Here is a 57671-nt window from a genome sequence, read left to right as displayed (position 1 = left end):
TCCAGGCGGATGAGGCTGGCGTCCGGCTCCAGCGGGCGCAGATTCCACCGGGCCGCCTTGAACGCCTCCCGGTCCTCGGGCGAGAAGAAGTCCACCTCCCCCGGCCCGCCCGCCTCGGCCTCCACCTCGGCCTCCGCCGGCGCGGGCTTCTGCGAGGGGCGTTCCCTGGCGGGAGGAGCGGCGGGCGGGTCGGCGGGCGGGTCGGCGGGCGGGTCGGCGGGTGGGTCGGCGGGTGGGTCGGCGGGTGGGTCGGCGGGGCCGCCCACGACGGCGGCGATGCCGTTGACGGTCGGGTTCTCCAGCAGCAGCGCCACCGGCACCCGCCTGCCGTACCGCTTCCGCAGCGCCTTGGAGACCTGGACCATGGTGAAGGAGGTGACGCCCTGGTCCCAGAGATCCTGGCCGGGGTCCACCTCCTCGACCCCGATCAGCTCGGCGAACAGCTCGGCGATCTCCGTAACGGCCCGCCCCGCGACCTCGGGCTCAGGCTGGGGTTGGGGTTGGGGGTGGGGCTCCGGTTCGGGCTCGGGCTGGGGCTGGGAGTGGGGGCGGGGTTCCGGGGCGGGCTCGCGCTGGGGCTCCGGGGCGGGCTGGGGCTGGGGCTCCGGGGCGGGCTGGGGCTGGGGCGCCGGCTCCGGGTCGGGCTGGGGCTGGGGCGCCGGCTCCGGGTCGGGATCCGGGGTGCGTTCGGTGAGGGGCCACGGGAGGGCGTCCCGGTCCAGCTTGCCGTTGGACGTGGCCGGGAACGTGCGCACGAACGCCACGTGGTTGGGCACCATGTACGCCGGCAGCGTCCCGGCCGCGTGCGCCCGCAGCTCACCGACGTCCGGCTGCGCACCCTCGGCCATCACGTACGCGACCAGCTTCCGCTCCCCCGAGCGGTCGTCGCGGGCCAGGACGACGACGTCCCGCACCGCCGGGTGCTGCCGCAGCCGGTGCTCGATCTCGCCCAGCTCCACCCGGAACCCGCGGATCTTCACCTGGTTGTCGGCCCGCCCGAGGAACGTGATGTTCCCGTCGGGCAGCAGCGCCGCCCGGTCGCCGGTCCGGTACATGCGCCCGCCCGCGAACGGGTCCGGCACGAACCGGTCGGCGGTCAGCTCGGGCTGGTTGCGGTAGCCGAGGCTCAGGCACCTGCCGCCGATGAACAGGTCGCCCTCCTCCCCTTCGGGGCAGGGCCGCCGGTCCTCGTCGAGGATGTAGTAGAGCGCGTCGTCGATCGGCCGGCCGTACGGGATGCTCCGCCACGACGGGTCGATCTCCCCCACCTCGAACCAGTTCGACCAGACGGTGGCCTCGGTGGCGCCGCCCAGGCTGACCACCCGCGCCCGCGGGAAGGTCGCGCGCACGGCGTCCGGCAGCGGCAGCGGCGTGTAGTCGCCGCTGAGGAAGACCAGCCGCAGGTCGCCGGTGCCCTCGCCGCCCTGCCGCTCGGCCAGCAGCGGGGCGAGCTGGTTGAGCGTCGTGGGCGCGGAGTTCCAGAACGTGACCGGCTCGTCGATGAGGACGTCCAGCAGCAGTTCGGGGTCGCGCTGCTGGCCCTCGTCGGCGATGTAGAGCGAGGCGCCCCGGCCGAGCAGGCCGAAGATGTCGAACACCGACAGGTCGAAGCCGAGCGAGGTGACGCAGAGCCCGACGTCGGAGGCGTCGAAGTCGAAGGTGCGGTAGCACCAGTCGAGCAGGTTGAGCAGCGGCCGGTGGCTGACCTCGACGCCCTTGGGCTTGCCGGTGCTGCCCGAGGTGAAGATCACGTACGCGAGGTCGTCCACGGCGCCTACGAGGGGCGGGTCGCCGCGGTCGTCCCCGCCGGCGTCCAGCTCGACGGCGCGCACGTCCTCGGGCACGGCCCAGCCGGACGTCTCCGCGCAGGTCAGCACGATCCCGGCGGCGGCGTCGTCCAGCATGACCGCCGCCCGCTCGTCCGGCAGGGACGGCTCCACGGGCAGGTAGGCGCCGCCCGCCTTGAGAATCCCGAGGACGGCGGCCACCATGTCCGGCCCGCGGCACAGGCGCACGCCGACCACCGTCCCCGGCCCCACGCCCAGCTCCTTCAGCCGCCAGGCGGCGGCGTTGGCCCGCCGGTTCAGCTCCCCGTACGTCATGGTCCCGCCGGCGTGCCGCAGCGCGACCGCGTCGGGCCGGGCGGCGGCCTGCCGCTCGAACAGCCGGTGGACGGGACGCAGCCGGTCCTCGAAGGCCGCGAACAGCTCGGCCAGGTCGGGGAACTCCGGCTCCAGGGCGTCCCAGTGGTAGTGCAGCCGGTCGCCCTCCCTGATGACGATGCAGTCGAGGGCGACGTCCGGGGTGTAGGTCATCCAGGGGCCGGCCTCGACGCCGTCCGGGAGGGGGTGCTCGGTCAGGTCGAGGGTGCTGGTGTAGACGACGGGGAAGGCGTAGGCGCGGCGGCGGCGCTCCCTCATGACGTGGCCGCGCAGCGTGGCCAGGCCGGTCAGGGCGCCGTTCGCGGCGTCGGCGGCGATCCGGTCCGGGTAGGACTCCTCGTCGGTGACCCAGCTCAGGGCGGTGAACTCGCCGGGGCGCAGCGGCTCCGACTCGGCGGTCCAGCGCACCACGGACACGCTGAACGGGTCGGGGAAGCGCCCGCGCAGCGCGCCGGCCAGGGCGGCGAAGACGGTCTCGTCGGAGACCGCGGCGACGCTGCCGCTCAGCCGGACGCGGCGGGCGGGCGTGGTGGCCACCTCGGGCCCGGGCGGCAGGTCGCGGAACCGCTCGTCCCAGTAGCCGTCCCCGTGCGGGTCCTCAAGGGGGGACGCCTGGGAAGGCGGGCGCGGCTCGGCCGAGGGGTCGGCGTAGAGCCTGAACAGCTCGCGCAGCACGATGTGGATGCTCCGCCCGTCGAGCACGGTGAGGTCGACGGCCGCGTGCACGGTCTCGCCGCTGACCCGCAGCTCCCACTGCGGCCAGCGGCCCAGCGCGAACGCCCGTCCGGCCATCTCCTCGGGCTCGACGCCGGGGACCTCGGGGATGGCCCAGTTCTCCGGCGCGTGCGGCCTGATCCGCAGCGTCCCGTCGTGCGTGACCTCCGAGCGCAGCGCGTCGTGGGCGGCCACCAGGCGCAGCCAGGCCCGTCCGAGCCGGTCCCGGTCCAGGTCGCGGACGTGGAAGCTGTGGTAGACCTGGCAGCCGTCGTACTCGTGCGAACCGCCCGCGCGGGCCACGAAGTACGCCTTCTGCAGCTCGTTGAGCGGCCGGATCTCGCCCTCGCCGGTATCGGCGGCCAGGGCGCGCAGCGCGTTGGTGAAGCGGGCGAACAGGGTCTCCGGCTCGCCGGGCGCGAAGCAGCCGGGCACCAGGTCCCAGCGCACCCGCAGCTCGCCGTCGTGCTCCCACATCTGGTGGTCGAGCGCGACGCCGGAGGTCTGGCTGAGCGCGTACGACACCGGCGGCACGGCGTCGTCGGGCCGGGCGTCCAGCAGGCTGGTGAAGACGACGGGCAGGGCGGTGCGCTCGCGCAGCTCCCGCATGACGGTCACGCCGGGGACGCCCGCGTGGCCGAGGTCGCGCCACAACCGCCGGTGCACCTCCCGGACCGCCTCCTCCAGCGGCTCGCCGAGCGTGCTCTCGGCGGCGAACACGGCGGTGCCGGTGAACGGCCCGACCACCTCGTCCACCTCGCGCGGCAGCCAGGCCCGGCCGGTCGTGGTGACGGCCAGGGAGCAGTCCTCGCCCCTGCCGACCGTCTCGGCGAACAGGGTCAGCACGAGGGCGGTCGGCGAGACGTCCAGCTCGGCGGCCCTGGCGCGCAGGGCGCCCCACTGGGCGGCGGTCAGCGAGCCGGTCAGCGCGGCGCGCGGCGAACCGTCCGGGACGCCGGCGGCGGGGCCGGGCGGCAGGTCCGCCAGGCGTTCCCGCCAGTAGTCCAGGTCCTCCTGGTGGCGGGGGCCGCGCCGCCGGGCGTCCAGCGCCAGCAGGCAGTCGCGGACGGAGAGTCCGCCGTCCTCCAGCCTGTGGCCGGGGTCGCGGTAGCAGCGCCACCAGTCGCGCAGCAGCACGTCGAGCCCGCGTCCGTCGGTCACGCTCGCGTCGATGCCGAAGTGCACGGTCCCGGGCGTGGTGACCTCGACGGCGAACGGCGGCCAGACGCCGGGCTCGTACCGCCGGTGCGCGAGGCGTTCGCGGGCGCCGGGCTCGTCCACCGGCAGGTCCCAGGAGGGGGCCCGGTCCAGCACCCGCTGGGTGCCGTCCTCGCCCAGTTCCAGGCGCAGGGCGTCGTGGTGGTCCACGACGCGCTGCCAGGCCGCGCGCAGGCGTTCGGGGTCCACGCCGGGCACCTCGAACTCACGGTAGACCTCGCAGCCGACCGGGTCGGGGGTGGCGTCCTCGTCCGCGCCCATGACGTACGCCTGCTGCAGGGGCGTCAAGGGGAACGGCTCGTGCCGCTCGCCGGGAGCCGGGCTGATCACTGGGCCGGCCGGGACGGTGTCCTCGGTCGTCCCGGCCAGCTCGGCGATCCGCTCGGCCAGCTCGGCCGGCGTCCCGCAGTCACCCAGCCGCTCCACGGGGAAGTCCAGCGAGAACTCCCGCTGGATCTCGAACCACACCCGTACCGCGGAGATCGAGTCGAGTCCGCTGTCCTTCAGTGAAGCGTCGGGGGTCAGCTCCGCACCGCCGGGCAGCACCTCGGCCAGCAGGCGGATGACCGTCTCCGTCACGCGCTCGTCGTGCTCCATGGGCCTCCTCCCTCACTGCGACGCTAGTGAGGACGACGCGCGCTGCCTGCTCAAGACTGAGCAGGCGGCGGAAGACGATCGGCCGTAACCTTCGGATCATGCCTGGTTCCTGGATAGCGGGCGGCGGACCCAGAGCCGACGCCCGGATCAGACTGTTCTGCTTCGCGCACGCGGGAGGCGGCTCCGCGCTGTTCCGCAGATGGGACGAACATCTGTCCCCGGACGTCGACGTCTGCCCGGTGGTGCTGCCGGGGCGCGAGTCGCGCCTGCGCGAGCGGCCCTACAACCGCATGGAGCAGCTCGTGGGCCCGCTGTCGGAGGCCATCGAGCCGTACACCGACCGGCCCTTCGCGCTGTTCGGGCACAGCATGGGCGCGGTCGTGGCCTGGGAGACGGCCCGCCGGTTCCCGCCCGCGGTGCTGTTCGTGTCCGGACGCCGCGCGCCGCAGCTCCCGACCCGCCGCCGCCTCTTCAGCGACCTGTCGGAGGAGGAGATGCTGGCCGAGATGGGCAAGCTGAACGGCACGCCGTCGGAGGTGATGGGCCAGCGCGGCCTGCTGGAGGTGTTCCTGCCGAGCCTGCGCGCCGACTTCGAGCTGAACGAGTCGTACACGCCGTTGCCCGGCCCGCGTCCGGACTGCCCGATCTCGGCGCTGCTCGGCGACGCCGACCCCGAGGTGGACCCGGACGAGATCAGCGCCTGGGGCGACGCCACGGGCGGCGGCTTCACGCTGCGCGTGTTCGGCGGCGACCACTTCTACCTCAAGGGCCCGCGGCCCGAAGTGCTGGCGGCGGTCCAGGAAGATCTGGACCGCCACCTCCTCCGGGTCTAGCAGGGTCTGATCAGGTCTGACCGTCCTTGGTCAGGTCGCGCAGCCGGGCCTCCAGCAGCCCGGCGGCGGCCTCCATCAGCCGGTCGGCGATGACGTCGACGTGCCTGGCCCGCCAGTCGGCCAGCTCCGTGCCGGCCACCCACCGGTTGAACGCCCCCATGGCGGGCCCGCAATGGACCTGGTAGTCCACCTGCCGTCCGGCCTCGCCGCGCAGCGCCAGCCTGATCGTGTGGACGAAGTACCAGCGGAAGACGAGCGCCATGCGGTGCTTGGGGTCGCGTTCGGCGCGGGCCAGCTCGCCCGGCCTGCGCGCGGCCAGGAACGCCCGCGTCTCCTCCCACACCTCCGCGAAGGAACGGCGGAAGAACTTGTCCTGGATCGTCCGTCTGGTCCGCTCGTCGATCTCCTCCAGCGAGCCGTACTGGCGGTAGAGCTGGTAGAGCTTGTTGGCGCGGGCCGGGAACAGCGTGCCCTTCCTGGCCACCTGCACCTGCGCGCCCAGCTCGAACAGGTCGCCGGCCGGGGCGTAGGCGGTGTCCTGCACGTCGAGCCCGGCGAGCAGGTCCTTGACGGCGTCGGACGTCCCGGCCTCGGGGGTGCACTGGTTGACGCTGCCGGTGACGATGAAGTCGGCGCCGAGCACGAACGCGGCCGCGGCCGCCTCCGGGGCGCCGATCCCGCCGGACGCGCCGACCCTGATGCGCCTGGCGTAGCCGTGCGCGGCCATCGCCTCGTCGCGCAGCCGCAGGATCGCGGGCATCAGCGCGTACGGCGAGCGCCCGTCGGTGTGCCCGGCCGAGTCGGCCTCGACGCAGACGTCCGCGCTGACCGGCAGCTCCGCGGCGACCTCCGCCTCGGCCGCGCTCAGCGCGCCCTCCCGGACGAGCCGCTCCAGGACGGCCTTCGGCGCGGGACGCATGAAGGCGGCGGCGACCTCGGGCCTGGAGACCTTGGCCACCACGTGCCGGACGGCGACCGGCCGCCCGGAGGCGTCGCGGTGCGCGCCGCTGTAGCGGTAGCGCACGAGGGGGGCGGTGAGGTGCGGGTAGGCGGCGGCCTCGATGTGCCGCACGTCGCGGCGGAGCAGCAGGTCCACCGTCTCGCGTTCCAGGCCCTCCTCGCCGAGGCCGTGGAGCAGGTTCACGCCGTACGCGCCGTCCGGCCCGAGGGTGCCCTGGATGGTGTCGAGGGCCGCGGCGATCTCGTCCGGGGTGAGCCCGCCCGCGCCGAAGAAGCCCATCAGCCCGGCCCGGCCCATCCTGATCACGAGGTCGGCCGACGCGATGCCCTTGAACATCGATCCGGCCAGGTAGGCGTGGCGGACCCGGTAGTCGGCGCGGAACTCGGCCGACCCGAGCACGACCCCGGCCTCCCGGACGGCGGGCGTCACAGGCTCCCGGACGACGCGCGTCACAGGCTCCCGGACGACGGGCGTCACAGGCCGGGCGGGCGTCGCCGGTTCCTGGGGGGCGGGTTCCGGCGGGTGGCGGCGGGTGACCTGCCACAGCTTGCCGAGCACGTCGCCGGGCCCGATCTCCTCCAGCTCGGACACGCCCTGCGCCATCAGGTACCGCAGGCCGTCCACCCACCGCACCGGGTTGCAGATCTGGCGGCGCAGCAGCTCGGCCGCCTCGGCCGCCCGGTACGGACGTCCGGTCACGTTGGAGATGACGGGCACCCGCGGCTCCTCGATGCGGACGCCCTCCAGCGCCTCGGCGAAGGCGGCGGCGGCCGGTTCCATGTAGCGCGAGTGCGAGGGGACGCTCACGCTCAGCGGCACCCACTTGCCGGGGGCGCCGCGGCGGAGCGCGTCCAGCTCGTCCTTGGGCCCGGCCAGGACGACCTGTTCGGGGGAGTTGTAGTTGGCGACGTCCACGCCGGTGCCCGCCAGCAGCTCCTCCAGCCGTTCGGGGTCGGCGCCGAGGACCGCCGCCATGGCGCCGCCGCCCGCCGCCGACATCAGCTCGCCGCGCCGCTTGACCAGGGCGAGCGCGGTCTCGAAGTCGAAGCAGCCGGCCGCGAACAGCGCCGCGTACTCGCCCAGGCTGTGCCCGGCCAGGTAGTCGGGCCATCCGCCCGCCTCCTGCCGCGCGAGGAAGCTCAGGGCGTTGACGGTGAAGAGGGCGGGCTGCACGTAACGGGTGTCACGCAGCCGCACCGGGTCGTCGCACAGCTCGGCGACGGAGTAGCCGAGGATCTCGTCGGCGCGCTCGCACAGGCCGGGGTACCGCTCCAGGACGCCCGCCCCCATGCCCTTGCGCTGCGACCCCTGCCCGGGGAAAACCCACACGACGGACATCAGGCGCGTTCCTCTCTAGCGTTCCCAGGGGAATCTCTTCTCGGTCGCGTAGTCCACGAGCCTGCGGCGCACCTCGGGGCTGGACATCAGCCGGCCGAACTCCTTGACCGCCACCTGCTCGGTCTCGTCCGACAGGATCCACAGCTCGCGGAAGTAGCGCTTCATGTCCGTGACGATCGACCGGTCCAGCTTGGTCAGCCGGTACGCCAGCCGCCGCACGAGCGCCTCCGGGTCGTCCGACACCTCGTCCACCAGGTGGAAGGCGGCGGCCTCGGCGGCGCTCACCGGCTGGGTGCTCAGCGTCATCGCGTACGCCTTCTGAAAGCCCGTGCGCCGGATCAGGAACGGCAGCACGCAGCACGGCAGCAGCCCCCACAGCGCCTCGGGGAGGCTGAAGGTGCTGCGCCCGCTGGCGAAGACGAAGTCGCTGGCCGCGGCCAGGCCGACGCCGCCGCCGGCCACCCGGCCGTCCACGCGGGCGACCACCGTCACCGGCGTCTCGGTGAAGCGGCGCAGCAGCCCGTAGAACGCCCGGCCGCCGTCGGCGACGTCGGCGCCGGCCGCCTCCTCCAGATCCATGCCGGTGCAGAAGACGCCGTCGCCGCCCTCCAGCAGCAGGATGCGGCAGCCGGGGGTGCGCTCGGCCTCGTCCAGGGCGGCGCCCAGCTCGTCGATGGCGCGGTCGTCGATCGTGCGACGGCGCAGCGTGTGCCGCAGGGTCGCCGAGGTCAGCTCCATCTGTACTCCCGGTGGAAGTCCGCGATGCGGTCCAGCACCAGCAGGCCGCGCCCGCCGAAGGCGTCCTCGTACAGGTCGCCGTACGGCTTGGGGTCCAGCACCGCGTCCCGCACCCCGAAGGCGCGGTCGGCGCTCAGCTCGGTCAGCGCGTCCAGCTCCTCGACGCCGATCTCGCGCCGCTCGTCCAGCGCCCTGGCGATGCCGCTGCGTCCCTGGGCCGGGATCACGCCGCTGAAGAACTCCGACGCGCAGCCCGACCCGTACGAGAACAGCCCCGCCCGCCTCGGCGCGTCGAACGCGCCGTGGTCGATGAGCGAGCACAGCGCCAGGTAGAGCGCGGCCGAGTAGGTGTTGCCCACCCGCACGCCGTAGGCCAGGGACGGCGTGACCCGCGCCGCGAAGTCGGCCTCGATCTCCTCCGCCCCCATGCCCTTGAGCTTGCGCAGCAGCATCCGGTGGGCGCCCTTCACCATCCCGGCGAACGGCGTGTGCAGCGCCAGGTAGTCGAAGGTGTCCACGATGTCGGCCCCGGCCACCCGCCGCCCGTAGGCCGCGAAGCACTCCTCGGCGCAGCGCATGTACGCCAGCAGCGACAGGTCGGGATCGACCGCGTCGGTGTCGTGGCGCGGCCGGGCCGTGTCCATCACCTCGAAGGTGTGGTAGCCGCTGGCGCCGGGGTCCAGCCGCAGCACCCGCGCGTCCTCGCCGACCAGCATCGCCACCGCTCCGGCGCCCTCGGAGGGCTCCCAGTAGGTGGACTTGGCCGTGCCGCTGGCCGCGTCCGTGGCGATGGCCAGCGCCTTCACCCCGGGGATCGGGCTCGCGCCGACGACGGCCGCCGCGCACTGCAGCGCGGCCGTCCCGCCGTAGCAGGCGTGTTTGACCTCGAACGAGCGGCATGCGGGGTTCAGCCCGAGGTGGTGGTGGATGTAGGTGCTGATCGGCTTGCCGAAGTCGAGGCCCGACTCGGTGCCGACGACCAGCAGCTCGATCCGGTCCTTCTCCTCGGGGGTGAGCGCGTCCAGCAGCGGGCGGGCGGCGTTGACCGCGTTGGTGACCGGGTCCTCGCAGGGCAGGTTGACCGAGCGCTGCTCCATCATCAGGTTGCCGAAGCGGTTCACGTCCAGGCCGCGCGCGTCGAACAGCGCGCGGACGTCCGTGTACGCCCTGCCGACGTACGCGTTGATCGCCTCGATCCCGAGAGCCATGACCTAGGGCACCATCAGGACGTCGTGGATGCTGGTCGGCACGAACAGCCGGTCCCACTGCCCGCCGCCGTGCCGTTCGGGGACGCGTTCCACGTCGTAGACCTCCTTGCGCATGCCCTCGCTGCGGTCCAGCTCCCGCACGGCCTGGTAGTCGTCCAGTTCGCGCAGGTGGATGAGGGCGTGCAGGCGGTCCTGGCGGCCCCACGTCTGCTCGTAGATGTAGGCGGTGGCGCGGCCTTCGAGGTCGGCGTTGACGTACCGGGACCAGTCGTAGAGGAACTGCCGTCCCTCCTCGCGCAGCTCGTAGCGCGCGTCGGCGGTGCGCAGCACGATCGCGCCGGCGGTCGCCGAGTTGAGCTGCTCCTTCTGGGTGGTCTGGTGCGTCGCGGGCGGCACGAAGGTGCCGGGCACGTCGTGCACGTCGTCGGTGAACCCGTGCTGCGGGCACATGACGGTCTCCTGGAGACTGCCGTGGACGAACATCTTCTCCCAGTTGCCGCCGCCCTTCTTGGGCAGCCGGTCCTTGAGCGAGATCTGCTGGAACGCCTCGTCGTGGTCCACCATCTCGATGAGCTTGCTGTACTTCTCGGGGGACTTCATGTGCACGAACCAGTGCAGCCGCTCGCGGACGCCGAAGACCTCCTCGTAGCAGAAGGTCGTGGCGACGCCGGCCTGGGCGCGGTTCATGTAGTCGAGCAGGTCGACGCTGAAGTCGCGGCCCTCGCGGGCCATGCCGTACTCCAGCATCCCCACGCGGTGGACGATCAGGCCCGCGTTGCCCGAGTGCAGCAACTGGTCGGGGGGCAGGGTGGTCTGATACTGCGCCGGCTTCGTCATGCCCCGAATGTCGCCCACGGGCGCCGGAAGCTCCGCTCAATATTGAGCAGGGCCCCCGACCAGCGGGCGGGCGGGCTCAATATTGAGCAGCAGGACGGGCGCCAGATCGGCCTAGCCTCTCCTGTGCCTGACATGCCTCTGGGAGCCCACGACCTGCTGGTCTTCATGCTGCAACTGGGCCTGCTCCTCGGTCTCGCCGTCCTGCTCGGCCGGCTGGCCGAGCGCCTGCGCATGCCCGCCATCGTCGGCGAGCTGTCGGTGGGCGTGCTGCTCGGCCCGTCCCTGCTCGGCCACGTCGTCCCCGCCCTGACGTTCACCCGGCTCCACCTGCTGGACGCGGTGGGCCAGGTCGGCGTCCTGCTGCTGGTGGCCATCACCGGCATCCAGCTCGACTTCGGCCTGGTCCGGCGGCGCGGCGCCACGGCCGCCAAGGTGAGCGTCGCCGGATTGGTCGTCCCGCTGGCGCTCGGCGTGGCCGCCGGTTACCTGCTGCCCGCCTCCCTCCTCGTCGAGGGCACCAGCGTCACCGTCTTCGCCCTGTTCCTGGGCGTGGCCACGTGCGTCAGCGCCATCCCCGTGATCGCCAAGACGCTGACGGACATGAAGCTGCTGCACCGCGACGTCGGCCAGCTCTGCCTGACCGCCGGGATGGTGGATGACGCGTTCGGCTGGTTCATGCTCTCGATCGTCTCGGCCATGGCGACGACGGGTGTGCGCACCGGCCAGATCGTGTTGTCGCTGGTCTACCTGGCCGCGCTGGTGCCGTTCGCGCTCTGGGTCGGCCGGCCGCTGGTCCGCTGGACGATGCGGGCCGCCACCCGGTCGGCCGAGCCGGGCACGGCCGGGGCCGCCGCCGTGGTGCTGGTGCTGCTGGCCGCCGCCGGGACGCACGCGCTCGGCCTGGAGGCCATCCTGGGGGCGTTCGTCTGCGGCGTCCTCCTCGGGCGTTCCGGCCACGCCGACGCGTCGTGGCTGGCTCCGCTGCGGACGATCGTCCTCAGCGTGCTGGCTCCGCTGTTCTTCGCGACGGCCGGTCTGCGCATGGACCTCACGCTCCTGGCCCGGCCCGACGTCCTGGCCGCGTCCGGGGTCGTGCTGGGCGTGGCGATCGTCGGCAAGTTCCTGGGCGCGTACCTGGGGGCGCTGTTGAGCCGGATGAGTGCCTGGGAGGCGTTCGCGCTGGGGGCCGGCATGAACGCGCGCGGGGTCATCGAGGTCATCGTGGCGATGGTCGGCCTGCGGATCGGCATCATCGACACGGCGATGTACACGATCGTGATCGTCGTCGCGATCGTCACCTCGCTCATGGCCCCGCCGATCCTGCGCGTCGCGATGAGGCGCGTCGAGCTCACCGCCGAGGAACGCCTGCGCCGGGCCGAGCACGACCAGCTCGTCGAGCCCGGACGGCGCGCCTGACCTACCGGGGGACGACGATCGCCGTGGCCAGCAGTCCGGGGCCGGCCGTCCAGCGGCCCGCGAACCCGGGCACGGGCGCGTCCGGCGGCAGCAGCCTGGCGTGGAAGCGGCCGTCAAGGGAGAAGGTCAGGGAGCCGTCCTCGAACCCCAGCCACTCGCCGGTCAGCGGGAACCATGCCTTGTAGACCGCCTCCTTGGCGCTGAACAGCAGCCGGTCCCAGTGGGTGCCCGGCCTGAGGGCGCCGAGCTCGCGCACCATCGCGGCCTCCTCGGGCCGGGCGATCATGCGGAAGACGCGTTCGGGGAGGGGTTCGTGCGGTTCGGCGTCGATCCCGATGCTCCGCACGTCCGACGCGCCGGCCACCGCCGCCGCGCGGAAGCCCGCGCAGTGCGTCATGCTGCCCACCGCGCCCGCCGGCCAGCGCGGCGCGCCGCGCCGGCCGGGGACGATGGGCGCGGGCGGGATGCCCAGGGCCGCCAGCGCCTCGCGGGCGCAGTGCCGTACGGTGGCGAACTCGCGCCGCCGTTCGGCGACCGCCTTCCTGACCGCCGCCCGCTCCTCGGGGAAGAGCGGCACGCCGGGCGGGTCGCCGTACGCGGTCGAGACGACGACGTTGTCCGGGACGAGCCTCTCGATCACCTACCCGCCTCCCGTCCGCTCCCCCTCCGTCTACCCACACCCGGCCGATCACGCTTCAAAGCACGGTCGCGGGGGCCGCCCCCGCCGTTACGGGCGACCGGCGTGCGGTACGGGATCCAGGTCGGCACCACGGACTCGACCCGGCTCCCGCCGTCACGGCCGACGGTCGCCCGGCTACCCCCGGTCGCCGAGCGGTTCGAGGACGAAGACCGGGATCTGGCGCTCGGTCTTGCGCTGGTAGTCGGCATAGTCGGGGTACGCCGCCACCGCCCGCCGCCACCAGGCGTCCTTCTCCTCCCCCGACACCTCGCGCGCCCGGTACACGCCGGTCGCCGTGCCGTCCTGGAGCTCGACGACCGGCTCGGCGACCACGCTGGCGTACCACTGGGGGTTGACCGGCGCGCCGCCCAGGGACGCGACGGCCGCGTAGCGCCCCTCGTGCTCGACCCGCATCACCGGTGTCCTGCGCAGCTTGCCGGTCTTGGCGCCGCGGTAGCTCATCAGCACGACGGGCAGGTCCTTGATCGTGACGCCGTCGGTCGTGCCGGTGCGCATGATCTGCTCGACGTGCTCGCGGACCCACGCCGAGGCGCTGGGCTCGTACTCGCCGGTCGGCGCCTGCGCGGCCCGGCGCGCGCCCTCCGCGGGGCCGTGGCGACGGCCGGGGCGTTTGTCCACGTTGTCGGTCAGGGCGTTGATGAGGGCGGGCAGCCCGGCCACCGTCTCGGCCGGCAGCCCGGCCACGGTCTCCTCGGCCAGGTCGACCCAGAGCCGCTTGACCTGCTCGGCCAGCGCCCTGCCGCTGTCGGTGAGCTCGACCACGCTGGCCCGCTTGTCGGACGGCGCCGGGGTGCGCCGGATGTGGCCGGACGCCTCCAGCTTGCGCGTCATGAGCGTCACGCTGGGCGGCTCGCATCCCAGGGCCTCGCTGAGCTGCGCCTGGATCCTCGGCCCGGTGCGGGCGAGTTCGAGCAGCAGCGCCTCCTGCCCGGGATGCAGGCCGAGCGGGGTCAGCAGCGTGGCGGCCCTGGCCCGGTGGCGCAGGCTCAGCAGGCGGATCGCCTGGTTGACGGCGTCGGCTTGCGCGAAGTCCATGATCGCTCCTTGACGAAAATTAGTTATCTGCATAATAGTTATCCGCGTAACCGAATCCTACACGGCATCGGGACGCCACGCGTGGCACATCGCGAAGTGCACCCCTGACGCGGCGCCTCCCCGGTGGCACGCACCCAAGGACGGAAGAACTCATGACGAGCATCGGCACCGCGCCCCCGCGGGCCACACCCCGGACCATCCCCGCCTGGCTGATCCTGGCGCTGGCCTGCGCCGGCCAGTTCATGGTCATCCTGGACGCCTCCATCGTCAACGTCGCCCTCCCCGCCATCCGCGCGGAGCTCGGCTTCACCCCCACCGGCCTCGCCTGGGTGGTGAACGGCTACCTGCTCGCCTTCGCCGGCTTCATGCTGCTGGGCGGACGGGCCGCCGACCTGTTCGGCCCGCGCCGGACGCTGGTCTCCGGCCTGCTGCTGTTCTCCGCCGCCAGCCTGGCCGCCGGCCTGGCGAGCGCGGCGGAGGTCCTGGTCGCGGCCCGCGTCGCGCAGGGCGCCGGAGCCGCCATGATGGCCCCGGCCACGCTGGCCGTGATCAACACGTACTTCACCGAGCCGGGCGCCCGCGCCAGGGCGTTCGGCGCCTGGTCCTCCGCGGGCGGCGTCGGCGGGATGATCGGCGCGGTGGCCGGCGGCGCCATCACCACCGGCCTGTCGTGGCGCTGGGTCTTCCTGATCAACGTGCCGGTCGGCGCGCTGCTGGTCGCCGTGGCCCTGACGGCCCTGGCCGGTGCGCGGGCCGCGCGGCGCGAGCCGCTCGACCTGACCGGCGCGGTCACCGGGACCGCCGGCCTGGCGGCGCTTATCTACGGGGTCATGCAGAGCGCCGACCACGCCTGGTCGTCCGGGCGGGTCGTCGTGCCCGTGCTGGCCGGGCTGCTGCTGCTCGCGGTGTTCACCGTGGTCGAGGCGCGTTTCGCCGACCGGCCGATGTTGCCCCTGCGGCTGCTCGGGATCCGCGGGGTGGCCGTCGGCAACGGCATGCTGCTGCTGTTCGGCGGGGTCACCATCGCGATGTGGTACTTCACATCCCTGTTCCTGCAGAACGTCCTGGGCTTCAGCGCGCTGCTGGCCGGGCTCGGGCAGACGCCGGCGGCGGTGACGTTCATGCTGGTCGCGCGGGTGTCCGCCGCCCTGCTGCCGCGGGCCGGGGCGCGTCCCCTGGCGCTCGGCGGCGGCGCGTTCTTCGTGGCCGGGTTCGGCTGGCTCTCCCTGGCCGGGGCGGGCAGCGGCTACCTCACCGGGGTCCTCGGGCCCACGTTGCTCGTCGCGGCCGGCATCGGGCTGACCTTCCCCACCCTGATGGCCGCGGCGACCGCCGACGCGCCCGAGGGCGAGGCGGGCGTCGTGGGCGGCCTGGCCAACACCACGAGCCAGGTGGGCTCGTCGATCGGGCTGGCGGTCCTCGCGACGGCCGCGGGCGCCGTGGGCGCCGCGGGCTCCCCCGCCGCCCTCGCCGACGGCTACGACCTGGTCTTCCTCATCGCGGCCGGGCTCGGCCTGGCCCTGGCGGCAGGCGCCTTCCTGCTGCCGCGCCGCCGATGACCCGCCCTTCCCTCCCTCCATCCCCTTCCAACGAGGAGACATCCGTGTCCATCACCTTCGATCCGATCGCCGTGGGCGGCACGAAGCTCGCCAACCGGGTCGTCATGGCCCCGATGACCCGCAGCCGCGCCCGCGACGGGCTGGTGACCGACCTGACGGCGCGGTACTACGCCCAGCGCGCCTCCGCCGGGCTGATCGTCACCGAGGGCGTCCAGCCGTCGGTGGTCGGCCAGGGTTACCCGTTCACGCCCGGCCTGCACAGCGCCGCGCAGGTCGCCGCCTGGCGCGAGGTCACCGGCGCGGTGCACGCGGCGGGCGGGAAGATCTTCGCTCAGCTCCTGCACACCGGCCGCATCGGCCATCCGGTCCTGCTGCCCGAGGGGCTGGTCCCGGTGGCGCCGTCGCCGGTGGCCGCGCGCGGACAGCTCTTCACCCCCGACGGCGTCAAGGACTTCGTCACCCCGCGCGAGCTGACCGAAGCCGAGATCGAGCAGACCGTCGCCGACTTCGCGAGCGCCGCCCGCAACGCCGTCGAGGCGGGCTTCGACGGCGTGGAGCTGCACGGTGCCAACGGCTACCTGATCCACCAGTTCCTCGCGCCCGGGACCAACCTGCGCACCGACGGCTGGGGCGGCTCGACGCCGGGACGCGCCCGGTTCGCCGTGGAGGCCGTCTCCGCCGTGGCCGACGCGATCGGCGGCGACCGCACCGCGCTGCGCATCTCCCCCGGGAAGCCGGACAACGACATGCGCGAGCCCGACCCGGGGCCCGTCTACGAGGAGCTGCTGCGGCGGACGTCCGGTCTCGGGCTGGCGTACCTGCACGTCATGGAGGCGGGCGACCGGGAGCTGACGCGGGCCCTGCGGCGGCGTTTCACCGGCCCGCTCGTCCTCAACCCGCACACCGGCGACCGCCCGACCGGCCCGGAGGATCTCGCGCTGATCGACGACGGGACCGCCGACCTGATCGCCTTCGGGCGGCTCTTCCTGGCCAACCCCGACCTGCCCCGCCGCCTGGCGACCGGCGCGCCGCTCAACGCCCCGGACCCGGCCACCTTCTACGGCGGCGCCGCCGAGGGCTACACCGACTACCCGGCCCTGCCCGCCTGACCGGCCGCCGCCGGGCCGAGCGCCTGGAGCAGACCCCGGTCCCGGCCGCGCCGGCCCGGCCGGGGCCGGCCTCGCGCAGGGCGGCGAGGATCACCTCTGCGGGACGGCTCGCGCACACCCGGGGGAGCACGCTCCGCACCCAGAAGATCATTTAGGTCCGCAATAACAACGGGCCCGGAGCCGCGCCCTTAGTCAAGACCGGAAGCGGCCGTACGCCGCGACCTCAATAGGAAGATCCACACCCGCGACCTGCCTCGCTCGCCCTCTCGGTTTTCGGCCGACCGAAAGGGCTCACGATGCCTCCCACCACGGTGAGCGCCCCCGGCCGCCGGAGCGCCGGGCGACATCAGAAACGGGCCGGGCACGAATTCGCGCCACCCCCGAGGGGAATTCCTGAATCACCCCTCCAACAAATAGCCCGGGACGACAATTCATCGACGAATTCACGCATCCGGATCGCGCACCTACCAAATCTGTCATCATCCGATTTCGGGAGTCGCGGAATTCGCGTGAATGAATTGATTCAATCGGCGCGATCCGGCGGGCGAGCGCCTGGAACGATCCATATGCGAGGTGGCGCCGCATCTGCCGGCATCCTCCGGACGACCCGAAAGGTGGAATCGATGACCGAGCCCGCGATCCGGCCGAACGAGACGACGGGTCCCGCTGCTGCCGTGCGCGTCCGTCGAGCGGACCCTGGAGTTCCACGCGGCGCTGGGATTCACCGCCACCTACCGGCAGACGCGGCCCTACGTCTGTCTGGCGCTGCGCTGGAGCGGGTCCGACCTGCATTTCGGCCCGCCGCCGAAGGGGCTCGACCCGGCCCGGGAGGAGTCCGGGGGGTGCCTGGTGCTGGTCGACGCCGTGGCGCCGTACCATGCCGCGTTAGTGGCGGGCATGCGCCGGGTCTACGGCAAGGTGCTGAGTTCGGGGCTGCCGCGGATCACGCGCCACCGGCCGGTCCTGTGCCAGTTCAAGAACGACGACCTGCAGGCGTACCGGGCCCTGAAGTCGGCCGTGCGCAGGCACGGCGCGCAGGCTCCGGCGGCCTGCGCGAATGGCTGGGTCCGAGCCGAGGGCCGGGGTCAGGAGGTGGGCGTGTTGTGCATGATCTTGACCATGCGCACCTTGCCGTTGGGCTCCGGGGTGATCACGTCCACCGTGCGCGCGGTCACCTCGAAGTCGGTGGCGACGGCGGCCACGGCGTCCCGGATCCTGCCGGCCAGGTCGGCGGGGGCCGTCGGCGAGGGCACCAGCAGGATCTCCACCGCGCCCGGCCGGTACTGGAGGACCTGCACACCGCGCACGCCCTCCGTCGGCATCACGGCCGGGTTGGTGAGGAAGTTGGCGTGCACCGTACGTCCGTCGGCGGCCACCACCCGGTCCTCGGTCCGGCCCTGGATCCGCCGGATGATCGGGGTGTGGAACGCGCGGCACGGGCAGTCGTCCGGCTCGATGAGCACGCGGTCGCCGAGCCGGTAGCGGATCAGCGGCATCGCCTCGGCGTGCAGCCGGGTCACCACGATCTCGCCCTCGCCGTCGGCCAGCGACACGCTGCCGTCGTCGTGCAGCACCTCCACCACCACGTCGGCCGAGCGCAGGTGCATGGCGCCCTCGGGGCAGGTGCGGCCGATCGTGTACGCCTCCACCGAGGCGTACACCTCGTGGCCGCGCGCCCCGAAGTAGCCCAGCACGTGCTCGCGCGCCTCGGGGGTGAGCGTCTCCCCGGCGAAGATGACGGTGTGCACGCCGCGGTAGTCGACCTTCCTGCGGCGCAGCTCGTCCACGAGGGTGACGATGCAGCCGGGGAAGCCCCACAGGAACGTCGGCCGCCCGCGCAGGAACGCGTCGACCTGCTCGTCCAGGCTCCGGCTGGTGTTGACGTGCGAGGTGCGGGCCAGGCCGAGCCGTTGCAGCCGGTGCGGCCGGAACTCGCCCACCCGGAAGTAGCCGATCCGGTCCCAGGGACGCAGGCCCGAGGCCAGCAGGTCCTGGAGGTAGGTGGCGCGCAGGTAGCCGAGGTCGCCCTCGGAGTAGAAGGGGCGGATGGGCACGCCGGAGGACCCGCTGGTGGGCGCCTCGCGGGTGTTGTCCGGGGTGAACCCGGTGGCCATCAGTTCGGCGGGCGGCAGGTCGCGCAGCGTCGCCCGGTCCAGCAGCGGCAGGGCGGCCAGATCGGCGGCGGTGGACAGCGCGGCCACGGCGTCGGCCGGCAGCACGCGGCGGTAGTACGGCACGTTGGCGTGCGCGTGGCGGACGAGCCCGGTCAGCAGCCGGTCCTGCACGACCTTGAGCCGGGCCGGGTCCAGCCGGTCCCGCGAGCGCGCCAGGTACAGGTTCCGCAGCACCGGCACCACCGGGATCGTGCTGGGCAAGCCCTTCATGAGGTCTCCTTCTTCAGCGTGGCCAGCATGACGCCGCCCTTGACCACCTCGCCCGCGCAGTACGCCAGCAGCGCGCCGAACGCCGCCGCGGCGGGCACCAGGAACCATCCGGCGGCCGCGACGACCGCGAACTGCAGGCACGCGGCCACCGCCGCGAGCCGCCGTCCCCGGTCGTCGGTGTTCTCCACCAGCAGGAACGCGGGCAGCACGGCCGCCGTCAGCGCCGCCTCGGCCAGCAGGGCGGCACCGGTCGCCACCACACCCCGCTGGCCGCCCGCCAGCACCACCGCGAGCACGACCACCGCCACGGCCCCGGCGGGCACGGCGGGCGCGAGGATGCGCCGCGCCATCCGCCGGGCGCCGGCCTCGCCCGTGCCCTCGATCCAGACCGCCACCCGCGGCTGGAGGATCCGCAGCAGGTACGACACGCCCATGACGACCACGGACAGCGCCACCGACCACACGTAGAAGACGCTGGTCTTCTGGGCGTCGTCCAGGTGCGCGAAGTACGCGAACGTCACCGAGGTGGCCGCGACGCTGGTCACCTCGCCGACGCTGAGCAGCGCCGCCGCGCGTACCGCCGGCCGGTGGGCGCCCTTGTCCGCCTTGCCGGTGCGTCCGCGCAGCAGCCCGGCCGCCAGCACGATGTTGAGCACGGCCAGCACGCCGACGTGCAGGGCCAGCAGCGCGTTGGCGCGCATGCCCGTCCAGGCCACCAGCCCCACGCCGGACGCCTGCGCGACGGCGAGCGTCAGGTAGGCCAGCACGTCGATCCGCGCCCGGCCGCGCAGCCGGTTCAGCGCCGCCATGACCGCGCAGCAGCCCAGCCCGCAGGCGTAGGCCGCGGCGGCGGCGTACCTGGTGGGCGCGCCGCCGGGGTCGGCCGCCACCAGGGCCAGCCAGACCGGCACGGCCAGCGCGAACGGGGTGGCCGCCAGCAGCATGAACAGCGGCCGCAATGCCTGCCCGTCGCGCCGCGGCACCAGCGCGAGCGCCGCCTTCTCGATGCCGCTGGACGTCAGCGCCAGCAGCCAGCCGGACACGCCGTTGGCGGTGGCGTACAGGGCGAACTCGTCGGCGCCCCAGAGGCCGAGCAGCACCAGGTTGGCGGTCCACAGGGCCGCGCGGAACGCGCCGCGCCCGGCGAACAGGGCCGCGGTCACCGCCACCAGGCGTGGCGGCGGCCTGCGGCGCAGGCTCACGGTCACGGTCCGGCCTGGGCCGACTCGACGAACCTGCCCTTGCCGCCGGGGGTGAGCGTGACCCGGTCGGCCTGCTCGAAACGCACCTCGACCGGGCCGCCCACCTGCTGGGACAGCCCGCGCCGGTAGGCCGTGGCCACCTCGTCGAAGTCCCGGCCCGCGTCGGGGACCAGGTGGACGGTGACGTTCCCGTCGGCGTCCTGGCGGACCATGCTCTCGGCGACGCCCGGCGTCCACATGGCCAGCGACAGGAAGGTGGCCGTGTAGACGCGGTGGCCGCCGGGGAAGGTGATGTAGTCGTCGGACCGGCCGCCGGTCACCCGCATGCGCATGAACCGGTTGCCGCAGCCACACTCCCCCGGCACGATCATGCCGCGGTCGCCCAGGCGGTAGCGGATCAGCGGCATCGCCCGTTCCCTGAAGTGGGTCACCACGACCGCGCCGTCCTCGCCGTCGGGCACGGGCGCGCCGGCGTCGTCCACGATCTCCAGGCGGACGCGGTCCTCGTCGACGTGCATCGCGCCCCGGTCGCACTGGGTGGAGACGGTCAGCACCTCGTAGGCCGAGTACTCGTCGTACACCGGGACGCCGAAGCCGTTGGCCAGCAGCTCGCGCACCTCGTCGGTGAGCAGCTCGGAGTCGGTCATGACCATGCGCAGCGTGCGCCGCAGCCGGGCCACGTCGTGCGGGCCGGCGGCGCGCAGCAGCCCGCGCAGCACCACCGGGTAGCCCATGATCAGGTGCGGGCGCACCTTCAGCACGTCGGCCAGGATCTTCGCGTCGCCCTGACCGGCGCCGATGACCGTGCGCGGGAACAGGCCGATCCGCTGGAACCAGCGCAGCGGGCGCGGGAACGGCTTGATGTGCGCGATCCGCCACCACGGCCGGTAGCCCGACAGCAGGAAGCGGCGGAAGATGGTCGCGCCGTGGTAGCCGTAGGCGGCCACGTCGTGCCGGACCTCCAGGACGCGGCCCGTGGTCCCGCTGGTACGGTCCACCCGGTAGTCCTTCGCGCCCAGGCCGGGCGTGTGGAAGCGGGACAGGTCGCCGTCCAGCACGGTGGCCTTGTCCAGGATCGGCAGCCGGGCCAGGTCGGCCAGGCTGTCCAGGGGCACGTCGTAGCGCGGGTCGGCGTAGTGCGGCACGTGCGCGCGGGCGAAGGCCAGCAGGTCGCGCAGGCCGTCGAGGGTGAGCCGGTCGGTCTCGGCGCGCGGGCGGCGGATGGCGCGGAAGGCGTCCACGACGTGCCGCACCTCCCGCACGGCGACGCCCAGTCCGTGGCTCACAGGCCGTCCCCGATCTCGAAGCGGAGCAGCCCGGTCGCCTCGCGCAGCACGCCGGTCAGGGCGTCCGGGTCGGGGGCGGCGGCGGTCAGGTAGCCGAGCTTGGCGCCCGCCCGGGTGTAGCGCTCGACGTGGTCGCCGGGCGCGGCGGCCAGCACCAGGTCCACGACGCCGGGCAGCTCCCTGACCTGCTCCTCGCCGTCCACCCGGACCAGCTTCCCGTCGCGCTCGGCGCCCAGGACGCGGACCGCGCCGTACCGGGTCGCCGCCGGGGTCAGGCACGGCGTCTCGCCCATGGCCGACAGCACGTACTGCTCGACCACGTCCACGCCGTGGACCAGGCCCAGCAGCTCGGCCAGGCCGTTGCCGCCCAGGCGGGCGCCCATCTCGACGAGCACGACCTCGCCCGTCCCGGTCACCAGGACGTCGGCGCTGAGCGGCCCCTCGCGCAGCCCGGTCTCGGCGCAGACCGCGTCGAGCATCGGACGCACGGCGTCGGTGACGTGGGCCGGGCCCGGCATGGTGTGCTGGACGGTGATGAACAGCGGCGGCGGGGTCAGCTCCCGTTCGGCCAGGCCGATCAGCGCCACCTTCCCGCCGATCACGAACGCCTCGGCCGTGTAGTGGGCGCCCTCCAGGAACTCCTCGGCCACGACCCGCCCGGACAGCGACCACTCCCTGGCCAGCCGTACGGCCTCGGGCAGCTCGTCCGGGGCGGCGCACAGCGACACGCCGCGGCTGCCGGAGGAGTCCACCGGCTTGACCATGAGCGGGAACCCCAGGCCGGGGGCGTCCCGCAGCACCTCCTCCTCGGCGCCGCTCACGTGGCGGGGGCCGGGCAGGCCGAGCCGGGCGCACATCGCGCGGAACCAGCCCTTGTCGACCGAGCCGCGCACCGCGCCCTCCGACAGCCCGCACGGCAGGCCGAGGCGCGCGGCCAGGGCGAGCTGCGAGGGCAGGTTGACGTCGCTGGCCGGGGAGACCACGCCGGCCAGGCCGGCGCGTCCGGCCAGGGCCCGCGCGACCCGCGGCACGTCGCGGGTGCTGAGGTCGAGGAACTCGTCGGCGTGCGCGACGCCGGGGGCGTCGGCCCGCATGTCCACGCAGATCGTGCGCACGCCGAGGCGGGCCGCGGCGCGGATGGTGCTGATGGCGCCGTCCGCGCCGCCGAGGACCGCGATGGTGCGGCGGGCGCCGGTCATGCGAGCCTCCCGGCGAGCAGGTCAGCGGAATCGACCGGCACGTTGGCCTCCCGTACGAGGAACAGCGGCGGACGGGCCTGACCGCGAGAGATGTGCAGAAGCGTCCGGGCCATCAGGGTGAGCCCGGCCAGGGCGGCGGCCAGCGCCAGCCCGAACAGCGCCGTGCTGCCGGTGAGCCCGGCCAGCAGCGCCAGGGGCAGGCCGACCAGCCCCGCCCAGACCGCGGCCGCGATCGGCCGCGTCGAGAAGCCGAAGAACAGGTCCAGGGAGTGCCTGGCCAGGCCGCGCACGGTCACCTTGGACGAGCCGTGCACCCGCGGCCGGTGCGCGGTCGGCACGGTCGTCCAGGCGCGCGTCAGGCGCGGCAGCGTGGCCAGGAAGTAGGGCGTGCCGAGCCGCAGGTCCACGATCCGGCGCGCGATCTCCGTACGGACCAGCCGGAACGTCGTGGCGCGCGGCGGGATCTCGATGCCCAGCAGCCGCCGCGCCAGCCAGTCGTGCACGATCGACGCGGTCCGCCGCGGCCAGGGGTCCTTGCGGTCCACCCGGATGCCGAACACCGCGTCGTACCCGTCGGCGGCCCGCTCGATCAGCCGCTTGGCCTCGGTCGGCGGGAACTGCAGGTCCGCGTCCAGGTGCAGCACCCAGGGGTTTCGGGCGTACCGATAACCGGCCGAGAAGGCGGCCTCCACGCCGAAATTCCTGGACAACGATATGAACGACACCCGATTGTCACTCTCGGCGATCGCGCGAATGCGCGCGAGCGTGTCATCCGTGCTGCCGTCGTCGACGAAGAGTATTTCGAGGTCGCCCTGGTCACCCAGCGCGTCCGCGATTTCGCGATAGGTGTCAGGGATGTTGTCGGCCTCGTTCAGGCACGGAACGACCACGGTGAGTGCCAGGCCGTCCGGCGGAACTGGAAGCGGATGTTCATTCATGGAACGGTCTTCACCACGTGCATCAACCCCGGTTCACCCCGCGATGGGGCCCGGGCATTCCCGCCCGGCTACGACCCCGGTTGCGGAATATATCGGCACGTGTCAGAAAAAAGATAGGTATTGATTTCTTTCCGGACGGTTTGTTAGGAAGATCTCCGACGCGGGGCCGCTGGGTCATGCGCATTGTCAGGGGGCATTCATGTTTGTGCTCGGCATCAGCCAGGTCCACGACTCGGCGGCGGCCCTGGTGGCCGACGGGACGATCGTGGCCTTCGCCGAGGAGGAGCGTTTCACCAGGGTCAAGCACGACGGCCGCTTTCCCGCGCAGGCCGTGCGCTACTGCCTGGAGGAGGCCGGCATCACGCTGGCCGACGTGGACCACGTCGCCTACTACTGGCAGGCGCCACGCGAGACGCTGCACGCGGCCGGCCACTTCCTCCGGCACCTGCCCCAGACGCTGGCCGTCTTCCGCAACGACGCCGGCGACTACGGCGACAAGGCCAGCGGCCTGCTGGAGACGCTCTCCGACCAGAAGGGCCAGGCGCACCCGGACGACTACAACGTGGGCGGCGCGCTGCTGCTGCACCTGCGGCGCGGGTTCACCCTGGAGACGATCCTGCGCGAGTCGCAGAACTTCCGGGGCAGGACGAAGTTCAAGGTCCACCTGATGGACCACCACCGCGCCCACGCCGCCAGCGCCTTCTTCATCTCGCCGTACCAGGAGTCGGCGATCATCACCTGGGACGGCATCGGCAGCGACGGCACCTCCACCTACCTCGGGCTGGGCAAGGGCGGCCGGATCCACGACATCCGGCGGATCAAGTTCCCGCACTCGCTGGGCGCCATGTACGCCGGCGTCACCGGCTACCTCGGCTTCAACCCCACCAGGGACGAGGGCAAGGTCATGGGCCTGGCCGCGTACGGCACCGACCGGTACGTGCAGGACTTCGCCGACCTGGTCCGCCTCGGCCCCGACGGCCGCTTCGAGCTGGACCTGAGCTGGTTCCGCCACCACGCCACCGGCAAGCACCAGATGTCGCCCAAGTTCCTGGAGCGCTTCGGCCCGGCCAGGCCGCGCGAGCGCGCCACCCCCTCCCAGCACTACGCCGACGTCGCGTACGCGCTGCAGGCCACGCTGGAGAGCACCGGCCTGCACGTCGCGCGCTGGCTCCAGGCCAAGACCGGGCAGACCCGCCTGGTCACCGCCGGCGGCGTCGCGCTGAACAGCGTCATGAACGGCCGCATCCTGCTGGAGACGCCGTTCGAGGACTTCTTCGCCCAGCCCGCCGCCGCCGACGACGGCTCGGCACTGGGTTCGGCGCTGCTGCTGGGCGTGGAGAAGTACGGCATGCGCCGCCCGCGCGACCAGGAGTACATCTTCCTCGGCCCGGAGTTCACCGAGGAGGAGATGGAGCGGGCGCTCCAGGACGCCGGCCTCAAGTACCGGCGCACCGAGGACATCAACGACACGACCGCGCAGGCGCTGGCCGACGGCAAGATCGTCGGCTGGTTCCAGGGCCGCATGGAGTGCGGGCCGCGCGCGCTCGGCAACCGCTCGATCCTGGCCGACCCGCGCCGCGCCGACGCCAAGGACCGGCTCAACGAGAAGGTCAAGCACCGCGAGCCGTTCCGTCCCTTCGCGCCCTCCTGCCTGGCCGAACGCTCCGGCGAGTACTTCGCCAGCGGCTACCCCTCGCCCGTCATGCTGCTCGTGTTCGACGTGCTGGAGCACCAGCGGGACAAGGTGCCGGCGATCACGCACGAGGACGGCACCGCCCGCGTCCAGACGGTCACGGCGGCCGACAACCCGCGTTACCACGCGATGATCTCGCGCTTCGCCGAGCTGACCGGCGTGCCCATGGTGGTCAACACCTCGTTCAACGACAACGAGGAGCCCATCGTGTGCACCCCCGAGGACGCCGTGCGCTGCTACCTCAAGACCGACATGGACGCCCTCTCGCTGGGACCGTTCTTCACGGAGAAGGACGATCGTTGAGGCGTTGGCTGTGGCTGGCGCCCGCCGCACTGGGCGCCGGGGCGGCGACACTGATCATGGTGATCCTGCCGCCCGACCGTACGTTGGACAACCCGTTCGAGGCCCTGTGGAAGGTCAGCCCGCTGGTGTTCGCGGTGCTGGCCGTCGCCGGGTTCCCCCGGCGTCCCGGGCTGGGGATGGCGCTGATGTGCGCGCTGGTCGTCGGCTACATGGGCGTGCTCGACACGATCAACGTGCTGCACATCTTCTCCTTCGCCGAGTCCGCCGACCAGACCGCCGCCTTCCCCGAGCTCTACCAGTTCATGCTCTTCATGAACTCGTTCACCGTGCTGGCCGTGCTGTTCGCCTACCGGCTGGGCGGCGCCCGCTCGGACCGGGTGCTGAAGGTCGGGATCGCCAGTGTCCTGATCGTGATCTCCGGGCTCAATGACCTGTCGATGTGGTTGCTCGGCGACTGGCCCGAGGGCCGGCCCGCGACGCTGAAGTGGGCCTCGCACATCGCGGTGTTCGTCGGCGGGCCGCCGAGCGTCGCCGTGGCCGTGATCTTCTTCGCCGTCCACCTCGTCCTGGCCGGGATCGTGCTGGCGCTGCCCGTGCGGCGATGGCTCGACCGGCTGCTCCCGGCCGCCGCATGAACGCCGACTTAGTCGTCGTCGGCTCCGGCCTGTTCGGGCTGACCGTGGCCGAGCGGTGCGCGAGCGAGCTGGGGCTGCGCGTGCTGGTGCTGGAGCGCAGGGACCACGTCGGCGGCAACTCCTACAGCGAGCCGGAGCCGCAGACCGGCATCGAGGTCCACCGGTACGGGTCGCACCTGTTCCACACGTCCAACGCGCGCGTGTGGGACTACGTCCAGCGGTTCACGTCGTTCACGCGGTACGAGCACCGGGTCTACTCGGTGCACAAGGGCCAGGTCTACCCGATGCCCATCAACCTGGGCACGATCTGCGCCTTCTTCGGCCGCCACCTCGGCCCGGACGACGCCCGCAAGCTGGTCGCCCGCCAGGCCGCCGAGATCACCAGCGTCGGCAACCTGGAGGAGAAGGCGATCTCGCTGATCGGCCGGCCGCTGTACGAGGCGTTCATCCGGGGCTACACCGCCAAGCAGTGGCAGACGGCCCCGGCCGAGCTGCCCGCCGAGATCATCAGCCGGCTGCCGGTGCGGTACACCTTCGACGGACGCTACTTCGACGACCTCTACCAGGGGCTGCCCACCGACGGCTACGCCGCCTGGCTGGAGCGCATGGCCGACCATCCCAACATCGAGATCCGGCTCGGTGCCGACTTCTTCGACCTGCGGGAGAGCCTGGCCGGCGCGGTGCCCGTCGTCTACACCGGGCCCCTGGACCGCTACTTCGGCCACGTCGAGGGCGAGCTGGGCTGGCGCACGCTCGACTTCGAGACGTCCGTGCTGCCGACCGGCGACTTCCAGGGCACGTCGGTGATCAACTACGCCGACGAGGACCTGCCGTGGACGCGCATCCACGAGTTCCGCCACCTGCATCCCGAGCGCACCTGGTACCCGTCCGACGCCACCGTCGTCATGCGCGAGTACTCCCGCTTCGCCGGACGGGCCGACGAGCCGTACTACCCGATCAACACCCCGCAGGACCGCGACCGGCTGCGCCGCTACCGGGACCTGACCAAGGGCGAGCGGGACGTCTGGTTCGGCGGGCGCCTGGGCACCTACCAGTACCTCGACATGCACATGGCCATCGCCGCCGCCCTCACCCTGTACGAGAACCGCCTGCGCCCCCGCTTCACCGCCCGCACCCCCGAGTAGGCCGCGCTCCCGAGTGGCCGCGGGCGGTTGTGCCGGGACAGGGGGCGGTCCACACTGCTGGCATGCAGGTAATCGTGCGCCTCGACGGCGAGACGCCGACCGCCCCCGCCCTCTCCTCCCTGGAGCGCCAGCTCCGCGGCGACAGCGCCTTCCGCGGCGTGGAGATCCGGCCCCTGGCCGGGCCGCCCGAGCCGGGCGCCATGAACGGGACCGTCGACGCCCTCATGGTCGCGGTCTCGGCCGCGTCCGGAGGGCTGGGCGTCTCGATCGTCCAGGCGCTGGCCGGCTGGCTCAGAACACGGCGCCACAGCTTCACGGTCAAGGTCAGCCACGGCGAGCGCACGCTGGAGCTCTCCGTCGAGGCGGCCAAGGATCCGGCGAAGGTGATGGAGGTGGCCCGGCTGCTGGCCGACATGCTGGAGCCGCCCGCCTCATGAGCGCCTGGCCCGACCCGGCCCGGTGCCGGGCCGTCCTCGTCGGCACGACGACGTACACCGACCAGGTCATGTGGCCCGCCCTGCCGGCGGTGCGGGCCAACGTCACGGACCTGGCCGAGGTGCTCACCGGCCCGCGTTCGTGGGGGCTGCGGCCCGACCACTGCGCGCAGCTCATCGACCCTGCCAGCTCCGACCACGTCCTCGGGCTCATCCACGACGCGGCGACCGAGGCCGCCGACACCGTCCTCATCTACTACTCCGGCCACGGCGAGAAGACCGAGAACGACCTGCTGCTGCCCATCGCCACCACCCGGCCCGACCGGCTGCGGATCGGCGGCGTGCGGTTCTCGGTCATCCGGGAGATCATCCGCGAGCGCCGCGCGCCCCGCGCCGTGGTCGTGCTCGACTGCTGCTACAGCGGCATGGCGCACGGCATGAGCGGCCCGGCGCTGCGCGGGCTGATCGACACGACCAGCGCGTACGTCCTGACCTCCTCGGCCAGGGACACCCTGTCGCTCGCGCCGCCCGGAGAGCGCCACACCGCCTTCACCGGCGAGCTGCTCAGGATCCTTCAGGACGGCGTCCCCGCCGGGCCCGCCGACCTGTCCATCGGGGACGTCACCCGCGCGCTGCGCTACCGGCTGCTCGACCGGCGGCTGCCGCTGCCCGAGTACAGCCAGGCCGGCGCGGCCGACGAGCTGCCGCTCGTGCGGAACAGGCCGGAGCCGGCGCGGACGCGGCCCCGGCCCGCCCCCGCCCCGCCGCCGGGCATCCGCCTGGCCGGGGCCGCACGCCGGACGGGCCGGGCCGTCGGCATCTCCTTCGGCGCGACCTACTCCGTGATCACCGTCGTCGACGGCGGCGAGCCCACCGTCGTCCCCAGCTCCGAGGGCTCGCCGGCGACGCCGTCCGTGGTGGCCTTCGGCAAGAACGGCCAGATCATGGTCGGCGAGCCCGCCAAGCGGCAGGCCGTCGTCAACGCGGAACGCACGGTCCGGTCGGTCCTCCTGGAGATGGGCGGCGACTGGTCGGTGCGCATCGACGGCTCGGCGTACTCGGCGCCGCAGGTCGGCGCGCTCGTGCTGGGCAAGCTGAAGCGGGACGCCGAGGCGTACCTCGGCGAGCAGGTCACCGACGCGGTGCTCACCGTCCCGGCCTACTACGACGACGCCCAGCGCCAGGCCGTCACCGAGGCCGGCACGCTGGCGGGACTCAACGTGCTGCGCCTCGTCAACGAGCCGACCGCCGCGGTGCTGGCGTACGGGCTCGACGAGGAGGAGAACCGGTCCGTCCTGGTCTTCGACCTCGGCGGGCACACCTATGACGTGTCGGTGCTGCACATCGGCGACGGGTACGTCGAGGTGCTGGCCACCCACGGCGACAACCGGCTCGGCGGCGACGACTGGGACCAGCGCATCGTGGACGAGCTGGTCAGACGGTTCAAGGAGGCCCACGGCGTCGACCTGACCGGCGACAGGGTGGCGCTCCAGCGGCTGCGCGAGGCCGCCGAGCGGGTGAAGATCGAGCTGACCGGCGCGCGGGAGGCCCGCGTCGACCTGCCCTACGTCGCCATGGTCCGGCAGGCCCCGCGCCACCTGGACACGACGGTGACCCGGCAGGAGTTCCAGAGCCTGACCGCCGACCTGCTCGTCCGGCTCAGGGGGCCGTTCCGGGGGGCGCTCCAGGACTCCGGGCTCAAGGTGTCCGACCTCGCGCACGTGGTGCTGGCCGGCGGTGCGAGCCTGATGCCGGCCGTGACGGCGCTGGTCACGGAGATGTCCGGCGGCAAGGTGCCCCTCACGCGCTTCGGCCCGGCGGAGGCCGCCTCGATCGGCGCGGCGCGGCAGGCGAGCGTGCTCAAGGCCGACCTGACGCCGGTGACGCTCGGCCTCCGGGGCAAGGGCGGCGGTCTGCGGAAGGTCATCGAGCGCGGCAGCCCGGTCCCCGTCGAGCGGACGGTCACGTTCACCACGACCGCCGATCACCAGTCGTCGCTGCGGGTCGAGGTCTACGAGGGCGAGCAGGAGACGGCCGCGCTCAACGCGGTGCTGGGGACGTACATGGTGGGCGGCATCCCCGCCGCGCGGCGCGGGGAGCCGCGGATCGAGGTCACGTTCGCCGTGGACGCCGGTCTGACCTTCACCGTCACGGCCCGCGAAGCGGCGACCGGCATCTTCCTCCCGGTCACCCGCCACCCCGCCTGACCGCGAGTCCGACCTTCACCACCACGGCCCGGCAAGCGGCGACCAGCGCCTTCCTTCCGGTCCCCCCCGCCTGCGGGCCGCCCGTGGGTGGGGTGGCCCGCAGGCGGTCGGTCAGGGGGTGGCCTGCCAGGAGGTGCGGACGAGGGCGCGTTCGGTGGCGGCCAGGTGGGTCGCCGCGGCGAGCCACGCCCGCGCGTACCCGTCCGGGCCGGCCTCGGTCAGCCTGCCGAAGACGTCCCGTTCGCGGCGGTCGGCCTCGTCGGCGAGCGCGACGGCCAGGCCGGCGGCCGTCCGGAAGCCGGCGTCGCGCAGGGACGCGGCCTGCCGGCGGGCGTCGCCGCCGCGCGCGGACTCGGCGACCGCCCTGCGCCCGCCGGAGACGGCCAGCTCGACCAGCCGGCGCACCCGCCAGAGCGGCGCGCCTTCCAGCGGGTCCGCCTCGCCGTACGCGTCCTGGCCGGGCGGTGGGCACGCGTCGGCGGCCGGGAGGTGGGAGCCCTGGAGGCGGTCGTAGCCGAGGTCGGCCCGCCCCTGCCACTCGGGGGGCAGCCTCAGCGTCGCCTCCTCGCCCGCGACCGGCCCCACGGCGAGCGGGACCAGCGTCGCCGCCCGGCCGGGCTCGACCCTGGCCACCACCCGTACCCGCAGGCCGGGCCGCGAGGCGAGCCGCCGCAGGTTCTCGACGTGCGCGAGATCGGGATGACGGCTCGCCGGGACCAGCCGGACCACCGGCCCTTCGCCCTCGGCCGGCGCCGGGCCGGCGGTCAGGAGCTGGCGGGCGAGGACGTGGTCGCCCGCCGCGCCGACGATCACCAGATCGCAGCCGACCGGCTCCCGTACCTGCTCGGCCGACTCCTCCTCGCTCCACGCCCCCGCCGACAGCCGCTCCCCCGCCGCCTCGGCCAGCGGCCGGGTGAACAGCGCGCCGAGCGGCCCGTCCGTCCAGGCCAGGCCGGTGACCGGGGTGGCCTGCACGCCCTTGCCCGCGCCGAGGCGGCCGTCCGGGGAGACGGTGGCCCCCGCGATCAGCAGGCCGCCGCGGGCCAGTTGCGCGTGGCTCATCATGGCCGCCCCGATCGCGACGGTCGCGGTGGCCGCGCCGCGGGCACGGGCGGGGCCGCCGGGTTTGACGTCGGCGACCGAGAACCAGCGTCCGTCGTCGGTGACGAGGTGCGTGACCACCCCGCCGTAGCCGGTGCTGCTGATCACCGGCTCGCGGAAGACGCCGTACACCTTCAGGCCGCCGTTCGGACGGTAGCCGCGCCGTACGGTGCCGACCAGCGCCGGGTCGGGATCGGACGCGGCCAGCCGGCCCACGGTGAGCAGCAGCTCCCGCAGGGCGGACACCAGGTCGGCGAGGCGGTGGCCGTCGTACCTGGCACGGGCCGCGCGCAGCCCGCGGACCACCCGCAGCGTCGCGGCCTCGGCCTTGGGCAGCCCGGCCAGGCGGGCGGTGTGGGCGGCTCGGAGCAGCTCCGCCTGCGGCACCGCGCCCGCTCCCGGCACACCGGCCGACAGGACGGCGGCCGCCGCCCGCCACAACCCCGCAGCCGCCGCCACCTGCGCCGCTCCCGGCACAACGGCTCCGGCTGTCCGCCCGTCACCCTGTCCGGAGCCTGGCCCGGAGCTTTGTCCGGAGCCCTGCCCCGAACCCTGCCCGGAGGTCTGTCCCGAGCCCTGCCCGGCCTCCTGCCCGGTTTCCGGCGTTCGGCCGGGGTCCGCGGGAACGGGTCGTTCGTCGGTGGGGGGCGCGCCGGGGTGCCCGGGGCGGGACGGCGGGGAGCCCGGTGACGCGGGAACGTCGTCGGGGGTGGCCGACTCGCCGTCCGGGAGCGGAAGGTCGGCCGGGTCGGCCAGGGGGCAGGCGGTGAGGAGGGCGGCCCGGTGCAGGCAGCGGGGCGCGAGGAGGCAGGAGCAACGTGCCTGCCCCTCCTCCGCGATCACCCCGGACGGCCCCGGGGACAACGTGACCACCGCGTCCTCCCCGCACGTGACCACCACGTCGGCGCCGTCGCCCACCCGGTCGAGGGCGGCGTACTGGCCGACGGCCGCGTCCAGCTTCTTGCGCAACCTGCTGGTCAGGGCGTCGACGGCGGCGGCCACCACGTGCGGCGCGGCGGGCGGGAGCGTTGCAGAGCTGTTCACCGGACTTCTCCCCGGAGGTGGTCGCCCACCCAGCGGGCGAGGGCGAGCGGGCTGAGCGCGGCGACGGGCATGCCGGCCGCGACGAGCTGCTGGGCGATGGGCAGCGAGTAACGGGGCACGCCCTGGTCGTCCAGCGCCGCGCAACCCATCAGGTGCACGCCGGACCCGGCCAGCGAGCGCACCTCCGCGAGCAGGCCGCCCACGGGGTAACCCTCCTCGAAGTCGCTGACGACGACCACGAGCGTCCGGCTCGGCACGGTGACCAGCGTCCGGGCGTGCGCGAGCCCGGCGGCGATGTGCGTACCGCCGCCGACCCGCACTTCGAGCAGCAGGGACAGCGGGTCGTCCACCCGGTCGGTCAGGTCGATCACCTGCGTGGAGAACGTCAGGAAGTGCGTCGAGAGCGTCGGCACGCCCGCGAGGACGGCGGCGGTCAGCGCCGACCACACGACCGAGGCCTCCATCGATCCCGACACGTCCACCACGAGGATCAGCCGCCAGTCGGCCTCCTTCCTGGCCCGCGTGCTGAACACCGGCCGTTCCGGCACCACCACGAGCCGCCCGTCGTCGAGGCGGCGGGTGTGGGCCAGGTTGGCGCGCAGCGTGCGCGGCAGGTCGAGCCGTCCGCCGGGCCTGCTGGTCGGACGCGGGTTGGCCAGGCCGGTCAACGCGGGTCTCAGCCGGGTCGCCAGCTCGCGGGTGAGCTCGGCGACCAGGCGGCGGACGAGCGGTCTGAGCTTGGCGACCTGCTGCTCGGGCAGCCCGCCGGCCAGCGACAGCACCGAGGTCAGCAGCTCGACGGACGGCCGCACGGCGGCGGGGTCCAGCTCGGCGAGCACGTCGTGGCGTCCGGCGTCGGCGGCCCTGGCCAGCACCTCCTCGCGTACGTCGCCGCCGAACAGGGACTCCAGCTCGTCGGCCCATTCGCGGGCCGTGGGGAACGGGGCTCCCTGGCCGCCGGCGTCGCCCTGCTCGAAGTCGTCGGCGCCCTCGCCGCGTCCGGCGCCGTAGAGCTCGTCCAGGGCGCGGGCGTACGGGCGTGCGCCGGCGGGCAGCCGTTCGTGCTCCCGTCCGAGCAGCAACCGCCACCGGTCGGCCGGACCGATCAGCGACCTGCCTCCCGGACCGCGTACGCCCCCCGACACCTCAGGCTCCCCCTCGCCGGCCGCTTCCCGCCCCGTGAGCGCGCCGTCCTCGGCGGGCGACCCTTCGGCGGATGGCCCTTCAGCGGACGGCCCTTCAGCGGATGCCCGGAGCCGGTCCTCCTCGGCGGGCGACTTCTCGGCCGGTGGCTGGAGCTGGGCGTTTTCCGGGGTCGGGAGGCCGAGGGTGGTCAGGGCCGTGAGGCCGGCCAGGTCGGCGGCGGTCCAGGCGGCCAGCAGGTCGGCCGGCGCGCCCAGTACGAGGTCCGGCCGGTCGCCGAGCCGTTCGGACACCGCGGCCAGCAGCCGCCCGCGTGCCGCCGGAGCCAGCGTGTCGAACCCTCCGCGCAGGGCGGGCAGCCGGTCGAGGAACTCCTTGTCCGCCAGCTCGTCCACCCGGTCCATCAGCGGGTCGAGCGCGGCGGGCGCCGCCTGGAGCAGCGGTCCGGCTGCCGTGAGCACGCCGGTCAGGAGCAGGCTCAGCCGGCGACGGCCGTCCGGGGTCGTGGCGGCGTCGATCCAGCCGGCGGCCCGCGCGCCCAGCAGGTCGGGACCGTCCAGGTCGAGCAGCACGCGGGCGGCCAGCGCGGCCCCCTGGACGAGCGGCGCCCCGGTACGCGCGAGCGCGCCCAGCGCGTCGTCCATCCGCAGGCCCAGCCGGTCCTCGCCGGCCCGCGTGGCGAGCGCGACCAGGGCCACCGCGTCCTCGGGCCGGTCGCTGCCGGCCAGGCCGGGCAGGGACCGGACCGCCGCCTCCAGCAGCGTGACCGCCAGCTCGCCCGCCTGCTCGCGACCCTCCGGCGTGGTGCCGGGAAGATGCTCGCGACGCAGCGCCTCCAGCAGGTCGAGGGCGTCGAGCAGCTCGGAGAGGGTGGCCGTGGCGGGCAGCGTGCCGGCGGCGTCCTCCAGCCGCCGCTCGACCAGTTCCGGCAGGTCGCAGTGGGCGGCGGCGCGCAGCCCGTCCAGGATGACGCGGCAGGTGGGCCCGCCGTCCGCGGACTCGCGCCGGTAGGTCTCCCGCAGCGTCCCCGCCGCCGCCTGGGCCGCGGTCACGCCCCGGACACCGGCCAGGTCCAGCAGCGCCGGGACGGCGGGCGTCCAGGACAGGCGCCATTTGGTGCTGAGCGCGGTGCCGTCGCCGGTGCCCGCGACCTGGATCGGCTCGCCGTAACCGACGCCGCACACGTGCAGGCGGCGCAGCAGCACCTCCCGGCGCGCGTCCAGCTCCGAGCGGAGCGGGTCGAGGCGTACCTCGCGCGGGTCGGGGTCGTCCGGGCAGGGCAGCCTGAGCGCGGCGAGCTCCTCCTCGACCGCGGGGCCGAGGCCGGAGCGCGGCGTGCCGGGCGCGGTGCGGCCCCTGGCCGTCCCGACGAACACCGCGTCGAGCGCCTTGGCCAGCGCGCGTCCGCGTCCCAGGGGCTCGCCCTGGCCGAGGACGGTCGTCACCGCCTCCAGCAGCTCGCCGCGGCCGGGGGCGGGCAGGCCGCGCAGGCGGGCGAGGTCGCACGCCAGGCGCAGCGTCTCGACGGCCTCGCCGGTGCCGGCCGTGTGCCCGGCTGCTCGCAGCTCCCTGCACAGGTCGGTGATCGCGCGGGCGGCGCCGTCCCTGACCCGGTCCGGTACGCCGTCCGCCTCGAACACCGCCTGCTGCCAGCGCGGGTCCCGGATCCCGGCCGGGTAGCCGGACCGGGAGTCGAGCAGGTCGAAGGCGTACGGGACGAGCGAGGTGACGGCCTCCGACGTGACGTCCTTCGAGGCGCCGGGGACGGGGGCCGCCGCCTGCCCGGCCGCCTCGCCGGTGAGCTGTGCGGTGGTCGGCGGTGTGGGGGTGGGGGCGGTGGGGGCGTCGGTGGTGAGCAGGGCGGGGGCGTGGAAGGCACCGATCACCGCGGTGACCCGGCGTCCGCCGGATGCGGCGGCGGCCACGACGCGCCGCATGTGCGCCTCCCGCGCCAGGTCCCTGGCCTGGACGCCGTCGCCCGCCGCCGCGTCGCGCCGCAGCGCCCAGCCGACGCCGAGTGCGGCCCGGCGCACGGCCTCCGGCTCGCAGCCCGGTGCCAGCACCTCCACGGCCCGGTCCCACATGTCGTCCCCCACCCGCCCGGTGCCCGCCGCGGCCAGCGCGTCGGCGAACCTGGGGGCGTACGGGGGGCCGCCGCCCAAGCCGGCGGCCCCGGCCTCGTCGGGGACGCCCCCCTCGGGGACGCCCCCCTCGGGGACGGTCGCCTCGGGGACGGTCGTCTGCCAGCCCGGGTGCGACAGTGGGAGGTCGCAGCACAGCACCTCCACGCCGCGCTTGGCCGCCCACCGGATCGCCACCAGCTCCGGGGAGAAGTCGGCGAACGGGTAGAACCCGAGCCCGCCCGCGCCGTTCCCGGCCAGGGCGACCGGGGCGACAGTGGCGGGGTCGGCCAGGTACGGCAGCCACTGCTGGAAGTCGGCAGGCAGCTCGACGCACACCGTCTCCGGATCGGCCGCCTCCAGCAGCTCGGGCAGCACCACGGCCAGGGCCGGACTGTGGTGACGCACCCCCACCAGGTACGGCCGGGTGGCAGCAGCCAGCCCAGCCACCGCCACCCGCGGATCAGCCGACCCGGCCGTCGCCGTCCCAGGACCGGCAGTGGGGTTCATGGGAGGGGTCAACGGAGGGTCTCCCGCAGGTCCCAGAGGCGGCGCCACATGGCGGAGCCGTCCTCGGCGCGCCGCCGCACCGGCCCGTCCCAGTAGCCGAGCAGCCGTCCGTGGTCGGCGGGGTCGTCCTTGCGCACGACGCCCAGCAGGTGGCCCGGCACCAGGTCGAGGACGTCACCGCCCGGCAGGTACGCGGCCGCCACGCCGAGCGAGGCCGCCACCTGCACCGCCTCGGCGGTGGACATCACGGTGCCGGGCCGCTCCACGTCCCAGCCCTCGCCGGACCGCCCGGTCCGCAGGTCGCGGAAGACCGTGACCAGGGCCTCCAGCACCGCGTCGTCCACGGCGAACCCGGCCCCGGCACGCTGGACGACCGCCGTGGCCTGCCGCCGCACCAGGGACGTCTCGGCCGCGGCGTCGGAGATGGGATCGACGGTCTCGAAGTTGAAGCGCCGCTTGAGCGCGGCCGACATCTCCGACACGCCACGGTCGCGGAGGTTGGCCGTGGCGATCACCGTGAACCCGGGGACGGCGGCCACCTGCGCGTCGCCCGTCCCGGCCAGCTCGGGGACGCTGACCCGCCGGTCGGACAGGATCGACACCAGGGCGTCCTGCACCTCGGGCAGGCAGCGGGTGATCTCCTCGACCCTGGCCACCCGCCCGGACCGCATGGCGGTCAGCACCGGGGAGTCCACCAGCGCGCCCCGGCTCGGCCCCTGGGCCAGCAGCAGCGCGTAGTTCCAGCCGTAGCGGAAGGCGTCCTCGGTGGTGCCGGCGGTGCCCTGGACGGTGAGCGCGCTGGTGCCGCAGACCGCGGCGGCCAGCAGCTCCGACAACATCGACTTGGCCGTGCCGGGCTCGCCGACCAGCAGCAGGCCGCGTTCGCCGGCGAGCGTCACGACGCAGCGCTCGACCAGCGAGCGTTCGCCGACGAACTTGGGCGCCACCTGCAGCTTGGACGGCAGGCCGTCGCGGGCGGGCAGGGAGAGGGTCTCCTCGCCGCTGCCGCAGATGAAGGTGACGACGGCGCGCGGCGTCAGCAGCCAGCCGGGCGGGCGCGGGCCGTCGTCGTGGGCGGCGAGGAAGGCCAGCTCGGTGGCGTACCGCTGCTCGGCGGAGACCACCTGCGTGGCGGAGGTCGCCTCGTCGGTGAGGGTCATCGAATTCAGGTCCTTAAGGGAGTAGGAGGGAGGTCAGCGGCGGCGGCCGCGTTTGACGTCGAGCTGCTCGAAGCGGGGCACGTCGCCGTCCTGGACGCGCCGCCACGCCCTGGCGTACAGGTCGGCCACGGGCTCGCCAGGCACGAGGGGGCCGTCGAGGCCCGCGTTCGGGCTGAACATGGGGAGCTTCCACTGCTCCAGCGGGAGCCGCGGCGTCCGCTGCTCCGACCAGCCGCCGGACAGGAACAGCGAGCGCCCGGCGCGGGCGCGCACGGCCTGGACGACCAGGCCGGCGCCGGCCAGCTCGGCCCGCGCGGCCTTGAGCCGGGCCGGCTTCCAGCCGGTCCACCGGGCGGCGTTGCGGTCGGTGGGGTCGGGCATGGCCAGCAGCATGAGGTAGACCGCGGCGGCGTCCTCGCCGAGGCCGTGCGCCTTGGCGACGTCCACGACGAGGTCGGGCACCGAGCGGGTGGGGTCCTGCGGCCACCAGGTGCCGTCGGCGTCGCGGTCGCCCTGGCGCGGGTCGCCGGGGTCGGCCAGCAGCGCCGCGAAGCGGGGGTCGAGGGCAATGCCCAGCGCGGACACGGCGGGGAAGGAGCCGTTGAGCCCGATCAGGGCCCGCAGGTAGGGGTCCTCGCCGGCCGCGTCGAGCAGGCCGGGGCGGAGCGCGGGCGAGGGCTGGCTGTCGTAGGTCGCCATGAAGACGGCCCCGTACCGCTCGTAGCCTTCGCCGACCTCGGTGGGCGTCCCGGCGACCTTCTTGAAGCCGGGCAGGCCGACGTACCGGTCGAGGTCGATCAGCAGCCGGGGGTTGGCGAGCCGGTCGCGGACCTCCGACAGCGCGGCGGGCAGCCCGGCGCGCAGCGGGTGCCCGGCGGGCAGCCGGTGGGCCAGCCAGGCGGCCGTGGCGACAGCCATGACCAGCGACCGCCCGCTGAACCCGGTGCCCTGGCCGACGGGGTGGACGCGGTCGCCGCGCACCTCCCACTCCAGGTCCACGCCCAGTTCGGGAGCGGCTGCGGGGTCGAGCACCGCGCGCAGGCACTGCGCCGCGTCGTCCCCGGCGGCGCGCAGCGCGCCCGCGGCCTCGCCGAGCAGCCATTCGGGCAGGGCGAGCCGCTGCCCGACGTGGTCGTTCCACACCCGCGCGGCGGCGGCGACGTCGGGACCGTCGGTCCACAGGCGGGCCGGGTCGGCGGGCAGCAGCGCCCCGGTGACGGCCCGGCGCACGTCCGGGCCGAGGGCGCGCAGCTCGTCCTTGGCGACGGCGGCGTCGGTCACCTTCACGCCGATCACGGCGCGGGCCTCCTTGTCGAGGAAGGTCCGCTCGTACGTGTCCACCTGCGGGAACCCGGCGACGATCAGCCGCGCGGCGGTCTGGGAGACCCCGGTGAGCCGGGCGAACTCCGCGGCGGCGGCCTCCTGCCAGGGGGCCGGGCCGCGCGCGGCCAGCTCGGTGAGGAACGACTCCAGCCAGCCCGCCTCCCGGTCCCCGCCGACGGGCGAGCGGTCGCGGACGGTGTAGGGCGCGGGCACCTCGAACGCCCCGGCGGGGTCGTGGTGCAGAGCGGTCCATTCGAGCCCGTCGACGGCCGTCTCCCGCAGGTCGAGGAAGACGACGAACGCGCCGCCGCCCAGCGGCAGCACGCCCGACAGCGAGCCCCCCGCCGCAGAGCCGCCCGCCGGGGAGCCGCCCGCCGGGGAGCCGCCCGCGACGACCATGTGCTCGCGCCTGAGCGTCACCGTCATGCGGCGCCAGCGGGACGAGCCCGCCGCGATGGGCAGGCCGCCGTCACGCAGCTCGCCCAGCAGCACGCCCAGCGCGTCCCGGTGCTCGGCCGGCGTGGTCGGCGCCGCGAGCCGGTACGCCACGGCGGCGCAGTGGTCGAGCAGGCGCTCCCACCGCAGGTTCGAGGCGGGCAGTCCGGGCAGGCCGAGGTGGTTGGGCACCTGCGGGCGGTCCTGTCCGCCGGTCACGGCCCGGCCCACCGCCCGGATCTGCTGGAACGCGGCGTCGCGGCTGTAGTAGTGATGGCCGTGGCCCTCGCCGACGCCGTTGATCGCCTCCGCCAGCAGCGTGTCCGAGGGCCCGGACGGTCCCTGCTCCTCGGCCGGGCCACCCGCCAGCGCGCGGTTGAGGTTGGCCACGACGGTGCGCACCGCGTCCTGCTGGGCGGCGGCGAAGCCGACGATCCCGGCCACGCCCTTCCGCAGCGCCTCGTGGGTGACCTCCGGCAGCAGCGCGCGGACCGCCGCGAGCAGGTCGGCGCCCTGGGGCTCGGCTGCTTCGAGCAGGGCCGCGGCCGTCTCGCGGTCCAGGCGGCGCAGCGCCGCCGAGCCGGCGAGGTCGCGCGGGCGCAGGCAGTACCAGTAGCGCTCGGGCGGCAGGATGGGCATGCCCGCGCCGAACGCGCCCGGCTTGGCGTCGGTCCGGTACTCGGCCAGCACGACGCCGTCGGCGTCCACGAGGCTGATCCGGTAGCTGGTGCGCACGACGGCGCAGGGCCGCTCCGCGCCGGGGAACGTCAGCACGCGCACCGGGACGCCGGCGTCCGGCGGCAACGTCACCGTGGTCCCGGACAGGTCCTCGGCGCGGTGGGAGCCGTCGGGCAGTTCGGTCACGCGCAGGCCGTACAGGCCGTCGACGGGGGCGCCGACCGGGGTGGGCTCGGCGGAGGGGGCCGGCAGCAGCCAGCCCTCGCCGGGCTTGTCGTCCGACGTGCCGGTGAGGAAGGCGGGCAGCGACCTCCTGCCGATGCCGCCGCCGGCGGGGTCGAACTCGTACCAGCCGCTGTCACGTTCCGCCCGGACCCACGTCCAGAAGGACGTGCCGTCGGTGATGAGGTGCCGCTCGTCGGGGACGACCGTGTCGCCGGCGTGCAGCGTGCCGTACCCGGTGGTACGGCCGCCGCCGGGCACGGCGAGGCTGACCGGGTCCTCGCCCAGGTAGTAGTCCAGGCGGGTGCCCCGGCTCCGGTCCGTCCCGTCCAGGTCGCGGACGCGGTCGGCGGAGGTGTGCCAGTAGCCGCGCAGCCCGTTGGCCCGGTCGCGGGAGTCCCAGTAGACGAGCAGGTCGCCGTCCACGTAATGGAAGCCGGGATCGCTCCAGGTGTCGTCCCTGGGGACGCGCAGGTCGTGGGTGAGCACGACGCCGTCGGCCGAGAGCACCCGGGCCTGCGCGGTGCCCGCGACGACCAGGTGAGGCCAGGCGTCGCAGACGACGAGGTCGTCGACGTCCTTCTCCGGCACGAGCTGGGCGGCGGCCTCCTCGAAGGCGGGCCAGCCCAGCTCGTCGATGATCCCGGACCGCAGGGCGCGGGCCAGCACCCCGGCCACGTCGGCGTCGGTCGCCGCCCGGCGCACCTCGTCCTCGGCCAGGGCCAGGGCCTCGCCGGGCAGCCAGGACAGGCGGCGCAGGGCGTCGGGCAGGGTGGGCAGGCCGGCGGCGGCCGAGCGGCGGGCGACCAGGCGTACCCATTCGGCCAGCATCGGCCCTCCGCCCAGGGAGCCGGCCAGGGCCCGGACGGCGGCCCTGCCCTCGTCGTCGGCGTCCAGGTGGTCTGCGCCGCGCCGGAAGGCGACGTGGAAGCGGCCGTCGGCGGCCAGGGCGAGCAGGTCGCGCCGGTCCTCGTGCCCGGCCCAGACGTCCAGGCGCAGCCGGGCGCCGTCGCCGGGGTCGGCCACGGGCACGCCGCGGGAAAGCAGCAGGTCGATCAGGTCGGCGTCGTCGTCGACCGCGATCGTGCCGCCGGTCGCGGTCAGCTCGTCGCGCAGCCGGTCGGCCATGCGCTCGATCAGGGCGTGCAGCGCGGGCAGGTGCGGCGGGACGCCCCAGGTCCGTTGCCGGGCGGCCAGGAACCTGCGCAGCCAGCCGGCGGCGCCGTCGGCCGAGCGCTCCTCCTCCGGCACGTCGGCGTGCAGGCCGGCGGTCGCGTCCGCGCTCTCCAGGATGTCGAGCCAGATGCCCGGCAGCTCCCGGTCGCGGCCCTCGGGGATGACGTTCAGCAGCGTGCCCCTCAGCTCGGGCCGCTGCCGGGCCAGCGCCGCGACGGCCGGGGCGTGGGACTTCCACCAGCCGGTCGGGGCCTGCATGACGGCCGGCAGCGTCAGCACCTCGGCCAGGTAGTCCTGCTCGGCCGTCTCGGCGTCCACGCCGGCGGCCCTGGCGAGCCTGCGGATGTCGGCGGCCATCTGCGCCGAGGGGGCCAGACCGCCCGCGGTCCTGCGTACGCACAACCGCGCGAACCTGCTCAGCGCCTCCGCGGCGGGCAGGCGGGCGGTCAGCTCCTTGGCGTACCCGGACAGCACCTTGACCGGCAGCGCACCGGCCAGCGCGAACTCCAGGAACACCGCGTCGAGCCGGTCGTCGTCCACGGCGAGGCCGTGCTGGGCCTCGGCCCGGCGGGCGGCGGAGAAGAGCTGCCCGGCGTACTGGGTGTTGTCGGCCGCGGCGAACACGCGGGCGGCCTGCTCGTAGAAGGTCGGCAGGAAGTGCGGGACGGACGCGGCGAGCTGCCCGGCCAGCTTCTGGTAGGCGTCGAGCGCCATCTTGGGCTTGGTCCTGGTCTGCCGGGCGACGCGCTCCAGCTCCGGCACGACGGCCAGGGCGTGGTGCCCGTCCTGCGGGTGGTGGACCAGCACCCATTCGGGGAAGCCGAGCGAGCGGCGCAGGCCCAGGCCGACCACCGCGGGCTCGCCTTCGGGCACCAGGCCGAGGAAGCCGCCCACCGCGTCCTCGGCGGTGCTCAGCTCCTCGGTGACCAGGCGGACGATCACCCGGTCGTCCAGCCCGGGGTGCCGGTAGGCGCGGGCGACCAGCGGCACGGCCCGCTCCCCCGCCCCCTCGGTGCCGGGCGGCAGCACCGCACCGGCGTCGAGCAGCTCGCCCGCCTCGGAGACGGTCCTGTCGGACGTGTTGCCGGTCATGCGTTCTTCCCCTCTTCTACCTGCCGCCCGGCGTACAGCGCGGCGGCCATTCGCATGCCTTCGGACCAGGCGACCGGGCCGACCTCGCGCAGCGTGAGCGTCTTGCCGTCCTGGTCGCGCCAGGTGAGATCCCCCGTGGACGTCTCGCTGTCCCAGTAGGGCTCGCCGATCCAGACGGCGGCCTCGGTGAGCCGGCCGCCGTCGCGCACCTGGCAGGTGGCGAAGCCGCCGGAGACGCGGTAGCCGAGCTGGCTGGCGCGGGCCGCCACGCCGAACCTGGAGGCGTACGTGCCGCCCGCGAACTCCTTCACCTGGCGCACCCCTTCGCCCTGTTCGGCGGGCTTGCGCCAGATGGCCCGGTGGATCTGCTCGACCTTCTGCGTGATGCCCAGCTCCGCGGCGAACTCGCGCAGGTCGTCGAGGTCGGGCAGGAGCACCGGGTGCGGCAGCGTCACCGTGCGCGCGGAGAGCCGGACGGTCTCGCCGTCGAGGTTGACGGCGCGCAGCTCGCCGGAGGGGGTCGCGTCCCGCAGGAAGCCCACCTCGTCGGGGTCGTCGCCGACGACCGCCACGTCACGCAGCGCCGCCTGCCACGCCTCGTCGGGCCAGACCCGGGCGATCAGCTCGGTCGGCACGGGCAGCGAGGACACCATCCAGGCGTCCACGTGCGCCACGCAGGACGCGGCGTGCCGGTCGAGCCATTCGGCGAAGCGGCGCAGCCGGTCCGCCTCGGGGTGCTCGCGCACCGCCTTCGGCAGCGTCTTCAGCTGCCGCCCGGCCGAGCGGCCGGACGTGGCCCTGGCCGTGACCCGGCCATCTATCAGGGCGATCTCGTACGCGTCGCCCGCCGCCAGCCAGCCCAATTGCCGCCGCCTCTCGTCGTGAAGCCATGGGAATGTGTCGAGGCGCGGATCTCCCGCCGCCACGTTGCGCGGAACGTTATCGGCGATCACTGACAAATGCCTACCGGCTGCTCAAAGGCCCGGTTACGGCACCGGGTCCCGCCGGGGAGGGAACGGCGTGTTTTCCCTCCCCGGCGCCTAAAGACCAGGGCAGGATCGCCGCGCGCGGGCTACGGGCGCGGGCGGCGGGGGTAGGCCATTCCGGGCCGGGCGCGCCGACCGGGGAACGGGCGCGCGGCTCGCTCGACGGGGGGATGGCCGGTGAAAGTCGTCGTCGATCTGACGCGTTGCCAGGGGTACGGGCAGTGTGCCTTCCTCGCGCCCGACGTCTTCACCATGCGCGAGGAGTCCCTCCTGTACGACCTGGACCCCGGCGACGAGCGGCGCGAGCACGTGCTGCGCGCGGCGGCGGCCTGCCCCGTCCAGGCCATCCACCTCGACTGGACGGCGACCCGGCTCACGTCCGAGCCGCCCAGCCCGCCGGCGCGCGGGATGACCGACGGGCGCATCGTCATCGTCGGCGCGTCCCTGGCCGGGGCGCGGGCCGCCGGTGTGCTCAGGCGGGAGGGCTTCACCGGGTCGCTGACGGTGATCGGGGACGAGTCCTCCGAACCGTACGACCGGCCGCCGCTGTCCAAGCAGGTCCTCATGGGACAGGTGCCGCCCGACCACGTCATGCTGCCCCGCCTGCGGGAGGTCGAGGCCGACTGGATGTGGGGCACCCGGGCGTCCGGCCTGGACGTGGCCGGCAAGCGCGTCCTGCTGGACGACGGCCGCGAGGTCGGCTTCGACCGGGTGCTGCTGGCCACCGGCACCCGCGCCCGGCCCTGGCCGAACGAGGAGGAGGCCCGGCTGGAGGGCGTGCACACGCTGCGCTCGATGCGGGACGCCGCCGGGCTGCGGGAGGCGCTGGCCGCCCGTCCCAACCGGGTGCTCATCCTGGGCGCCGGGTTCACCGGCAGCGAGATCGCCTCGGTCTGCCGCGAGCTGGACCTGCCCGTGACGGTCGTCGAACGCGGCCAGGCCCCGCTGGTCAACGCACTCGGCGGCGTGATCGGCGACGTGGCCGCCCAGCTCCACCGCGAGCACGGCGTGGACCTGCGGTGCGGCACCACGGTCACCTCGCTGGAGGGCGACGGGCACGGGCGGCTGCGCGGCGCCCGCCTGTCGGACGGCAGCACGGTCGAGGCCGAGGTCGCCGTGGTCGCGCTCGGCTCGGTGCGCAACGTCGAGTGGCTGCGCGACTCGGGGCTGGCCGCGGGCGTGTGGGGGGTGGCCTGCGACGCCGGCTGCCGGGCCGTGGACACCAACGGCCTGGTGACCGACGACGTGTTCGTCGCCGGCGACATCGCCCGTTTCCCGCACCCGCTGTACCAGTACCAGTTCATGACGCTGGAGCACTGGGGGAACGCGGTCACGCAGGCCGAGATCGCGGCCCACAACATGGTCAGCGACCAGACGCACCGCTGGCCGCATCTGTCGGTGCCGGTGTTCTGGTCCAGCCAGTTCGGGGTCAACATCAAGTCGGTGGGCGTGCCGACCTTCGCCGACGAGCTGGTCGTCACCCAGGGCTCGACGGACGAGCGCCGCTTCGTCGCCGTCTACGGCTACAAGGGCCGGGTCACCGCCGCGGTCACCTTCGACCAGGGCATGTGGCTGGAGTTCTACCAGCGGCTGATCGAGCGGGCCACGCCCTTCCCGCCCGCCTTCCGGCACGTCGACCAGCGGGGGGAGGCGCGGCCCGTACCGGCCCGGGTGCCCGAGCGGCTGATCGCGGCGGAGGGGGCGACGGTCGTGGTGACCGGCCACGACCCGGCCGAGCGGCGCGCCTCGCTGCTGCACGCGCCGCAGAGCTGACCCGGCAGGAACCCAGACAGGAGTGCAGGACATGACCTCGGACGCCGCCTTCCAGCGCATCCTCGACCCGGCCGGCCGCGCCGACCCCTATCCGTCCCTCGGGGAGCTGCGCAGGAACCCGGTGACCCGGCTGAAGGACGGCTCGTACGTGGTCAGCACGTACCGGGAGATCGTCGAGCTGCTGCACGACCCGCGGGTGAGCTCCGACCGGCGCAACCTGGCCGACGCGCCGGAGACGCCGGAGCACGCGCCCGCCTTCATCCGGCTCGACCCGCCGGAGCACGACCGGCTGCGCCGCCTGACCATGCGCCACTTCGGCCCGCCGCACTCGCCGGGCGTCGTGGACGGCCTGCGCCCGATGATGCTGGCCACCACCACCGAGCTGATCGACGCGCTGGCGGGCAAGAACCGGGCCGACGTCGTCGACGAGGTCGCCTACCCGCTGCCGATCGCGGTGATCTGCCGGCTGCTCGGCGTCCCGGCGGAGGACGAGCAGCAGTTCCACGCCTGGGCGGACCAGATCGTCGAGACGCTCGGGCCGGGCGAGGAGGACCGCGCCGAGCGGGCGCGGGAGCGTCAGGCGGTGTCGGAGAACCTGGAACGTTACCTCGCCGGGCTGGCCGAGGAGCGGCGGCGGGAGCCGGGCGACGACATGTTGTCCGGGTTCGTCACCTACGAGGGGCCCGACGGCCGCATGACGCCGGAGGAGGTCGTCGCCACCTCCCTGCTGCTGCTCATCGCCGGGCACGAGACCACGATCAACCTCATCGCCAACGGCATGCTCACCCTGCTGCGCGACCCGATTTTGCTGGAACGCGTGCGCGCCGACCCCGACCTCGTCATCACCGCGGTCGAGGAGCTGCTGCGCTTCGAGCCGCCCGTGCAGCTCGTCTCCTCGCGGGTCACCCTGGACGACGTGGTCGTCGGCGGCGTGACGATCCCGGCGGGCTCGCCCGTCGTGCTCGCGCTGGCGGCGGGCAGCCGCGACCCGGCCCACGTGCGCGAGCCCGACCGGTTCGACCCGTGCCGCAGGCCCAACGAGCACCTGGGGTTCGGCGGCGGCGTCCACTACTGCTTCGGCGCGCCGCTGGCCCGGCTGGAGGCGCAGGTCGTGCTGGGCGAGCTGGTGCGCAGGGTGCGCAATCCGCGGCTGGTCGCCGACCCGCCGCCGTACCGGCCCAGCGCGGTGCTGCGCGGCCCGCGCCACCTGCTGATCGACTACGACGGCATCGCCCCCGCCTGACGCGGCGGAGTGCCCTGACGTTGATCTATGGGTTCGTGTGCAGTTGAATGAGCGGGTGCGTGCTGGGCGGGTGGTCTCCCCGGTTCTGGTGGGTCGGGAGAGCGAGCTCGCCCGGCTCGTCGCGCTGGTCGCCGGGGCGCCCGCCGTGGCCGTCGTCGAGGGCGAGGCCGGCATCGGCAAGTCCAGGCTGACGGCCGAGCTGCTCGGCGATCCCGCGGTGGCGGGCCTGCGGGTGCTGAGCGGGGCCTGCGTCCAGATCAGGGAGCCGTTCCCGCTGGGGCCCGTCGTCGAGGCGCTGCGCGGGCGCGCGTCCGAGCTGGACGGGGCGGCGCTGTCGCCGGTCGCCGGGGCGCTGCGCGAGCTGCTGCCGGAGCTGGCCGGCGTGCTGCCGGAGACGCCGCCGCCGCTCGACGACCGGGCGGCCGAGCGGCACCGGGTCTTCCGGGGGCTCGCCGAGGTGCTGACCGCGCTGGGCCCCGCCGTCCTGGCGGTGGAGGACCTCCACTGGGCCGACGGGCAGACGGTCGAGTTCCTGACGTACCTGATGTCGGTGCTGCCCGGCACGTTACGGGTGGTGCTGACGTACCGGAGCGAGGAGGCGTCCGGGGCGGTACGCGCGATCACCGCGCGCGCCCCCCACACGATCGCGGCCGAGCATCTGGTGCTGCCGCCGCTCGACGCCGCCCAGACGCGGGTGATGGCCTCGGTGATCCTCGGGGCCGAGGAGGTGACGGCGGAGTTCGCCGAGCACCTGTGCGGGCGGGCCTCCGGGCTGCCGCTCGCCGTCCAGGAGCTGCTGGCGCTGCTGCGCGACCGCGGCACGCTGATCCGGTGGGAGGGCGGCTGGGCGCGGCGGGCCCTGGAGGAGCTGGACGTGCCGAGCGGCGTGCGCGCCTCGGTGCGGGAACGGGTGGCCCGGCTCTCCCCCGGCGCCAAGGAGGTGGCGGAACGGGCCGCCGTGCTGCAACTGCCGGTGCCGGTCGCCCTGCTGTCAGGGCCGGACGTCGGCGCGATCGACGAGGTGCTCGGCTCCGGGCTGTTCGCCGACACCGGCGGGCTGGTCGGGTTCCGGCACGTGCTGGCGGCGCAGGCGGTCTACGAGGCGATCCCGCTGGGCCGCCGGCAGGCCCTGCACGCGGCCGCCGCCGACACCGTACGCGAGCTGCGCCCGGTCCCGCTGGGCCGCCTGGCCCACCACCTGCGCCAGGCCGGCCGGGCCGATCAGTGGGTGGAGGCCGCGATCGAGGCGGCCGAGCAGGCGTCGAGGCTGGGTGACGACGCCGAGGCCGCGCGCCTGCTGGAGGACGTCCTGCGCGGCGCCGAGCTGCCCGCCGCCCGGCGCGCCGAGCTGACGGTGAAGCTGGGCTGGGCCGCCCTGGAGCTGCTGCGCCCGCCGCCGGTCGCCGACCTGGTCACCGGCGCGCTGGAGCAGGACGTGCCGCCCCCGTTCCGCGGCCACCTGCGGCTGCTGCTGGCGCTGCATCTGGAACGCACCCGCATCGACGGCGCCCGCATCGGCGAGGCGTTCGCGCGGGCCGCCGACGACCTGGCCGGCGAACCGGGGCTGGCCGCGTGGGCCATGGCCGGCGTCGGCCGCCCGCCCAGCGGCCTGCCGCCGGAGGAGACCATGTCGTGGCTGGAACGGGCGCTGGCGACGCTGCCCGCCGTCGCCGACCCGGCCATGCGCATGCTGGTGCTCGGCAAGATCGCGATGATCTTCGTGGTGATGGGCGACCCGCGCTGGGCCGTGCTCGCCGACGACCTGCTGCGGGAGACCGGCGGGCGGCGGCTGCTGCGCCGCGAGGTCAACGCCTACCGCTCGATCGGGGGCGCGGCCCTGTTCAGCGGGCACCACCGCCGGGGCCGCCGCCTGCTGACCGCGGCGGTCGAGGAGGGCGCCGAGCCGGACCTGCGCGAACGGCTCGAACTGCGCTGCCTGGTGAACCTGGCCGCGGCCGACTACTTCGAGGGCTCCTGGCACGGGCTGCCGGCCAGGCTCCAGGAGCTGCGCGACCAGTTCGGCGACGAGCCGCACGAGCGCATCCTCGTCGACATCGTGACCGCCTGCCTGGCCGCGGTGCAGGGCCGCCAGGAGGCCGCGCTGCCGCCGCTGCTCGACGCCGCCGCCGAGGCGCGTACCCGGGGGCAGTACGACGACCTCGTGCTGCCGCTGGCGATGCTGCTCAGGCTGACCGCCGCGCGGGGCGAGCCGGAGGCGGCGATCGAGGCGGCCGTCGAGGCGGGCCGCCACTGGGAGGCGAGCGAGCTGTGGCCGGTGGCGGTCCGCGCGCTGCCGGGGTTGACCGAGGCGCTGCTCGCGGCGGGCCGTCCGGAGGAGGCCGCCGAGGTCGTGGCGCGGCACGCCGCCCGGGTGGACGGGCTCGACGCGCCGCTGGCCGCGCCCGCGCTCGCGCAGTCCCGCGGCCTGCTGGCCGCCGCCGAAGGGCGGTGGGCGCGGGCCGCGGCCGAGTTCGCCGCCGCCGCCGACGCCTTCGAGACGGTCCCGGCCCGGTACGAGGCCGCGCAGGCGAGCGAGCAGGCCGCCGCGTGCCTGTTCGCCCTCGACGCCCCCGAGGCCGCCGTCCGGCTGGGCCGGGCCGTCGCCGTGTACGCGGACCTCGGGGCACGCTGGGACCTCGACCGCGCGACCGGGCTGGGCCGCAGATGGGGCGTGCGCCCGGCCGCGCAGAGCGCTCCCGCGCAGGCGGGGAACGACCACGCGCTGTCGGCCCGGCAGGAGCAGGTGGCCCGGCTGGCGGCCGAGGGGCTGACCAACCAGGAGATCGCCAGGGAGCTGTTCCTGTCGCCGAAGACGGTGGACAAACACGTGAGCGCGGCCATGCGGAAGGTGGGGGCGCGGTCGCGGACGGAGCTGGCCCGCCACCTCCTCCCCGGCGACTGAATCGGCAAGTTGGGGATTTTTCCCCATAGGGCACCCCATACCCCACCCCATACGGCTGCCGCGACACTTTCGGCATGTCCGAAAGCACCCACGACCCCGGCCGGCCGGACCCGGACGACCCCGTCCCCGACGCCTCCTCCCTCCACGAGGAGACCCCGGAACCTCCTCGCCCCCCGGACGGCTTCGAGCCCGTCTGACCCCCTCCCCCCGCCAGAAAGGCCACCATGGCACTGCCCCGCCCCCCGCTGGCGCGCCGGACAGGCGTCCTGCTGACCGCGGTCACCGCGCTCGCCGGCGTGCTGACCGCCGGTCCGGCGACCGCCGCGACGCCGGACACCCCCGCCCCCGCCTCCCCCGCCGCCCCCGCTGTCCCCGCGCAGGCCGCCAAGGACGTCGCCCTGTCCGGGGTGCGCGCCCAGAAGGTCACCGTCACGCTGATCACGGGCGACAAGGTGCAGCTCACCCGGTCGGCCGCCGGCCGGTACCACGTCGAGCCGGCCCCCGGCACCCGCCAGGACGGCCGCCGGATCAACCTGTTCACCCAGTTCACCCCGGACGGCGTCTTCGTGCTGCCGGACGACGCGATCGCCGCCGTCCAGGCGGGGCTGGTGGACCGGCGGCTGTTCGACGTCAAGTACCTGGCCGAGAACGGCTACGCCGACGACGTGGCCAAGCGGCTGCCGGTCATCGTGCAGTACCCGGGCGACCAGCCCGAGGCCGCGGTCAAGCGGTCGGCCGCCGCCGTCCCCGCCAGCGACCCCACCCGGACGCTGGAGAGCATCCACGCCTCCGCCCTCGACGTCACCAAGGCCGAGGCGGGCGCGTTCTGGCAGGCCGTACGCGGCGGGCAGAGCGCCGGTGAGGGCCTGGCCAAGGCGCCCGGCAAGCTGAACGGCGGCATCGCCAAGCTGTGGCTGGACGCCAAGGTCAAGGCCGACCTGGACGTGAGCGTCCCCATGATCGGCGCACACCAGGCATGGGAACGCGGCCAGGACGGGACCGGCGTGAAGATCGCCGTCCTGGACACCGGCGCCGACACCGGCCACCCCGACCTGGCCGGGAAGATCGCCGACAGCAAGTCGTTCGTCCCGGAGGAGCCCGTCAAGGACGGGCACGGGCACGGCACCCACGTCGCCTCCACCATCGCCGGCACCGGCGCGGCCTCGGGCGGCAAGTACAAGGGCGTCGCCCCCGGCGCCCAGCTCGTCGTGGGCAAGGTGCTCGACAACACCGGCTCCGGCCAGGAGTCGTGGATCATCGAGGGCATGGAGTGGGCCGCGCGCAGCGGCGCCAAGGCCGTCAGCATGAGCCTCGGCGGCCCGCCCAGCGACGGCACCGACCCGCTCAGCCAGGCCGTGAACGACCTGACCGCCGAGACCGGCACCCTGTTCGTGGTCGCTGCGGGCAACCTGTACGAGGCCGAGACGATCAGCATGCCCGGCGCCGCCGACGCCGCGCTGACCGTGGCCGCGGTGGACAAGAAGGACCAGCTCGCCGCGTTCTCCAGCCGCGGGCCGCGCCCCGGCGGCGGGCTCAAGCCCGACATCGCCGCGCCCGGCGTGGACATCGTGGCCGCGCGGGCGGCCGGCACCGCCATGGGCTCCCCGGTGGACGCGAGCTACACCGGCGCCTCCGGCACCTCCATGGCCACGCCGCACGTGGCCGGCGCCGTGGCGATCCTGGCGCAGCAGCACCCCGACTGGACGGGCCGGCAGCTCAAGACGGCCCTGATGTCCACCTCCAAGGACGACGGCTTCACCGTCTACGAGCAGGGCGCCGGCCGGGTGGACCTGGACCGCGCGACCAGCCAGCAGGTGTTCGCCGGCGGCGGCGTGGACTTCGGCCTGCTGGAGGCCGGCAGCGCGGCGAAGACCGGCGAGGTCTCCTACCGCAACCTGGGCGACCGGCCCGTCACGCTCACGCTGAAGGCGGCGATGGGCGCCGCGAAGCCGGTGCTCGCCGACGCGACGCTGACCGTCCCCGCCGGCGGCACGGCCGCCACCACCGTCACCCTCGACCCGGCCGAGCTGGCCGTCGGCACCTACAGCGGGGCCGTGACGGCCGAGGCCGACGGCGTCCGGCTCACCACGCCGCTCGGCGCGGTCCGCGACGTCCCCAAGTACGACCTGACCATCCGCACCCTCGACCGGGACGGCAAGCCGCGCACCCCGTCGGCCATGAGCGTCCTGGACGTCGACGGCAACAAGGGCGTGCTCGGCCCCCACCGCATCGACGACACGGGCCTGGTCGTGACCCGCGTCCCGGCGGGCACCGTCAGCCTGCTCCAGGTGCTCGACTGGGTGGACGGCGACGACCGCGCCAACCGCGCCTGGCTGTTCGAGCCCGAGCTGACCATCACGGGCGACACCGAGGTCACCCTCGACGCCCGCAAGGCCACCGAGATCAGCTTCAGCGCCCCGAAGACCGCGCAGCCGCTGAACAACGCCCACGACGTCTTCTTCCAGCGCACCCTGCCCAACGGCAAGGTCTACGGCGGCACGCTGCTGGCGAGCCGTCCGGTCGGCGCGTGGGAGAAGACGTGGGCGCTGCCGACCAGGAAGGTCACCAAGGGCGGCTTCCGCTTCACCGGCCAGTGGGAGCTGGGCGTGCCCGAGGTCACCATGACCATGCGCGCCTCCAAGCGCACGACCCTGCACCCGGTCACCCGCGTCCACGTGATCGACTCGGGCGAGATCCATCCCGGGTACGTCCCGTTCGCGGGAAGCATGGACCTGCGGGTGGTCGACGCGGGCAAGGGCCGTCCCGAGGAGCTGGCGGGCAAGGACCTGCGCGGCGCGCTCGTGCTGGTCGACGCCGAGCCCACCGAGGGCGTCCTCGGACCGGTGTGCGGCCTGCAGATCGAGCGCGTGGGGCCGATCAGGGACGCGGGCGCCGCCGGTGTCCTGGCCTTCAACGAGCAGGCCGCCTCCTGCCCGATCCCGCTGCCCATCTCGCAGAAGCCGTTCAGCGGGCCGTTCAAGCCGGTCAACATCCCCGTCGCCTACGTCTCCAACGCCGAGGGCGTGAAGATCCGCGAGGAGGCCGGGCGGGGCAAGGTGACCGTCCGGGTCGAGGGCACGCCTGTCACGCCGTACTCGTACGTGTTCAGGCCGTCCGCCGACGGGCGCGTCCCGGACTCGATGCGGTACGAGGTGAGCGAGCGCCGGCTGCACCAGGTCGACCTCGACGTGCACGGCGCGCCGTACACGAAGTACATGAGCTGGCGCGCGTCCTGGCGGACCGACGACATCTCCTACACGACGACCAACACCGACCTCATGCACTGGTCGATGCCGATGCCCGAGCGCAGGTCGCAGTACATCTGGCCGCTCGATGCCAGGACCGTGAGCGAGGCGGGCCTGTCGGCGCTCGTCGGGTCCGAGCCGGGTGCGGAGATCCAGGAGACCCGCTACCGGGACGAGGTGTTCGACCGGCCGGGCACCACCGTCCAGAAGTGGTTCGCCACCCCGAGCACGCCGGGCGCCTCGACGGCCTCCGACAAGCTGTACGCGCTCGGCGGCGACCCGGACGCGCCCCCGCTCAAGCAGAACGTCATCGGCGTGCCGTGCGCGATCTGCGTGCACGACGGCAACCTGTGGGTGACGCCGTCCCTGGTCAACGGGGTCGGGGAACGGCGCGACGACGGCAGCTCGTTCGGCGACCTCGCGCCGCGGTACGAGCTGCACCTGTACCGCGACGGCAAGGAGCTGCCGAACGCCCCCGTGCCGGGGTTCGACACGCTGCCACGCTACCCGCTGCCCAAGGAGCCGGGCGTCTACCGGCTGACAGCCAGGAACGCCCAGCAGGACATCGAGTGGACGTTCACCGCGCCGCCGGCCAAGGAGCAGCTCAGGCCGGGCGTCAACTGCTACGCCTGGTTCCTGGACGGGCTGGTCGAGCAGTGCCGCACCACGCCGGCGGTCTACGTCAGCTACGACCTCGGTGACAGCCTGTCCGCCGGGAACACGGTCGCGGCCGGGCGCAGGCACACGTTCGAGCTGGAGGCCTACCACGGGCCGTCGGCGGCGAAGATGCCGGCGATCACCGGCGTGCGGCTGTGGACCAGCACCGACGACGGCGCCACCTGGCAGCCCGCCGACCTCAAGAAGGGCCGGGACGGCGTCTACACCGCCGGCGCGAAGTACCCGGCCCATCGCGCCACCAAGGGCGCGGTGAGCCTGAAGGTGGAGGCGTGGGACGCGGCGGGCAACCGCGTCAGGCAGACCACCCTCCGCGCCTTCGACCTCCGCTGACCGCAACGACCGCGGCCGCCCACCCGGCGACCGCGGTCACCCACCGGGCCGGCCCGCACGCCCGGTGGCCGCGGTCACCCCGCCGGGCGGGCCCGACGGTACCCCGCCCGTTCCCCTGCTGATCGGCTCATGGCGGTACGGTGAGCACCCGGCGGCGTACGGCCACCGGGACGCGAGCGAAGGGGACCCCGCGCCATGAACGCCACCGGACCGCACAAGCGCCTGGCGGCGGCCTGGCAGCGGGCCCGCGACCGGCACGGCTGGCTCGACCACCTGTCCCGCGCCGTGGTGCGCTACGACAAGGCCGACGCCGGCCGGCTGTCGGCGGCCCTCACCTACTACTCCTTCTTCGCCACCTTCGCCCTGGCCCTGCTGGCCTTCGGCATCCTCGGCCACGTCATGGACGACCCGACGGTCCTCGCCACGGTCCAGCACTACCTGAGCGAGAACTTCCCGCGCCTCGACGTCCAGGCGATCCGGGAGGCCGGGGGCACGGCCGGCGCGGTGGCCTTCGTCGCGCTGCCGGTGACCGGGCTGTTCTGGATGGACACCCTGCGCTCGGCCACCCGGGCGATCTGGCAGCTCGACGAGTACCCGGGGCGCTTCCTCCTGCGCCAGCTCATCGACCTGGGCGTGATGGCCGGGCTCGGGCTGCTGCTCGCCCTGTGCCTCGCCGTCGCCTTCGCCGCCGAGCGGCTGCTGACCTGGCTGGCGGTGCTCACCGTGGGCGTGGAGGCCCTGCCGGCGCAGTGGGTGCTCACCGCGGCCGGGATCGTGCTCGGCCTCGGCGTGAACACGCTGCTGGCCATGGCGCTGCTGACCGCGCCGCCCCGGTTGCGGGTGCCGCTGCGCCGCGTGATGGGCCCGGCGCTGGTCATCACCGCCGGGCTGGAGATCCTCAAGACGATCGGCCAGGTCTACGTCAACCTCACCGCGGCCAACCCCGCCTACCGGGTCGTCGCGGGCGCGGCGGGCATGCTGCTGTTCCTGAAGGTGCTCAACCAGCTCATCCTGTTCGCCACCGCCCTGACGGCGACCGGCACGGCGGGCCACGTCAAGGATCTGGGCGTCCGGCGGGGCCGTTGACAGGGTAACCAACCAAGCGCATGCTCGTTTCGGCGAGGGGGCCGACCGGCTCTCCCCTGTCGAAGGGATCACCGATGCGACCTGCCTCAGCGGCCTCCGACGACCTCACCCCCCAGGGGCGCAGCCGCCGTTCCCTGCTCATCGCGGGCGGGATCCTGGTCACCGGCGCGGCGCTCGGCCAGGACCCGGCCTACGCCGAGGCCGACTACGACGTGGTGGTGGTCGGTTCCGGGGCCGCCGGGATGACCGCCGCCCTCACCGCCGCCAAGCGCGGCCTGAGCACCGTCGTGCTGGAGAAGGCGCCGACGTTCGGCGGGTCCGCCGCGCGGTCGGGGGCGGGCATCTGGATCCCGTGCAACGAGGTGATCCTGGCCGCCGGGGTGCCGGACACACCCGCCAAGGCCGCCGCGTACCTGGCCCGCGTGGTGGGCGACACCGTCCCGGCCGCGCGGCAGCAGGCGTTCCTGAACGCGGGGCCGCAGATGATCTCGTTCGTGACGCGCAACAGCCCGCTGCGCTTCCGGTTCATGGAGGGGTACTCCGACTACTACCCGGAGTTCCCCGGCGGGATGCCGGGCGGGCGCTCCATCGAGCCGGACCAGTTCGACGGCAACCTCCTCGGCCCGGAGCTGGCCCGGCTGAACCCGCCGTACATGGCGACCCCGGCGGGCATGGTGGTCTTCAGCGCCGACTACAAGTGGCTGACGCTCGCCCTGGTCAACCCGAAGGGGGCGGCGGTGTCGGCGGCGTGCCTGCTGCGGGGCACCGAGGCCGCGCTGCGCGGCGAGAAGCCGCTGACGATGGGGCAGGCGCTGGCCGCCGGGCTGCGCGCCGGGCTGCTGGCCGCCGGCGTGCCGGTGTGGCTGAACACGCCGCTGCTCGGCCTGCACGTCGAGGACGGCCGGGTCGCGGGCGTGGTCACCCCGGCCGGGGTGGTCAGGGCCAGGCGCGGAGTGATCGTCGGGTCGGGCGGGTTCGAGCACAGCGCGGCGATGCGGGCCGAGTTCCAGCGCCAGCCCATCGGGACGAGCTGGACCGTCGGCGCCAAGGAGAACACCGGCGACGGCATCGAGGCCGGCGAGCGGGCCGGCGCCGCGCTGGACCTGATGGACGACGCCTGGTGGGGCCCGGTGATCCCGCTGCCCGGCGAGCCGTACTTCTGCCTGGCCGAGCGGACCCTGCCGGGCTGCGTCATCGTCAACGGCGCCGGCCGGCGTTTCGTCAACGAGGCCGCGCCCTACAGCGACGTCGTGCACGTCATGTACGACCGCAACACCCCGTCCGACCCGCACATCCCCGCCTGGCTGATCATCGACCAGCAGTACCGCGACAAGTACCTGTTCAAGGACATCGCCCCGCTGCTGCCCTTCCCCGACTCCTGGTACGACAGCGGCGCCGTGTTCAGAGCCCCGACGATCGAGCAGCTCGCCCGGAAGATCGGGGTGCCGGAGGCCGCCCTGCGGGCCACGGTCACCCGGTTCAACGGGTTCGCCCTGGCCGGGCGGGACGCCGACTTCCACCGCGGCGACAGCGCCTACGACCACTACTACGCCGACCCGTACGTCCGGCCCAACCCGTGTCTGGCGCCGCTCTGGCTGCCGCCGTTCTACGCCTTCAAGATCGTCCCCGGTGACCTGGGCACGAAGGGCGGCCTGCGCACCGACGCCCGCGCCCGCGTGCTGCGCGCCGACGGCTCGGTCGTCCCCGGCCTGTACGCCGCCGGGAACGCCAGCGGCGCCGTCATGGGCCACAGCTACGCGGGCTCGGGCTCGACCATCGGACCGGCCATGACCTTCGGCTACGTGGCCGCGAACGACCTGGCCGGCGGCTGACCGTCAGTCGGCCGTGTAGCTGATCGAGCGCACGTCGTAGCCGGTCGTCCTTGAACCGCGCACGTGCATGAACATCGCGCCGCCCTCGTAGGACCAGGCGCACGCGTAGCCCTTCGGCTCCTTGGTGCACCCCTGGAACTGGTGGACGACGCCGCGCGGGTCGTACCTGACCCGGAACAGCGTCCGCACCGCGCCCTCGTCGCCGACCTCCAGGGCCGCGTACCTGTCGCCGCGCTTCCAGGCGGCGAACAGGTGCCCGGCCGCGGCGGACGGCCGCTCGACGTGCCGTGACAGGTAGACCTTGGTGACCTTGGAGCCGGTCACGGCCATCGCGATGCCGTTCAGGCCGCCGGGCACGCGCACGCTGGTGTGCACGTACCGGCACACGCCGTTCGAGCAGCCGTCGAAGCGGTCGGGGGCGCGGTAGGCGTAGGTGAAGATCGTGCTCACCGCGGCGGGGGTGGCGACCGCGGCCGCGGCGGCGCGGTCGCGGGCCAGCCAGGCGCGGAACAGCTTGCCCGCCACCTTGCCGGGCGCGGGGGCGGCGGCGGAGGAGGCCGGGGTGGCGGCGAGAGCCGGGGCGACGGCGGGAAGGCCGAGCGTCAGCGTGGCGGTCGTCGCGAGGGCGGCGCCGCCGAGAAGCAGTCGTCTGGACACGCTCCGACGCTAGGATCCGCCCCTTGCGCGGTGATTGCTCCCGGCTTGCAGCCCTTCCGGCACGCCCCCGGGCGGGATCAGCCGCAGGTGCAGCATCGTGCGCGCACACGAAAACGCGGGCCGCCGCGTTGTGCGGTGGTCCGAAGACACAGCGACGCTTCTGGGGGAAGCTGGCCAACCCCCCGTGTGAGAGGAATCCAATGGACGTCTACATATCCGTGGACATGGAAGGCATCTCCGGCATTGCGACGATCGACCAGGTCTCGCGTGGCGGACACGGATATCCGCGCGCCCAGGAGCTGATGACCGCCGAGGCGAACGCCGCGATCGCCGGGGCGTTCGAGGCCGGCGCGGACAGCGTCACGGTCAACGACAGCCACGGCACGATGGACAACTTCCTTCAGGACGCCCTCGACGAGCGGGCCCGGCTGATCACCGGCAGCCCGAAGGCGCAGTGCATGGCGCACGGGATCGGCGAGCGGCACGGGGTCGCGCTGTTCGTCGGCTACCACGCGCCCGGCGGCTGCCCGGGGGTGCTCGCGCACAGCTTCTCGTCGCTGTTCGCCTGGCTCAAGCTCAACGGCGAGTACGTCTCCGAGGCCGAGGTCAACGCGCTGCTCGCGGCCGAGCACGGCGTGCCCGTGGGCCTGGTGACCGGCGACGACCAGATCTGCGAGCTGGCCGGACGGCGGCTGCCCGGGGCGCTGACGGTGACGGTCAAGCGGGCCGAGGGCGTGACGGCGGCCGACAGCCTGCATCCGCGGCGGGCCCGGGCGCTGGTCGCCGCGGCCGCGGCCGAGGCCGTGCGGAACGCCTCCGCCCTGCGTCCGGTGCCGATCCCGGAGCGGCTGGTGCTGACCGGCGGCTTCCAGACGGCGGCGGCGGCCGAGCTGGCGGCGGGCGTGCCGGGGGCGTACCGGGTGGACGAGACGAGCGTGACCTGCGAGGTCGCCGACCCCTCCAGCCTGGTCGGCCTGATCGGCGTCTGGTACGCCACCTCGGCCCAGGCCGCCCGATCCCGCCTCCCCCTCCTCGGCCTCCACTGACCTCCCCGGCCCGCGGCGACGGCTCCCCCGCCGCGGGG

At 74.4% G+C, this 57671-nt stretch carries 35 protein-coding genes (1 of these 35 running past the window's edge); 17 read left to right on the top strand and 18 right to left on the bottom strand.

Going from position 1 to position 57671, the window contains the following annotated elements:
* Positions 1-4691, bottom strand: the beginning of a protein-coding gene (locus AB0J97_RS27555) for an amino acid adenylation domain-containing protein (RefSeq protein ID WP_364093382.1). It extends 7636 nt beyond the left edge of the window; the window shows 4691 of its 12327 coding nt (coding positions 1-4691); its start codon is at positions 4689-4691; the stop codon falls past the left edge of the window.
* Between the two features lie 98 nt (positions 4692-4789).
* Between AB0J97_RS27555 and AB0J97_RS27550 the strand changes: the two genes are divergently transcribed.
* Positions 4790-5524, top strand: coding sequence for an alpha/beta fold hydrolase (locus AB0J97_RS27550; protein WP_357703654.1), 735 nt, complete (start codon positions 4790-4792; stop codon positions 5522-5524).
* A 10-nt stretch (positions 5525-5534) separates the two neighbouring features.
* Here AB0J97_RS27550 and fabD read toward each other — a convergent pair whose 3' ends face one another.
* From fabD to AB0J97_RS27530, 4 genes are read right to left on the bottom strand one after another with little or no spacing between them, the layout of a single operon-like run.
* Positions 5535-7823 (bottom strand): ACP S-malonyltransferase, encoded by a 2289-nt coding sequence (fabD, locus tag AB0J97_RS27545; RefSeq protein ID WP_364093378.1) that lies wholly within the window; start codon positions 7821-7823, stop codon positions 5535-5537.
* 15 nt (positions 7824-7838) lie between these two features.
* Positions 7839-8561, bottom strand: coding sequence for an enoyl-CoA hydratase-related protein (locus tag AB0J97_RS27540; RefSeq protein WP_357703657.1), 723 nt, complete (start codon positions 8559-8561; stop codon positions 7839-7841).
* A complete protein-coding gene (locus AB0J97_RS27535) occupies positions 8552-9769 on the bottom strand; it encodes a hydroxymethylglutaryl-CoA synthase (RefSeq protein WP_357703660.1) in 1218 nt (405 codons plus the stop codon). The genes AB0J97_RS27540 and AB0J97_RS27535 overlap by 10 nt, the downstream gene beginning before the upstream one ends.
* Positions 9770-9772: 3 nt before the next feature.
* Complete coding sequence (locus AB0J97_RS27530) at positions 9773-10606, bottom strand: DUF6039 family protein (protein WP_357703662.1); 834 nt, start codon at positions 10604-10606, stop codon at positions 9773-9775.
* A gap of 132 nt (positions 10607-10738) precedes the next feature.
* Here AB0J97_RS27530 and AB0J97_RS27525 point away from each other — a divergent pair, with 132 nt between their 5' ends.
* Positions 10739-12022 (top strand): cation:proton antiporter, encoded by a 1284-nt coding sequence (locus tag AB0J97_RS27525; RefSeq protein WP_364093373.1) that lies wholly within the window; start codon positions 10739-10741, stop codon positions 12020-12022.
* 1 nt (position 12023) lies between these two features.
* On the opposite strand, the gene AB0J97_RS27520 is transcribed toward AB0J97_RS27525, so the two are convergent.
* Positions 12024-12662 carry a 4'-phosphopantetheinyl transferase superfamily protein gene (locus AB0J97_RS27520; RefSeq protein WP_364093370.1) on the bottom strand — a complete coding sequence of 213 codons (639 nt, stop codon included), beginning with the start codon at positions 12660-12662 and terminating at the stop codon, positions 12024-12026.
* A 174-nt stretch (positions 12663-12836) separates the two neighbouring features.
* The gene (locus AB0J97_RS27515; RefSeq protein WP_364093367.1) at positions 12837-13757 is read right to left on the bottom strand and encodes a nitroreductase/quinone reductase family protein; all 921 of its coding nucleotides are present in this window, start codon (positions 13755-13757) and stop codon (positions 12837-12839) included.
* 152 nt (positions 13758-13909) lie between these two features.
* Here AB0J97_RS27515 and AB0J97_RS27510 point away from each other — a divergent pair, with 152 nt between their 5' ends.
* Together AB0J97_RS27510 and AB0J97_RS27505 are read left to right on the top strand one after the other, a co-directional pair.
* Positions 13910-15316: an MFS transporter gene (locus AB0J97_RS27510; protein WP_364093364.1), complete on the top strand. Its 1407-nt coding sequence runs from the start codon at positions 13910-13912 to the stop codon at positions 15314-15316.
* 44 nt (positions 15317-15360) lie between these two features.
* Positions 15361-16425, top strand: coding sequence for an alkene reductase (locus AB0J97_RS27505; protein ID WP_364093361.1), 1065 nt, complete (start codon positions 15361-15363; stop codon positions 16423-16425).
* A gap of 1085 nt (positions 16426-17510) precedes the next feature.
* On the opposite strand, the gene AB0J97_RS27500 is transcribed toward AB0J97_RS27505, so the two are convergent.
* The 5 genes from AB0J97_RS27500 to AB0J97_RS27480 are packed head-to-tail and all read right to left on the bottom strand — an operon-like array spanning position 17511 to position 23434.
* Positions 17511-18809, bottom strand: a complete 1299-nt coding sequence (locus AB0J97_RS27500) for a hypothetical protein (RefSeq protein ID WP_357703676.1) — start codon at positions 18807-18809, stop codon at positions 17511-17513.
* Positions 18806-20017: a hypothetical protein gene (locus AB0J97_RS27495; protein ID WP_357703679.1), complete on the bottom strand. Its 1212-nt coding sequence runs from the start codon at positions 20015-20017 to the stop codon at positions 18806-18808. The genes AB0J97_RS27500 and AB0J97_RS27495 overlap by 4 nt, the downstream gene beginning before the upstream one ends.
* Positions 20014-21297 (bottom strand): hypothetical protein, encoded by a 1284-nt coding sequence (locus tag AB0J97_RS27490; RefSeq protein ID WP_357703681.1) that lies wholly within the window; start codon positions 21295-21297, stop codon positions 20014-20016. Before AB0J97_RS27490 ends, AB0J97_RS27495 begins: the two co-directional genes overlap by 4 nt.
* Complete coding sequence (locus tag AB0J97_RS27485) at positions 21294-22496, bottom strand: ATP-grasp domain-containing protein (protein WP_364093353.1); 1203 nt, start codon at positions 22494-22496, stop codon at positions 21294-21296. Before AB0J97_RS27485 ends, AB0J97_RS27490 begins: the two co-directional genes overlap by 4 nt.
* Positions 22493-23434: a glycosyltransferase family 2 protein gene (locus AB0J97_RS27480; RefSeq protein ID WP_357703686.1), complete on the bottom strand. Its 942-nt coding sequence runs from the start codon at positions 23432-23434 to the stop codon at positions 22493-22495. Before AB0J97_RS27480 ends, AB0J97_RS27485 begins: the two co-directional genes overlap by 4 nt.
* A 199-nt stretch (positions 23435-23633) precedes the next feature.
* Between AB0J97_RS27480 and AB0J97_RS27475 the strand changes: the two genes are divergently transcribed.
* The 5 genes from AB0J97_RS27475 (at position 23634) to AB0J97_RS27455 (ending at position 29851) form a co-directional block, all read left to right on the top strand.
* Positions 23634-25430, top strand: a complete 1797-nt coding sequence (locus tag AB0J97_RS27475) for a carbamoyltransferase C-terminal domain-containing protein (RefSeq protein WP_357703688.1) — start codon at positions 23634-23636, stop codon at positions 25428-25430.
* Entirely contained in the window at positions 25427-26065 is a 639-nt protein-coding gene (locus AB0J97_RS27470) for a hypothetical protein (RefSeq protein ID WP_364093347.1), read from the top strand. The genes AB0J97_RS27475 and AB0J97_RS27470 overlap by 4 nt, the downstream gene beginning before the upstream one ends.
* The gene (gene glf / locus AB0J97_RS27465) at positions 26062-27210 is read left to right on the top strand and encodes a UDP-galactopyranose mutase (RefSeq protein WP_364093344.1); all 1149 of its coding nucleotides are present in this window, start codon (positions 26062-26064) and stop codon (positions 27208-27210) included. The genes AB0J97_RS27470 and glf overlap by 4 nt, the downstream gene beginning before the upstream one ends.
* 62 nt (positions 27211-27272) lie before the next feature.
* Positions 27273-27647 carry a hypothetical protein gene (locus AB0J97_RS27460; protein WP_357703694.1) on the top strand — a complete coding sequence of 125 codons (375 nt, stop codon included), beginning with the start codon at positions 27273-27275 and terminating at the stop codon, positions 27645-27647.
* A complete protein-coding gene (locus AB0J97_RS27455; protein ID WP_364093338.1) occupies positions 27644-29851 on the top strand; it encodes an Hsp70 family protein in 2208 nt (735 codons plus the stop codon). Before AB0J97_RS27460 ends, AB0J97_RS27455 begins: the two co-directional genes overlap by 4 nt.
* Positions 29852-29962: 111 nt before the next feature.
* Here AB0J97_RS27455 and AB0J97_RS27450 read toward each other — a convergent pair whose 3' ends face one another.
* Genes AB0J97_RS27450 through AB0J97_RS27430 form a run of 5 tightly spaced genes read right to left on the bottom strand, consistent with a single transcriptional unit; the run spans position 29963 to position 42718 of the window.
* The gene (locus AB0J97_RS27450; RefSeq protein WP_364093335.1) at positions 29963-31996 is read right to left on the bottom strand and encodes a hypothetical protein; all 2034 of its coding nucleotides are present in this window, start codon (positions 31994-31996) and stop codon (positions 29963-29965) included.
* Complete coding sequence (locus tag AB0J97_RS27445) at positions 31993-35769, bottom strand: DUF5682 family protein (protein WP_364093332.1); 3777 nt, start codon at positions 35767-35769, stop codon at positions 31993-31995. Before AB0J97_RS27445 ends, AB0J97_RS27450 begins: the two co-directional genes overlap by 4 nt.
* Positions 35770-35777: 8 nt before the next feature.
* Positions 35778-36929, bottom strand: a complete 1152-nt coding sequence (locus AB0J97_RS27440; RefSeq protein WP_364093329.1) for an AAA family ATPase — start codon at positions 36927-36929, stop codon at positions 35778-35780.
* A gap of 33 nt (positions 36930-36962) precedes the next feature.
* Complete coding sequence (locus AB0J97_RS27435; RefSeq protein ID WP_364093326.1) at positions 36963-41855, bottom strand: DNA-binding protein; 4893 nt, start codon at positions 41853-41855, stop codon at positions 36963-36965.
* On the bottom strand, positions 41852-42718 hold the full coding sequence (locus AB0J97_RS27430; protein WP_364093323.1) for a DUF4132 domain-containing protein: 867 nt from the start codon (positions 42716-42718) through the stop codon (positions 41852-41854). Before AB0J97_RS27430 ends, AB0J97_RS27435 begins: the two co-directional genes overlap by 4 nt.
* A gap of 300 nt (positions 42719-43018) precedes the next feature.
* Here AB0J97_RS27430 and AB0J97_RS27425 point away from each other — a divergent pair, with 300 nt between their 5' ends.
* The 7 genes from AB0J97_RS27425 (at position 43019) to kstD (ending at position 55930) form a co-directional block, all read left to right on the top strand.
* Positions 43019-44614: an FAD-dependent oxidoreductase gene (locus AB0J97_RS27425; protein ID WP_364093318.1), complete on the top strand. Its 1596-nt coding sequence runs from the start codon at positions 43019-43021 to the stop codon at positions 44612-44614.
* A gap of 31 nt (positions 44615-44645) precedes the next feature.
* Positions 44646-45857 carry a cytochrome P450 gene (locus AB0J97_RS27420; RefSeq protein ID WP_357703710.1) on the top strand — a complete coding sequence of 404 codons (1212 nt, stop codon included), beginning with the start codon at positions 44646-44648 and terminating at the stop codon, positions 45855-45857.
* A gap of 55 nt (positions 45858-45912) precedes the next feature.
* On the top strand, positions 45913-48759 hold the full coding sequence (locus AB0J97_RS27415; RefSeq protein ID WP_364093315.1) for an AAA family ATPase: 2847 nt from the start codon (positions 45913-45915) through the stop codon (positions 48757-48759).
* Positions 48760-48833: 74 nt separating this feature from the next.
* A complete protein-coding gene (locus AB0J97_RS27410) occupies positions 48834-48956 on the top strand; it encodes a hypothetical protein (protein ID WP_357703714.1) in 123 nt (40 codons plus the stop codon).
* Between the two features lie 27 nt (positions 48957-48983).
* Entirely contained in the window at positions 48984-53012 is a 4029-nt protein-coding gene (locus tag AB0J97_RS27405) for a S8 family serine peptidase (protein WP_364093312.1), read from the top strand.
* Between the two features lie 195 nt (positions 53013-53207).
* Positions 53208-54098: a YihY/virulence factor BrkB family protein gene (locus AB0J97_RS27400; protein ID WP_364093309.1), complete on the top strand. Its 891-nt coding sequence runs from the start codon at positions 53208-53210 to the stop codon at positions 54096-54098.
* Between the two features lie 74 nt (positions 54099-54172).
* Entirely contained in the window at positions 54173-55930 is a 1758-nt protein-coding gene (gene kstD / locus AB0J97_RS27395) for a 3-oxosteroid 1-dehydrogenase (RefSeq protein ID WP_357703720.1), read from the top strand.
* Positions 55931-55933: 3 nt separating this feature from the next.
* Here kstD and AB0J97_RS27390 read toward each other — a convergent pair whose 3' ends face one another.
* A complete protein-coding gene (locus AB0J97_RS27390) occupies positions 55934-56587 on the bottom strand; it encodes a hypothetical protein (protein ID WP_364093305.1) in 654 nt (217 codons plus the stop codon).
* Positions 56588-56787: 200 nt separating this feature from the next.
* On the opposite strand from AB0J97_RS27390, the gene AB0J97_RS27385 reads away from it, so the two are divergent.
* Complete coding sequence (locus AB0J97_RS27385) at positions 56788-57633, top strand: M55 family metallopeptidase (RefSeq protein ID WP_364093302.1); 846 nt, start codon at positions 56788-56790, stop codon at positions 57631-57633.
* Positions 57634-57671: the final 38 nt, after the last annotated feature.

This window comes from Nonomuraea sp. NPDC049607, assembly GCF_040675375.1.
GTDB lineage: Bacteria > Actinomycetota > Actinomycetes > Streptosporangiales > Streptosporangiaceae > Nonomuraea.
This window is presented reverse-complemented; position numbering and strand designations above follow the sequence as displayed.

Excerpts from the sequence above, each read along its gene's own strand:
- AB0J97_RS27550 (WP_357703654.1), top strand. The coding sequence starts at position 4,790 with ATGCCTGGTTCCTGGATAGCGGGCGGCGGACCCAGAGCCGACGCCCGG.
- fabD (WP_364093378.1), bottom strand. The coding sequence starts at position 7,823 with ATGTCCGTCGTGTGGGTTTTCCCCGGGCAGGGGTCGCAGCGCAAGGGC.
- AB0J97_RS27540 (WP_357703657.1), bottom strand. The coding sequence starts at position 8,561 with ATGGAGCTGACCTCGGCGACCCTGCGGCACACGCTGCGCCGTCGCACG.
- AB0J97_RS27535 (WP_357703660.1), bottom strand. The coding sequence starts at position 9,769 with ATGGCTCTCGGGATCGAGGCGATCAACGCGTACGTCGGCAGGGCGTAC.
- AB0J97_RS27530 (WP_357703662.1), bottom strand. The coding sequence starts at position 10,606 with ATGACGAAGCCGGCGCAGTATCAGACCACCCTGCCCCCCGACCAGTTG.
- AB0J97_RS27525 (WP_364093373.1), top strand. The coding sequence starts at position 10,739 with ATGCCTCTGGGAGCCCACGACCTGCTGGTCTTCATGCTGCAACTGGGC.
- AB0J97_RS27515 (WP_364093367.1), bottom strand. The coding sequence starts at position 13,757 with ATGGACTTCGCGCAAGCCGACGCCGTCAACCAGGCGATCCGCCTGCTG.
- AB0J97_RS27510 (WP_364093364.1), top strand. The coding sequence starts at position 13,910 with ATGACGAGCATCGGCACCGCGCCCCCGCGGGCCACACCCCGGACCATC.
- AB0J97_RS27500 (WP_357703676.1), bottom strand. The coding sequence starts at position 18,809 with ATGAAGGGCTTGCCCAGCACGATCCCGGTGGTGCCGGTGCTGCGGAAC.
- AB0J97_RS27485 (WP_364093353.1), bottom strand. The coding sequence starts at position 22,496 with ATGACCGGCGCCCGCCGCACCATCGCGGTCCTCGGCGGCGCGGACGGC.
- AB0J97_RS27480 (WP_357703686.1), bottom strand. The coding sequence starts at position 23,434 with ATGAATGAACATCCGCTTCCAGTTCCGCCGGACGGCCTGGCACTCACC.
- AB0J97_RS27475 (WP_357703688.1), top strand. The coding sequence starts at position 23,634 with ATGTTTGTGCTCGGCATCAGCCAGGTCCACGACTCGGCGGCGGCCCTG.
- glf (WP_364093344.1), top strand. The coding sequence starts at position 26,062 with ATGAACGCCGACTTAGTCGTCGTCGGCTCCGGCCTGTTCGGGCTGACC.
- AB0J97_RS27460 (WP_357703694.1), top strand. The coding sequence starts at position 27,273 with ATGCAGGTAATCGTGCGCCTCGACGGCGAGACGCCGACCGCCCCCGCC.
- AB0J97_RS27455 (WP_364093338.1), top strand. The coding sequence starts at position 27,644 with ATGAGCGCCTGGCCCGACCCGGCCCGGTGCCGGGCCGTCCTCGTCGGC.
- AB0J97_RS27445 (WP_364093332.1), bottom strand. The coding sequence starts at position 35,769 with ATGAACCCCACTGCCGGTCCTGGGACGGCGACGGCCGGGTCGGCTGAT.
- AB0J97_RS27440 (WP_364093329.1), bottom strand. The coding sequence starts at position 36,929 with ATGACCCTCACCGACGAGGCGACCTCCGCCACGCAGGTGGTCTCCGCC.
- AB0J97_RS27435 (WP_364093326.1), bottom strand. The coding sequence starts at position 41,855 with ATGACCGGCAACACGTCCGACAGGACCGTCTCCGAGGCGGGCGAGCTG.
- AB0J97_RS27420 (WP_357703710.1), top strand. The coding sequence starts at position 44,646 with ATGACCTCGGACGCCGCCTTCCAGCGCATCCTCGACCCGGCCGGCCGC.
- AB0J97_RS27410 (WP_357703714.1), top strand. The coding sequence starts at position 48,834 with ATGTCCGAAAGCACCCACGACCCCGGCCGGCCGGACCCGGACGACCCC.
- AB0J97_RS27405 (WP_364093312.1), top strand. The coding sequence starts at position 48,984 with ATGGCACTGCCCCGCCCCCCGCTGGCGCGCCGGACAGGCGTCCTGCTG.
- AB0J97_RS27400 (WP_364093309.1), top strand. The coding sequence starts at position 53,208 with ATGAACGCCACCGGACCGCACAAGCGCCTGGCGGCGGCCTGGCAGCGG.
- kstD (WP_357703720.1), top strand. The coding sequence starts at position 54,173 with ATGCGACCTGCCTCAGCGGCCTCCGACGACCTCACCCCCCAGGGGCGC.
- AB0J97_RS27385 (WP_364093302.1), top strand. The coding sequence starts at position 56,788 with ATGGACGTCTACATATCCGTGGACATGGAAGGCATCTCCGGCATTGCG.